Here is a 57,671-nt window from a genome sequence, read left to right on the forward strand (position 1 = left end):
GATAGGCTGCAGGTATACGTGTGGAAACACATTCAGCTGAGCAGTACTAATTACCCAACAGCTTGCAGCAAATCATATCTTTAAACATCTTCTTCTCTTCTGCTTCCAATATGACATGAAAAAAGGATGAAAAGGATAAAGGACGAAAGCATAAAGGGTACAGACCTTTCCTGCATGCTCCTTGCCGCCTCTCCTGCTTCTTAAAGACCTTGTTGGTGGCTATTGGCCTGGACGGTGCGGCGATCCGCTTCACTGATCTTCCAAAAACCACAGTAAACCAGCAAAAGAGCTTGTTGGTGGCTATTGGGACGGCCGGGGTCGCGACCGACTTCACCTCTTCCCCTAGCAACATAATAAACCAGCAAAAGAGCTTGTTGGTGGCTATTGGCCCGGTGTTCACCTCTTCCCATTCCGAACAGAGAAGTTAAGCCCGGAACCGCCGATGATACTTGGATCAAACCCGGTAAAGTAGGTAGCCGCCACAATACCATTACAAAAAGACCATCCCAATCAGATGGTCTTTTTCTTTGCATCACACCACGAAGCCCATCTGTACAGATGGGCTTCGTGCGTTAACAGACCGATAAAAGAAAAGCACAGCTTTTGGGAAGCAGTCCGAAAAGTTGGGGGCGACAAAAAAAGTAGTTGTTTTGTAATGTATCAATATTGAATGCATTGCAATAGTCTTATCAAGCCTTAGTCTGTTTCTTACTACCGGAGGGCATCCTCGAATATTTTTAGCTTTCCGAAATTGTTGAAGGCTTAACTGGCCTTAACATCTACCTGAAAGAAAAAATTGATCCTCCTTTCGAATACAAAGATCAAAAATTAGAGTCCAAAGGCTTTTTGCCAGAAATCTATATTCAGGACTTCCCCATACGTAATCAAAAGTTATGCTCTGTATCAAGCGTCGGCGCTGGGAAGTCAAGGACACTTGTGAGATTATTAGTAGGGACTGGAATGTAGTGTAACAGTGAACTCGAATGACCAAAGAATACAATGATTTTTAAAAGGGTTGTATTGACAATCACCCGGTAAGTTGCTCCCAGTTAGGCAAATACTTTCATTTGGACGGCAAACAATTGCAGCAACCGTATAAGGACCATATCGGTGATTACAAAGACTGGAACCAGCGTACGTATGCTGCTGAGTGGCTTATGTACCCAGAAAATACCGGTCCGTATTTAAGCATTGATGAAACTTTACTCTGTAATGGCGAACTGTACTCTATTGTAATCAATAAGGCCGCTAAGTGTCGGAAAAGCTCATTAGTGGCTGTGGTGAAAGGTACGCAAGCCAGCTCGGTCATTGAAGTTTTGAGAAAGATCCCAATACACATACACGGTAAGGTACGGGAAGTGACGCTGGACCTGTCCGTCAGTATGGCGGCCGCCTTTTAGATTTGTAGTAGATTAAAATTCCAAGATTTAGTATTTTCAATAAAAGTAAATAGAGCGGGTTTTCCTATGCGGCCGCAGAGCTTTACTCTATGCACGGATTCAGGTCCCGCTCTATCTTATTACTTACCAGATCTCAACTAGGTCGCCGGTGCGATGGAAATGAGGGCAAAATCCATTAGTAAGCGGGGCGCCCCGTGGCGTGTTGAGGTAATAGGTAAGTTTTAAACAACTCTTAAACTTGATACTTTATGGAAATCATACATTTTATTGGAATTGATATTTCTAAATCCATATTGGACTGGGCAGTTTACACACCTCCAAAAGGAATTATCTTTCAAACTCAATCGGCAAACTCGGAAGAAGGCATCAAAGCTACAATCAAAACCATCAAAGCTTTGTCCAATTTTGAAATTTTAAAATCGGTTTGGTGTATGGAGCACAACGCGCGGTGTCCGCAGGGATCTATAATGCTCATTTACTAAGTTCTCTTCACAAATTACATTATCCCATTTGGTTAAAAAACAGTCTTCAAATCAAAAGATCCGGAGGATTGCAAAGGGGCAAAGATGACGCAATTGATGCCGTCAGGATTGCTCATTACGCATTCCGTTTTAAAGACAAAATCAGGATTTGGCCGCCACCTCAAATTATTCAACAATTAGCTGCTTTGAGTGCTCTACGTGATAGATTATTCTAAGTGAAGCATCAATTGCAGCATCCGCTTAATGAGCAGGACCGGGCTGCCGACGCAGTCGTTCATTGGATTATCTCTTCAAAAGTAGCTTTGTAAAGCTTGTGAGGCGTCCTTAAAAGCGATTAATACTGATCTTGAAAAGGTGGATAATCAAATAAAAGAACTCAGAGAAAATGATCCTCATCTCAAAGCACTTTTTGAATTTATTATCGCCCGGCGGCTCGGTTCTGTACCTGGCATAGGTGTGGTTACAGCATCTGAGATAATCTTGGCAACAAATGAATTTACTACCATTAGTGAACCAAAAAAATTAGCCTGTCATGCGGGAGTAGCACCTTTTGAACAACAGTCAGGTACCAGTGTCAGAGGAAAGACCAGCGTTAATCATCACTCAAGAAAACGACATAAAAGTCTATTTCATTTGGCAGCTATGTCTTCGGTTAAAGTAAAAGGCGAGATTCGAGATTATGATATGAGGAAAGTTGCCGAGGGGAAAAACAAATGCTTGTGCTAAATGCAGTCCGAAATAAATTAATTCACCGCGTTTGCGCAGTAGTACATAAAAAACAAAAATATGACAAAAATTATGTACTAAAACTTGTTTAAACCATGGAAATCCGCGCGGGATTGATCGTAAGCCGGTTTTTTCCAAAGGCTTCAAAGGTCATCGACCGCTTCCATGTATAAAAACTGGCCTTTGAAGCCGTCCAGGAAATTAGAATTTAACATCGTTAGCAGGCTTTGGATCAAGAGATTCAAGCTATTGAAATCGCTAGGCAATCGGGTTTGGTTTACCAGCCTGAGATTATTGACAATGCAGATGCATTAAAACAGCTGCTGGTGAGGAGCAGGTACTTGCTATTGAAGCATCATGACAAATGGACGGCTTCACAAGTGCAACGTTTCAGGCTACTTTTCGAGCGTTACTCGCTTATCAAGCAGGCTCATCAGTTTCCAGGAACGCTGGCTCAAGTTCGCCGGAATCTCCAACCAGAGTTCATCTTCGAAAAATTTTGAATTAACTTTTATTGACTGAATGGGCGGATTAAAGCTATAATGGCAACCTTGGCAATATATACGCTATTACAGCTCGTATGAAGGTTAAAACTGCTATTAAGGATCTTGTAAAATTTCCTAATGGTTATACAAAAAAGTACCTGAAATAACCTTAGAAATAGCCAGTAGCATGTCTATGATTGCCAAACTATGTTTTCTTGTAGGCAGTACGCATAACCGATTTATCTATGTACTAAAATTGACTGTGAAAGTCTTTCAAGAAATTGCATTGAAAATACACTGGTAAGTCTTGGATTACGAAAATGACGCTATTAAGCATGTAAAAGCTTCTCAAATAGAATATCAATCAGAAAGATAGACCAATGGTAATATCGTAAAATAATTAGGTAAGGAAAAGATATGTGTCGTATAAAATGCCTAACTCTTGGACTAACTGTTGAAAGAAGGGAAAATGTCAAGTTCTTTCTATATCGTCCTAGGTAGTTATATGCTTAAACCAAGTTGCCTTACAAGTTTTTGATTTTATTCGGGAACAGCCTATTTATTCAGCAACAGCAGTACTAATGAACTAATTGCTTACAAGAAAGGAATAGGAAGTGTTTATTATTCTATAATACGGCCTTATTTAGGCAACTTAGGAGTTGTTGCTAAAAGGCAGATATGCATTAAGTACAAAGCTCGATAAAGGCTGGTAAGAAAAAGTACTTTATTTAACTAAATAATCTGCTTACAGCGAAAATAGATTCAACGTACTTTTAGCATTCAGAAACTCTACAACGGACTTCATAATTCCTGTTACATCTATACCACATTCCTTATATAATTCGTGAGGTTCTCCGTGTTCGATGATGGTATCTGCTATGCCAAGTCTCTTTACCTTGGTATTGTATTCTTTATCGGCCATAAATTCAATTACAGCGCTTCCAAATCCTCCTTGCAGGCATCCGTCTTCAAGTGTAATAATTCGGTCGAATGAAGCAAATATTTCATGTAAAAGGGATTCGTCCAACGGTTTTGCAAAACGCATGTCATATAAAGCTGCTGATATGCCTTGTTTTTCTAGTTGAACGCAGGCTTGTTCAGCATAATTTCCTAATGGACCAAAGGACAAAATGGCTATATCTTCACCATCTTTCACTTTTCTGCCTTTTCCAATTTGCACTTCCTCAAATGGATAATTCCATTGCGGCATAACACCTGTGCCTCTTGGATACCTTATGGTAAGTGCATATTTTCCGGATTGAAATGAATCCAGCTGAGCCGTGTACATCATATTTCTGAGCTCCTGTTCATTCATCGGAGAAGCAACGATCATGTTCGGGATGCAACGCATGTATGCAATGTCATAAACTCCGTGATGTGTTGGTCCGTCAGCACCCACAAGGCCGGCTCTGTCCAGACAAAATATAACCGGAAGCTCCTGAATACACACGTCATGAATCACCTGATCATATGCCCTTTGCATAAACGTGGAATATATGTTGCAAAATACAACTTCACCGCGCGTTGCCATTCCTGCTGAAAAAGTAACTGCATGCTGTTCGGCAATTCCAACGTCAAATGCTCGGTCCGGAATTTCATTCATCATGATGTTCAATGAAGAACCAGAAGGCATTGCCGGGGTTACACCGACGATTTTTGGATTTTGCTTTGCCAGTTCAACGATCGTATTTCCAAATACATCCTGATACTTCGGAGCTTGCGGACTATCGTAAACCTTTTTCTTGATTTCCCCGGTAATCTTGTCAAAAATGCCAGGCGCATGCCATTTGGTCTGGTCCTTTTCTGCCGGACCATAACCTTTTCCTTTAATTGTGAGACAATGCAAAAGTTTTGGTCCGGGAATGCTTTTAAGATCCTTTAAAACATCCGTAAGATGGCTTATATCATTTCCGTCAATCGGACCGAAGTAACGCAAGCCAAGTGACTCAAAAAGGTTGCTTTGACGAAGAATGGCCGTTTTCATAACGGCTTCAACTTTTGAAACAATTTCCTGGGCACTTTTCCCGAAATTGCTCATTTTTCCCAGCATATTCCAGACTTCATCCCTCAGCTTGTTATAAGTCTGGGAAGTGGTAATATCCGTCAGGTATTCCTTCAATGCACCGACATTCGGATCAATGGCCATGCAATTATCATTCAGTATGATAAGCAGATTGGAATCCGTAGCTCCTGCATGATTCATACCTTCAAACGCCATTCCGGCCGTCATGGCACCATCACCGATTACAGCAATATGCTGGCGCTCATAATTATTTTCCAATGCAGATGCAACAGCCATTCCCAAAGCAGCCGAGATGCTCGTAGAGGAATGTCCTACGCCAAATGCATCATATATGCTTTCTTTACGTTTCGGAAATCCGGAAATTCCTCCGTAAGTCCGGTTTGAATGAAAATCATTACGTCTACCGGTAAGAATCTTGTGTCCGTAAGCCTGATGGCCGACATCCCACACAAGCTGATCATCAGGCGTGTTAAATACGTAGTGCAGGGCAACAGACAATTCTACTACACCAAGGCTTGCTCCAAAATGTCCTCCGTAAACAGAAACGTTATCAATGATAAACTGGCGTAATTCATTACAGACCTGCGGAAGTTGTGAACTGTCCAGTTTTCGTAAATCTGCGGGAGAATCAATTTTAGATAATAGTTTTCCAGGTGTAATAAGCATAGTGAGGTTATTAAAATCAGATTATTGAAACCTGCTGAAAATACAATTTTACGTATAGGATTGAACCTGATCTTACTTTTGCTGGCTCGCCTTGAACAGCTTTTGCTTTTCTTCTCTTGTAAGACTTTCATAACCGGATCTTGAAATTTTGTCCAGAATCGAGTCTATTTCAATTTGATCAGGTGCTTCTATGGTTCCCGAAGATGAAGCGGAATATACATTTGTATTGCGGTAAACCTGCCGCTCGCGGTAAGTGACCTGCATGGAAGGACGCTTTCGAAAAAGACGTGACCAGCTGTTTACAATGGCATAAATAGGCTTTCCAAGATCAGTTCCGTTTTGCAGCAGTTTGATAAATACATAACCTATAACTGCTCCGGCAAGATGAGAAAGGTTTCCGCCGGCATTTTCACCCAGACTTTGTGCCAGGGAAAGGATAATGTAAAAAAGTGCAATGAATTTGATCCGGATCGGACCCAGGAAAATAAGATTGAATGTATAGTTCGGAAGCAAAGTCGATGCACCGACTGCAACTGAAAATGCTGCCGCAGAAGCACCCAGCATTCTGGAATCCTGAATTTGCGACTGAAAATAAGGCAGAACATTGTATAAAACCATGTAAATAACGCCGCCCGCTATCCCGCCAAGCATATAAAGCGCTATAACCCGCTTTGCACCCAGATATTCATCCACAAGTTTTCCAAACCAGTAAAGGAAAAGCATGTTGAACAAAATATGGAAAATATCTTCGTGTGTAAAAAAGTAGGTTAATAATGTCCAGGGCTTGTGTATAAACTCGTTTGTGGAAGCAGGAAGCTTCAAGGTATCAAGAACGGCGTAATATACATTCGAGGATTGTGAGAGCGTAAGAATGATCTTCAGGAGCAGCAGTACCAGAAATACTGCCGTATTGATCAGGATTATTTTGACGAGTGCATTTTCCGATTTAGCAAACTCCCTTTTAACGTCATCTATAATATTGCTCATCTTTCAATAGAAATTTGTTTTTTGCGTACCCCAGTAACGCAGTAATATGTATGCAAATAGCATTCCCCCGATATGTGCAAAATGCGCAACATTGTCTGACTGAGCGTTTTGTATCCCCTCGTATAATTCATATAACCCGTAAAAAGCAACAAAATATTTCGCTTTTATAGGAAATGGAACGAAAAGCAGAAAAAGCTCGGTGTTTGGAAATAATAATCCAAACGCCATAAGTATGCCAAAAATTGCTCCCGAAGCCCCTACCAACGGCGTATTTATCAAACCTTGATAATACGAATTTACAAAATTAACACTTTGTTGAATATAGCTGGAATTTGTCGGATTATCTTCAAATTTATTTACAAAATCAAGGCTGGCTTCATATATTCCTTTGGCATGTTTGCTCATGAAGTCAACCAATCCGTCCGGCGTCGGGTTCTGTGTATATATTTCAACAGCTTGTCTTACCTGGCTGTTTTCAAAATAATCAATTCCCGAAAACAGCATTCCTGCACCGATTCCTGTAAAGAAATAAAAGAAGAGAAATTTTTTAGGGCCCCAGACTCTTTCCAGCAGCGGACCAAACATGAACAAACCAAACATATTGCCGAGCAAGTGCCCGAAATTTGCATGAAGAAACATGTAGGTTACAAACTGAAAAGGCAGAAAGTCAGGTGAAAAAAGCGACCGTAGGGCAAATCCGTTCGTAAGATTCAGGGCATATTTATCAACTATAAAAAACAGGATATTCAGTATAAGTAAATTCCTTACGGTAGGTGTAATGGCCAGCATATTTTATTAGAATCAATGATTTATTTAATAACTACGCGCCTTATCATTTTGTTCTTCAACCCTTGAATATGCTTGTAAGTTTATCCATGGTGAGCAAAACAATAATCGCTTCGCCCGTAGGAGTCCGGTTCGGGTCCGTTGAGGCAAAAAGCTGATTGATAAGCGTGTGAATTTCAACCAGAGAAAGTTTTACCGCATAACGGATGGAAAACCGCTTTGCAAGGGACCGGGACAAACTTTCAGGTTTGTTCAGTTTGAGATCCGAATAACTCTGCTTCAGTTGTTCGATCAGTTCTTCAAAAAGATCCTGCTCGCTCTCCTCCGGCAAATCTGCCGGGATTCCTCTGATGATCAGTTCATTTGAACCAAATTCGTCAAACTCGAATCCCAGACTTCTGATTTCCTTTTTTGTTTCATGCACAAGCTGCATGTCGGAATGTGTCAGGCGTATGGTTTTCGGAAAAAGAAGCTGCTGACATGCACCGTTCCGGTTTGTAAGCATTTTTCGGTATCGTTCATAAAGAATGCGTTCATAAGCGGCTTTCTGGTCAATGAGCATAATGCCGTCTTTGACCTGCGAAAGGATAAACCGGTTATGCAGCTGAAAAAGCATGGCATCGCTTTCCGGTGCAGAAATGGCTTCAAGCGCCATGCGGTTCACTTTGCTTGCGACTGTTTTTGATTCTTCCTGATAAGACGGCCGGGAAACAGTCGGCGTGTTCAGCTCGAATGCCGCCAGTTCGCGGTTGCGTTCGTCCGGGTTCTGCAATCCTTCGAAAAGTTTGTTCCAGTTTGTAAGATTGGATCTTGACTGGCTGTTTTCATCTCGTTTGGATTGCGCAACCCAGTCCGGCATGACCGTTCTCGGAATCAGATTATTGTTCTGATCCGAAGGCGAAGTATTCAAAAAATTGGTATTGCCTTCAAAATCGATGGACTGCGAAAGATTGTAAATGCCGACTGCTTTCTTAACAGCGGCCATCACAATGGCATACACGGATCGCTCGTCATCAAACTTGATTTCCGTTTTGGTCGGATGAATATTGATGTCAATATGCGAAGGATCAATTTCTATAAACAGTACATAAAATGGATGGCTTCCTTCCGGAATGGTCCCGTCAAATGCACTGATTACAGCATGATGCATATTACTGTGCTTGATATAACGGTCATTCACAAAAAAGAACTGTTCACCTCGGGTTTTTCTTGAAAATTCCGGTTTTCCGATATATCCCCGAACGCTGATATAAGAAGTGTCTTCCTGACAGAAAGCCAGTTGTTCCCGATAGCTTTTTCCGTAAATATCCACAATGCGCCTCACGAGCTTTCCGGGCATCAGGTTAAATACCTCCGTATCGTTATGATGCAGTGAAAAGCCTACTTGCGGATGCGCCAGTGCTACTCTCTGGAATTCATCGAGCACATGACGCATTTCAACGGAGTTGGATTTCAGAAAATTTCTCCGTGCCGGAACATTGAAAAACAAATTCCTGACCAGAATACTTGTTCCTTTCAGGCATGCCACTGCTTCCTGCGTTTTTATCTCCGAACCGTCAATCCGGATCAGGCTTCCCAGTTCGTCGGATTCCTGTCTGGTCCGGAGTTCCACTTGTGCAACAGCGGCAATGGATGCAAGTGCTTCACCGCGAAAACCCATGGTACGTATCCTGAACAAATCCTCGGACTGGCGAATTTTGGAAGTGGCATGTCTTTCAAAACACATTCTTGCGTCTATCTCGGACATGCCCGTGCCGTCATCTATAATCTGGATTAGCGTGCGGCCGGCTTCCCGTAAAATAACCTGTATATAATTGGCTTTTGCATCAATGGCGTTTTCCAGCAATTCCTTTACTACGGATGCCGGTCGCTGAACAACTTCTCCGGCGGCAATTTGATTGGCAATGGAATCGGGTAATAATTGTATGATGTCAGAAGACGGCATGTCGGAATTGCAGTTTGCTTTACTATAACAAATAAACAAAAATTTTTTAACAGCCAACGAATCTCAGGAGTATTAAGCAGGCCGGGATAATATTTGTTTAGCCAAATAGTAGAAATAGTTATATTGGATATGAGAATGTTATATGTTTTACAAACGTTTTTATAATAAAGCTTTGTTGGGATTAAAATATTTATATAATTTAGGATACTCAACTCTGATATTAACAACACGTTCCCGTTATGAAAACGCCTGTTTTTAAAAGGTTCAATTATAATATGGCATTGCAATGGCTGATATTTCTGCCTATTATTTTGCCGCTGTGTATTGTTTTTGGTGCCTTGCAGGGTATCATGAACATGGTCGAAAAAATGGCGCAACGCATGTGGATCGATATGGAACTATAAATTTTATATACTTCTTTAAAAAGAAAGAGCTTGGTACCATACCAAGCTCTTTCTTTTTTGAATTGGTTCCCGTCAGAACTTCCATCTTACAAAAGCTTCCATCGCTTCGTATTCCGCAAGTCCGAGTTCGTCATACAAATGTGCCGTTGCTCTGTTCCGTTCCTCTGCACGCTGCCAGAATTCTCTTGAATCCTCGCCCTGAAATACAACGCCGTCTTTCTGCGACTGATGTTTGAATATTCCCTGACGTTTTTTCAGAACCTGGTCAGGACTCATCGGAACTGCCATTTCTATTTCATAAATATCCCATTCTGCCCAGGCACCGCGGTACAGCCATACCCAGCAGTCTTTCATATATTCTTTTTCTTTCGACCGGTTCAATGCAGCTTCAATCGCATCCCAGCAAACTTTATGCGTTCCGTGCGGATCTGCAAAATCGCCGGCGGCATAAATCTGATGCGGTTTGATCTGGTCAATTATATCTTCTATGATCTGGATGTCTTCTTCTCCGATCGGTTTTTTCTGAACTGTTCCCGTTTCATAGAAAGGCATGTTCAGGAAATGCGCCTGACTTGTAGGAATGCCCACAAAACGGCACGTTGCCTTCGCTTCTCCGCGTCGCAAAAGACCTTTTACCTTACGTATTTCAGGCGTATCAATTTCGCTGTCTTTGGTATGTCTCAAAAAGTTCTTTGCATCCAGAAACAACTGGTTTGTTTCCTGACTTTCTATTCCAAAGCCATTGTTGAAGTCAACAACGAAGTCAATAAAGCGAAGCGCTTCATCATCGGCAACGGCAATATTTCCCGAAGTCTGATAAGCCACATGGACTTCATGGCCCTGATCAACAAGCCGCTGGAACGTACCGCCCATGGAAATAATATCGTCATCCGGATGCGGGCTGAAAATAAGCACGCGTTTCTTTGCAGGTGAAGCTCTTTCCGGACGGTAAGTATCATCGGCATCCGGTTTTCCGCCCGGCCAGCCGGTTATCGTATGCTGTAACTGGTTGAATACATTGATATTGATCTCGTATCCGGAACCATATTGCGCCAGCAGGTCACTCATGCTGTTGTCATTGTAATCCTTGTCTGTCAGTTTCAGAATCGGCTTGTTCAATGTACGGGACAAATGAGTAATTGCTTTCTTGATCATTTTATTATCCCAGACTACCGAATCAACGGCCCACGGCGTTTTGATGCGTGTCAGTTCCGATGCTGCGCTTTCGTCCACAACAAAGGAAACATCAGGATGCGCCTGGAGATAGGATGCAGGGTTCAGTTCTGAAACGGGTCCTTCCACCGCTCTCTGGATCACAGAAGCTTTTCTTTCGCCCCATGCAAGCAGAACTATGCGGCGCGCATTCAGAATAGGCGCTACCCCGAGCGTTATGGCTTTGCGGGGAACATTATGCAGCCCGCCGAATTCCATGGAAGCAGCCACACGCGTGGAATGATCCAGTGTAATCAGTCTTGTACGGGAATTGATTAGTGCCCCGGGTTCGTTAAATCCGATGTGCCCGTTTCCGCCGATACCAAGCAACTGAAAATCCAGTCCGCCAACTGCATTGATTCTGTTTTCATAAGAAGTACAGTAATCTCTCAGCGAAGTAGCCGGAACGGTTCCGTCGGGAATAAAATAATTTTCCTTTAATATATCCACATGATCAAACAGCTGTTCTTTCATGAACCGGTGATAACTGTAGATAGAATCCGGTTCCATCTGATAGTACTCATCCAGATTGAATGAAATTACATTCCTGAAGCTCAGCCCTTCTTCCCGGTGCATCCGTACAAGAATGGCATAAACCGTTTTGGGGGAAGATCCGGTTGCCAGGCCAAGCACGCATGGCTTTCCTTCATTTTGTTTCTGACGAATCAGATCTGCAATTTCCCTGGCAACCGCATTGGAAGCTTCTTTTGAATCTGCAAAGATCTGCGTCGGTATTTTTTCATAGGTAATGGGCTGCCCGATTGTTCCGGCAGTGCCTTTTGAATGATTGGCAGTCTGCATCAGGATGGTCTGGGGATTCACCGTTTGTTGGCTCATAAATGGCGGTTATTATTAAGAGTTTATGAATAATACTGATTAGAGAATGATCATATCCCGGGATAGCACATTATACATAGTACAATTGGAACTTGGCAAAATGTCAGAAAAAAGACTCAGACACGCAAATGATGGCAAAAATACAATTCATAATGAATTATTATTAAAATAATTTAAAAATAACTTATGCACTAAAATACTTGATATAACCGGATTGAGGCTATAAACTGTGATCATAAAAAGTGTGAACAGGACATTTTGGATAAAGTAACTGTTATTATTTTATTCGACAATAAATGCTTGTATTTTTGCACCTTATTCTAGCTAATATCACATCATTTTCCAGTAAATCCCATGTCTACACTCACAAGCGTTGAACGTGACACTACCATTTTTGATCTCATAAACAGAGAAAAGCATCGCCAGGAATCTGGTATTGAACTGATCGCATCTGAAAACTTTACTTCCAGACAAGTAATGGAAGCTTCAGGAAGTGTATTGACAAACAAATATGCAGAAGGACTTCCCGGAAAAAGATATTATGGCGGATGTGAAGTAGTTGATGAAATTGAACAGATTGCCATTGACCGTCTGAAAGAACTCTTTGGCGCAACGTGGGCTAACGTGCAGCCGCATTCCGGCGCACAGGCCAATACAGCCGTTTTTCTGGCATGCCTTAATCCGGGTGACAAAATCATGGGCTTCAACCTTGCGCATGGCGGACACCTTACGCACGGTTCTCCTGTGAACATTTCCGGAAAATATTTCCAGCCTGTATTTTATGGTGTTGAGCCGGAAACCGGTTTGATCAATTGGGACAAAGTAGAGGAAATAGCCCTGAAAGAAAAGCCTAAAATGCTCATCTGCGGCGCTTCGGCATATAGCCGCGACTGGGATTACGAACGTCTGCGTTCCATAGCCGACCAGGTTGGTGCCATTTTGCTTGCCGATATTTCCCATCCGGCCGGTCTGATTGCCAAAGGTCTTCTGAACGATCCGTTTGATCATTGCCATATTGTAACGACTACAACGCACAAAACACTGCGCGGCCCTCGCGGCGGCGTTATCATGATGCGGAATGATTTTGAAAATCCATTCGGCATCAAAACACCGAAAGGCCAGACGCGTTTGATGTCTTCATTGCTGGATTCCGGCGTTTTCCCGGGAACACAAGGCGGGCCGCTGGAACATATTATTGCTGCAAAAGCCGTTGCATTCGGCGAAGCGCTCAGCGAAGGTTACTACAATTATGCTACGCAGGTTACCAGAAATGCGCAGGCAATGGCAAAGGCGTTTGTTGAAAAAGGTTACAGGATTATCTCCGGCGGCACGGACAACCATTTGATGCTGATCGATCTGAGAACCAAAAACGGCATTGAATCAGGACTTACGGGAAAACTGGCTGAAAATACGCTGATCAAAGCAGATATTACGATCAACAAAAACATGGTTCCGTTTGATGATAAATCGCCGATGATCACTTCGGGTATCCGTGTTGGAACTGCGGCCATGACAACCCGCGGATTGCTGGAAACCGATATGGAGCGTATTGTGGATCTGATTGATACGGTACTTGTAAATCATGATCAGGATGCCAAAATAGCTGCTGTAAAAGAAGAAGTTAATAACTGGATGAAACAATTCCCGTTGTACATCTGAAACACATAACAAAGAAACCGAAGACTGCGTGCCGGCTTTTATGCTGTCACGCAGTTTTTGTTTGTGGCTGTACACGATAAATTTCTGTATGAATTCAGATATATTTTATTGTACCGGGTATTTGGTAGTAAAAATTTTCGTTCAGTAACAGAATTGCACTATAAAGCATATAAAGAATTGTGCTATAACTTGTTTTGACTTCATAAAGTTTTCATAACTTTGCACTCCAAAATCGAATTAATTTATATGAGCAAGAAAAACACGGACGAGTCCGGGCTTGAAATCATTGAAACTCCGGAAGCACTGGCAGGCAAAATCAATAAGGCGGAGGTTTTTTTTATAAAAAACCGTAAAGTTGTCGTAGGTATCGTTGGTGCCGTGTTACTGGCACTTGTTGCATTTGCCGCATACCGCTTTTATATCGAAAGCCAGGAAGGAACTGCCCAGCAGGCACTTGCAAGTGTAGTTTACGATTTCGAAGCAGATTCCTTGCAGAAAGCACTGAACGGAAGCGGAGGAAATGAAGGACTTTTGTCCATTGCCGACAGCTACAAAGGTACGGACGCCAGTAATCTTGCAAACTTTTATGCAGGCGTTGCTTTACTGAAACAAGGTAAATACGACGATGCAATCAATCATCTCAAATCTTTCAGTTCATCTGACTTGCTTGTACACGCACGTGCACAGTCGCTGATCGGAGATGCTTATATGGAAAAAAATCAGCCGGCAGAAGCCATTTCTTACTACGAGAAAGCTGCTGACTACGAAAAGAACGAATATTTTACACCGGTATACTTAATGAAACTGGCCATTGCACAGGAAAAAGCCAGCAAACCAAGTGATGCCATGTCCACCTATAAACGTGTAGTTGACGAGTTCCCGCTTTCATCGGAAGTGGTGAACGCGAAGAAATACATGGGATTATTAGAGGGACAGGTCGGCAAATAATGGTTAACCATTTCTGTTTCAAAAAAGGATAAAGCCGACACGGGTTTTATCCTTTTTTTATTTGTTCATATACATAAATTCATTCCATTTACTTTCACGGACTTTCTCCGAAAAACAGATAACTATGTCCAGCGCAGATAAAAATTTAAGTGTTTTCAATACAAACGGTTTACCGGATATCAGTAAAAAAAGATTTGCCATACTTGTTGCAGAATGGAACAGTGAAGTAACAGAAAGGCTTTTTGAAGGCGCATATAAAACGCTTGTTGATTATGGCGCAACGCCGGAAAACATTGAAAGAGGAAATGTACCCGGAAGCTTTGAACTTACACTGGGATCGCAATGGTTTGCCCAGCGTCCTGATATTGATGCCGTTATTGCTTTGGGCGTTGTTATTCAAGGCGAGACAAAGCACAATGACTATATTAATCATGCTGTAGCACAAGGAATCACAAACGTCAGTTTAAAGCTGGACAAGCCTGTTATTTTCGGTGTTCTTACGCCCAATACGATGCAGCAGGCGCTGGACAGGGCAGGAGGTGTCCACGGAAACAAAGGCGATGAAGCAGCAATGACAGCTATCAAAATGATCGGACTGCATGAAAACATACTGAAAGCCTAGTTTGACCGGAAAATAAACAATTGTCTTTATCTGAAATTCATTTATTCTATACCTTACAAATATGCAAGTCTGGAAATTTGGCGGTACTTCGGTTGGAAAGCCTGAACGCATGCATTCGATCCGCGAACTTCTTAACAATGATCCAAGCCGTAAAATAGTTGTGCTGTCGGCTTTATCAGGATCAACAAATGCGCTGATTGCCATTGGAGAAGCTGCAAAAGCTTATGATGATGCCAAGGCAATTTCTTTAATTGAAGATCTCAAAACGCATTACAACCTCTTTATCAAGGAACTGTATGCTACTTCTGAAAGCCTGGCAGCTGGACAGGAAATTGTTGATACCGAATTTGGATTTATAAAGTCCCTCGTTGGCATCAAGCCGTTTACGATCAAGCAGGAAAAGGAACTTGTTGCGGAAGGAGAAATACTGAGTACCAAAATGTTTCAGGCTTATCTGGAAGAAAAAGGCGAGAATTCTGTTTTGCTGCCCGCTCTGGATTTTATGAGAATTGACGCCGACGGCGAGCCGGAACTTGCAACGATTGAAGAAAGACTGGTGACGATATTAAACCAGTATACCGATAAACAGACGATTGTAACGCAGGGATTCATATGTAGAAATCCGCGTGAGGAAGTTGACAATCTGAAACGCGGTGGTTCCGATTATACGGCGTCTCTGATTGGCGGAGCAATTCGTGCCGATGAAATTCAGATATGGACGGACATTGACGGAATGCATAACAATGACCCGCGTATTGTAAAACGTACTTTTCCAATCCGGGAACTGACGTTTGAGGAAGCAGCAGAACTGGCTTATTTCGGTGCCAAAATTCTTCATCCGAGTACGATTACGCCGGCCAAATTACGCGGAGTTCCGGTCCGGTTGAAGAACACCATGCAGCCCGAAGCGCCCGGAACGTTGATAGCAAACCAGACTTCTGACCGCGATATCAAGGCTATTGCAGCAAAAGACAATATAACCGCCATTTATATCCATTCCACCCGTATGCTGAACGCCTACGGTTTTCTTCGTAGAGTGTTTGAAATTTTTGAAAAATACAAAACACCGGTCGATATGATTACAACGTCGGAAGTTTCGGTGTCTGTGACAATCGATAATTCCGAACATCTGGATAAAATTACTGCTGACTTGCGCGAATTTGCTGATCTTGAAGAACATGACCGTGATCAGAATATCATTTGCATTGTAGGAAATTTCAGTGCCGACAAAGAAGGAATTGCCTTAAAAGTACTGGACGCGATGAAAAATATTCCTATACGAATGATTTCGTATGGTGCATCGGAACACAATCTTTCGCTGCTTATCCATTCCAAATACAAGGCAGAAGCATTGAACGTGCTGAACGAGCGTCTTTTTTATTATGAAGATGCAATGAAAGATATTTTTACAGCTCCATAAGATATGTTACAAACTGGTTTTATACGCGATAACAGAGAACTGACTATCGCAGGATTAACAAAAAAGCATTTTAAAAACGCTGAACAGGCAGTAGACCAGATTATTGATCTGGATCAGAAGCGCAAAGAATTACAGCAGGAACTGGACGAAACACTGGCCAGATCCAATGCAAAAGCAAAGGAAATAGGCGCTTTGATGAAGTCAGGCCAGCATGAAGAAGCTAATGCTGCAAAGGCGGATACAGCAGCACTTAAAGAACGTTCCAAAGCGCTGGATGAACAGCATAAAGCAGTTGAATCGTCGTTGCTTGACGAACTTGTAAAATTGCCCAATCTGCCGCATGAAAGTGTCCCGGAAGGAAGAACGGCCGAGGATAATATCACTGTGCTGGAAGCAGGAAACAAGCCGCTTTTACCCGCAGGCGCATTGCCCCATTGGGAACTGATCCGGAAACTGGGACAAAGTCAGGCTCCGATCATTGATTTCGAACTGGGCAACAAGATTTCCGGTGCGGGTTTTCCGGTTTACAAGGGAAAAGCTGCAAGGCTGCAAAGAGCAATGATCGCCTTTTTTCTTGATGAAGCCGGAAAAGCGGGTTATACGGAAGTACAGCCGCCAATCGTCGTCAATTCAGATTCCGGATTTGCTACCGGGCAGCTTCCGGATAAAGAAGGCCAGATGTACCACGACGCAGCGGACGATCTTTATCTGATTCCGACTGCCGAAGTGCCTGTTACCAATTTGTACAGAGATGTGATTGTTGCGGAAAACAGCCTTCCGGTAAAAAATGTAGCGTATACGCCGTGTTTTCGCCGTGAGGCTGGAAGCTGGGGCGCGCATGTGCGAGGACTGAACCGTTTGCACCAGTTTGATAAAGTCGAAATTGTGCAGATTAACCGTCCGGAAGATTCATACAATGCACTGGACGAAATGGTAAGTCATGTAAAAGGGTTGCTTGAAAAACTGGAACTGCCTTACCGGATTTTGCGCCTTTGCGGCGGAGACATGGGTTTTACCTCGGCATTGACATACGATTTTGAAGTGTGGTCTGCGGGGCAGGAACGCTGGCTGGAATGCAGTTCTGTTTCAAATTTTGAGACTTATCAGGCCAACCGGCTTAAACTGAGATATAAAACGGCTGACAAGAAAACGCAGCTTCTGCATACTTTGAACGGATCGGCACTCGCATTGCCGAGGATTGTGGCTGCTTTGCTTGAAAACAATCAGCAGGCTGACGGAACCGTAAAGATTCCTTCTGCGCTGGTTCCTTATTGCGGTTTTGATACCATCGAGTAAATTGATTTACAGGAATAAAACCAAAAAGCCTTCACGAAAGTGAAGGCTTTTTGGTTGGAAAATGGAAATTACTTTCTGTTTAATCCTGAATTTTTGAAGCGGGCAAAAAAGTTTTTCTTTTTGGAAAAGCCAGCCAGATAAAATAGCCGGTCAATACGACAATGCTTACCTGCATGATGTAATCCAGAAGTCTTTGCTGCGTTGCGGTAATATCCGCCGGCGTCATGTAACAAGGCATTTCCAGTCTCCACCAGAAAGACGGATGAACAACGCAGAGTATATTAAAAATGATCAGCAGAATGACTTGTATTCTGCTTTTCCAGTTGATGATATAAACGACAAGCGGAATGAAAAACAGGAAAATGTAATTGCTGTATGCACTCTGCTGAACGATCATCATGGTGGCATACAATATTACCCAGATCCGGGAAAGCATCATTCTGAAATCAGCATTTCGCAGCCTTAACGCGGCAATGCATGCAAGTCCTACCGAAATCGCAAGTCCGATCCAGTTCCAGAACTTTTCCCCGACGCCAAGCTGATTGGAAAACAGCGGATTGATTACGGAAGGAATATTCGGGGCACGAAGTGTTTGCGCTTCATCCAGCGGCTGTGTAAATCCCCATCCGACGAGCGGATAAAGTATGGCAATGGATAAAACACCGATTACAGCCATTGGAACGACAAGCCGGAGCTTGTGTTTTTCCAGCATAAAAAGCGGAATCAGGATCAGTACAAAAATGGCTTTGGTCATGAGCAGCCCAAGCGCAAGAATAGCGGCATACCATTCTACTTTCAGCGTTCTTTCGCGTACGTAGTAAGCCAGAATCACAAAAAGCCACATCCAAACATCTTCCTGCGCGCCGATAATGCAAAGAACAAGAGAACCCGGCAGCAAAAGGTACAGAATGGATTTGAAGAGAAATTTTCCGCGTGACTGGAACGGCCTGAAAAAATGATAGGAAGCAAGCAAAGCGATGCCGTCCATAGCAGCCATTGTAAGCACGATCATTTTGGGATTATACCATAATTTCAGCCATATGCCCAGAAAATATGCATAAAGCGGAGAATACGGAGACCAGAAATCACGGTACACAACTTGCCCCATTGATGCTTTGCTGGCTTCATCCCAGAAGCCGTTAACATCCGAAGTCGGTTCCAGACCGGCGACCAGATAAACCAGAATGAACGGGATCAGACGAAGGACAATCCAGCCGATCAGCAAAGTACTCTTGGCAGATTTGTTTTCCAGCCACAATGTCAGTGTATTCTGTTTCCAGAGCAGTATGACGATCAGCAGCGTGGAGATCAGGCTGATGCCCAGTTTGGCGATGACTATATTCATGCCATTATAAGGTTTTCAGGACGTACAGTCTTGCGGTATGTTTCACGAAGCACCCATAAAAAACAAAGCACATTCAGTATTTGCAAAATGTATTCAAAAAGGTATGCAGCATTTGAGAATATTGCGAATGAAGTATATGCAGGCTGTTTGATATAGACCCAGATGAAAGGTTGGACAACCGTAAGCCAGTTCAGCAGCAAAAGAACTGCGATGTGAGCCGTTTTTCTGAGATCTATGATTTCAAAAAGAACAGCTATCAAATACGCGATTACGTAAGCGCCCATTGCACTTGCCTGAAATATCATCATGCAGACAAAGCATGCAATAAAAATCCCGGGCAGTACTTCATCAATACGTCTGTAACGTGCTTTGTAAGCCATGTAAGCCGGAATAAATACGGTAAAAAGCAATCCGAACCAATTGATGAGCGTGGATTTCTTTTCATTGATTGGAACGATCATCTCAACAAAAGGCCTGCTGACGGAAAACAAATTAGGCGTCATCAGTTGTTCGGTATGCTGGATCGGCATCAGGAAAAGATCGCCGATCTGCCAGTATAAAAATCCGATTGCCGGCAATCCGACAGCCGCCATAACAAGCAGCATTTTGACGGGTTTTCTGACAACAAGTAACAATGCGGGCAAAAGAAAAATAAAAGTTACCTTGATCGTCAGAAGAGCCAGTGCATAAAGCAGCCCGATACCGACTTCATAATTTTCTGGTTTCCTGATTGTAAAACGCCACATCAGCAACGCAGCGCCCCAGAACCATACTTCTTCCTGCCCGTCAACAAGAATGTACATGAATCCTGCCGGCAGAAGATAATATATGATGGCCAGCTGTAAAGCCCTTTCCGTTTTGAATTTGTAGGTTTTGTAAGTAAGCCACAGGATCCCCGATTCCATCAGCACCATAAACAGGACAATAGCACGCGCATTATGCCAGATCCAGACCGGCAAGCTGATGATGTATGCGTATAACGGCGCATGGTAAGACCAGAAATCCCTGTAAACAAACCCGCCTTTTTTAGCTGCTTCCGCCTTGTAAAAGAAGAATGGAATATCGCCCCGCGGATCTTCGTTCAGGACAAGAAAGATGCCGATCCAGGGAATCAGCCTGAGCAGGACAAAGCCGAGCAGAAAGATCATTTTCTCATTTTCAATCTGCCATTTTGCAAACAGCGCAGTTCTGCTGACCGTCCAGATTATTGCGAACGTCAAACCGAGATTGATGAGGAGTTTGATATAAAATACAGTAAGAACGGGCATTTAAAATAATATAAATAAAGAAGTTGCTGTGAAAACCGTGTGCGTCAGCAGAGAAATTCAAGCGCAAACTTAAGACAAGTTTTGTTGAAAATGAGCAGCAATTATCAAAGATTTAACCCGTTAGAAAATTGTATGCTTTTGCATCTTCCTTTTAATCCGTAAATTCAATCATTAGCTGATGTTGTAATCTGAACTGCCATGACCTATCATTCACAACTTACCGGAATGGATTTTAATCTTGGAGAAGAACATCTTGCCGTGCGGGAAGCCGCAGCAGATTTTGCCAGAAACGAACTTTTGCCGGGAATTATTGAAAGAGACAATGCCCAGCATTTTGACGCTGCACTGATCAGTAAAATGGGTGAACTGGGATTTCTCGGAATGATGGTTTCTCCTGAATACGGCGGCGGCGGAATGGATACTTTGGCTTATGTCATTGCGATGGAGGAAATAGCCCGGATCGATGCGTCTGCCGCAGTGATGATGTCCGTAAACAATTCGCTGGTTTGCTGGGGACTTGAAAAATACGGGAGCGAATGGCAGAAACAAAAATATCTTGTACCGCTTGCCTCCGGAAAGATGATCGGTGCATTTTGCCTATCTGAACCGGAAGCCGGATCGGATGCCACCTCGCAGCAGACAACGGCTGTTGAAGCCGGAGACTGTTATATTCTGAACGGTACAAAAAACTGGATTACAAACGGCAACACTTCTTCGATTTGTCTCGTAATGGCACAAACAGATCCGGATAAAAAGCATAAAGGAATCAATGCTTTTTTGGTCGAGAAAGGTCTTGAAGGATTTGTTGTCGGAAAGAAGGAAGATAAAATGGGGATCAGAGCTTCGGACACGCATACTTTGATGTTTTCGGATGTAAAAGTTCCAAAGGAAAACCGGATCGGAGAAGACGGCTCAGGTTTCAGATTTGCAATGAGCACGCTGAACGGCGGCCGGATCGGGATTGCTGCGCAGGCACTTGGCATTGCTGCCGGCGCTTTGGACCTTTCATTGAAATATGCAAGGGAAAGAAAAACATTTGGCAAACCGATCAGTGAACATCAGGCCATCCAGTTCAAATTATCCGAAATGGCTACAAAAACAGAAGCAGCGCGCCTGCTCGTATACAAAGCGGCAAAGCTTAAAGATGAAGGAAAAGATTACGTAATGGCTGCGGCAATGGCCAAACTTTATGCATCAGATGCAGCAATGTGGGTGACAACCGAAGCGGTACAAATTCATGGCGGCTACGGATATGTAAAAGAATATCATGTAGAACGGTTCATGCGGGATGCCAAAATCACGCAGATTTACGAAGGTACCTCAGAAATCCAAAAACTCGTAATTGCACGAGAGCTTTTAAAATGATCCCTTTCATATGATCAAGACTATTTTATTCTAAATCTTGGATTAAATTCATACCAAAATATCACTTTTTTTCAGTTTTTTGTCAATCTATACTTGTATTAGTTTTGTACAATTTATTAGATTTGTACAAAAATTGCATCAACGGTCAAAAGGCCCTTAAATATATCAAGTATGGAAGACTATAATAAGATTATTGAATCGTTAGGGGTTAAATTTGTGAAGGCTCGTCATATCCGGATTTTACAACCTATTACGATAAAAAACTTCTACGACGTTCAGAATTCATTAACAATTTTGTACGATGGTGAAGTTTCATTCGGGTCGGAAGAATCTCAGAAAGTGGAGGAAGGCGATATGCTGTTTATTCCCGGCGGCAAGCACGCTACTGTAACTTACGGTAACACGGCGACTGCCAAAACCGTATCGAATGAAGAGTTCATGACCAATCGTGACAACTATATCGAAGGCGGCAATGATCCAGCATTGATCGGAAAATTGCCCAATTCGTTCGGACTGATATCTTTTGAGGCCAAAGTTTTTGACACCGTTAACTTCTTTACTTCCCTTGATGTTCCTCCGTTTCTTATAAAGAGAGATGATCAGATTGCAATCACAATCAATCAGATATTAACCGAAGATATGCTGGATACGCCCGGGAAAGGACGTATCATTAAAATAAAGACGGAAGAAGTCGTCATTGAAATCATCCGTTATATTCTTAAAAATAAGCTGTTTGTTGAGCAGCTGGTAACCAACAGCACGTATTTCAAAGATCCTCGTCTGATCGACATTTTTGCCTATATCAAGGACAATCTGGGCGGCGACCTTTCCAATAAAGTGCTGGCCAACGTTGCGAATGTTTCCGAAGATTATGTAGGTCAGTATTTCAAAATGCTTACCGGAATCAATCCGCAGGATTACATCGAATATCAGCGCATGGAAAAAGCCGTTGATCTGCTGCGTACTTCTAAAAAGAGCATCCGTGCCATCGGATCAGATGTTGGCTATAAAGATACTGCTTACTTCTGCCGCCGTTTCAAAATGATGTTCGGGATTCCTGCCGGTAAAATGCGCCGTCGTGAGTCGTTGATGAACGTTTAGAGAAAGTTTTATATAAATGCAAAAAGGAGAACTGGTCAAGTTCTCCTTTTTGCATTTATAATGCTTTTCAGCGGACCGGTGTTAACTGAACCGCCGTTACTTTCCAGATGCCGCCGGACTTGACGCATACGGACATGTAAGACATTTCACCCTGATAACGGTTGTTTGCAAGCTTTGCACTTACGTTCCACCGCCCGGTTACAACGGCCACGTTGCCGTATGTGCGTGTCATCGTTCCGGACAGCATGCCGGATTCTATTACAATAATACCTTGTGAAAATGCTTCCTGAAACTGGTTGCCGTTAATGGTCTGTCCCTGAAAATCAGTAACCGTAAAATCGGCTGAAACCAGGTTTTTCAGGCTGCCCGCATCTTCTTCCAGCAATGCTTTAAAAAACAGATTGGAGCAATCCGTTCCGTCTATCGGCAAAGCACCCGTTTGCGCATTCGTCAGCAATGCAGATATTGAAAAGGCAAAAGCAAGCAATATAGATTTCATAGCTTTGTAAGTGAAAAATCAGAAAAAATACAGTACTGAATCCTGCAAATTACAACGATGATTCGGACACATTGCACTTATCCGATCAAACATCTTTTTCACTCACGATTATATGTTTAGTTTCGCCTTATATTTAGAAACTAACTTTCAGATTTGATATGGCCAGATTCAATGTCCTGATTTACGCTTTCATGCTGATCACTTTTATGCATGCATGTTCTTCACCGCCGGACAAACTGGGAAATCTGGATCTTGAAAAATGGCGCAATGACCGCGGCGCATGCAATAACGTACGTTCGGGCCTTAAAAAGGATTTCAAAGCGGTCCAGAACGAGCTGAAAGGCAAATTTGCTGATGATATCGGAAAGATTCTCGGCAGGCCGGATATTCATCAGTTAGGCGAGCGGAACCTGAAATTCTACGTGTACTTTCTGGAAAAAGGAGAGCAGTGCAATGACATCAAAACCAGATCGCATGCGGAAAAAGTAATCCTGAAATTCAATGCAGTCGGCCTTTTGTCGGAAATCACTTATCAGACACGCCCTTTGTAGTAATTAAACATAAAATTTCTTGATCCTGATCAGCTGTTCCACCGGTTCCGGAACCATGTAGCGGATGGATTTCCCGGTTTTCAGACAATTTCTGATGTAAGTTGCTGAAATATCCAGTAATGGGGCTTCCACAAATTTCACAGCCGGATGATTTCCGAAAATATGTTTTTTTGAATCCGGGCGCGGATACACGAGCAAGCCGGTATATTCCAGGATCTTGTCATGATTCTTCCAGTTTGGAAACTGCGCCAGGTTATCTTCACCGATAATCAGCCTGAATTCATGCTGCGGATATTTTTCCTGCATTCTGATCAGCGTATCGATCGTATAACTTGGCTTGGGCATGTGGAATTCAATATCCGTTACTTTCAGCGCTGAATTGTCACTGATCGCTCTTTGCACCAGATCGTAGCGGTCAAATTCATGCAGCAGGCTGTTATTTTTCTTGAACGGGTTCTGAGGGCTTACGACAAACCAGACTTGCTCCAGATCCGCAGAAGTGGCCATGGTGTTGGCTATAATCAGATGACCGATGTGAATGGGATTAAAAGATCCAAAAAATAAACCGATTTTCATGATTGATTTTTTGGATCATTGGGCGATAAATGCCTGGACAAGTTCTTCGGCTTTTTCAAGCGTTTCTTCCAGCATATCATTTTCAAGAACAATATCAAATTCGTGTTCAAAGCTTTGCTCGTAGCGGACTTTGGCAAGACGTGTTTCAAGGGATTCCTGTGTTTCCGTTCCGCGAAATGACAGGCGCCGTTTGATTTCTTCCTCGGAAGTTACTTTTACAAAAACAGCAAGCGCGTTTTCACCATAAGCTTCTTTCAGCTTCAGTCCGCCTTTCACATCCACATCAAAAACCACATGCTTGCCTTCATCCCAGAGCCTTTGTATCTCGGCTTTCAATGTTCCGTAGTAATTGCCGGCATACACTTCTTCCCATTCCGCAAACTGGTCTTCTGCGATTTTTTTCCTGAAATCGGAAAGTGTCAGAAAGTAGTAATCCTTTCCATCCACTTCATATGTGCGCTTTGTGCGTGTACAGGCAGAAACAGAGAATGCAAGTTGAGTGGTGTATTTATTTAAAAGATGCCGTACAATGGTTGTTTTTCCAGAGCCGGAAGGAGCAGAAAATATGATAAGCTTGCCTTTCACACGAACAGAATTAACTGTTTATTTTTGAAATAATGGTGTCCAGAATACTTTGCGGACAAGGTTTCTTTTGGATTTTTAAGTTGAGCGAATCCTTAATGCATTTTTCTAAACGATACGATTCAATACAAGGAATACACTTATCCATGTTTGTGCGGAAATGTTCTTTTTCAGCATCTGTGGCTTCATCATCCAGTATAGCCTGAATGACCTTCATGCATTCGGCATGATGCTCACATGTATGCTTCATGGTTTGTTTTTGCGCTTCTTCTGTAACAGAAGGCGTAGTAAGAGATGCGTTCATCTTTTAAATGAAAAAATAGAATATGGAATATGTACAGTTGTACCCTATAACCGAATAGGTTATAAAAAAAGTTTCACAACCTATGAATCATATCCCATGGAACTCGCATAACTCTTTAATTTTTCTTTCAGAAGATTACGCGCACGGTGTAACCTGGACCTCACCGTACCGATCGGAATGTCCAGAATCTTGGCCATTTCCTCGTAAGTAAAACCTTCAATGTCACACAGAATAATAACTGTCCTGAAATCAACCGGCAAGGAATTCAGTGCATTTGCAACTTCATCGCCGATCAGTTCCTGTACAGCATCGGCACGCAGATCTACGGTGTAAGTTGTGTCAGATGCTTCTTCCGAATTATAAGTGGTTTCAACTTCCTGATAATCTACTTTGGATGGCTCTTTGCTTTTTTTACGATAATCGTTGATAAAGCTGTTTTTCAAAATTCTGAAAAGCCACGCTTTCGCATTGGTTCCCTGCTCAAAAGATGAAATAAAACGAAAAGCTTTCAGGTATGTGTCCTGAACAAGATCATTTGCATCGTCTTCATCCATGGTAAGACGAAATGCGAAGTTGTACATGGAATCAATGTGTGGCATGAACTCGCGGTTAAATACTTCATATCGAAGATCATCCGTGTATTCATTAGTCGTGAGCGTTTCTGACATGGCAACTAACATAGGAATGCTGAATTTACAAAGATTAACAACAGCTCCAAATGGTACAAATTAAATTTGATAAATGGCTCTTTGAAGCTTTTTACAGCCAGTATTTCACGATAAAATCAAAGGAATCGGAACCACTACTTTAATAACATTCCAGACCGGGTAGCTTCCTATCGCAATTACATGTATAAACATCAAATTCCGAGCCAAAAACTTAATCGCGTCAAAATGTCATACTATCGTTTGGAAAAAAGTTCCAGTAAAATTATCAGTAGGGTTGTAAAGAGGGTACTTGCGCCGATTCTTATCAAAGTATAAAGGATCATTCCAAAATAATTCATCTCTATAAAAAACAGCACGGCATGATGCAGAAGTACAAGCGGGAAAATATATCCGAGAAAGGCACCGAAACCCTGCGCGCGGATACCGACTTCCGCACGTTCCGCACCTCGCGACTTCATTTGATAGTGAATAAGGAACGGACGCAGGTACGCAATAAGTACTGTTGCTGAGGCATGCATTCCGAAAGTATTGGAAAAAACATCGACAGTGAATCCGATTGCAAAGCCGATCAGCAAAAGATACATTCTGTCCGTATCGGCAGGAAGAAGCAGGACACCGGCTATGTAAATGAAACAGAATGCATAATTGAAAGCCACCATATTCCGCAAGAAAAAGATCTGCAAAAACAAATACAGCAGGATCATTAAGAAATATTGTATGGCCTCGCGTAAGCTCATCTGCGTTCTATTGTACGTGCTTTAAGATTTTCCTGCTCCCCAAGTTGTTGATTTTGTACCACATAAACGTATGAAAGGTTCCTGAAATCGGTAGACAGGCGCAGTATGATATTGTAAAAAGTCTGGTTCGGATGAACCGCTATGCTTTCCACTCTTCCAACCATGATCCCCGGCGGAAAAACAGAGTTCTGATCGGATGTTACCGCCGAGTCACCTTTGTAGACTTTGGTATACTTGGAAACATCGACCATGTCTATGAAATTCGGATCTTTGCCCGGCCATTTTGCATATCCGATTTCATTGCTGCGGACCAGCTTGGACGAAACCATGAACTGGGAATGCAGAATGGACGTGACCAGCGAAAAATTTTCCGAGCAGAACCTGACTTTGCCTACAACGCCGGTTGCAGAAATGACGCCCATGCCGGGTTGGATGCCATTTGCAGTTCCTTTGTCAATGGTAAGTACATTGTTGGTCTTGTTCGTTTCATTGTCCACAACTTTTGCAACCGTGTAAGTAAAACGTGCTGCAAATGCCGAATCCGGAACATAGCCGGCCGGTGCATCAGCGGAATTGGTCTGGTTCAGTTTTGTTACAAGCGCGTGCAGCCTTGCATTTTCATTGGCAAGATCCGCATTCACTTCGTCCAGCCGGGTGTATTCCTTGGCAGAATTGGAAAATGCCAGTGTTTTGGCTACATAATAATTGGAAGTATTGAAATAAGTGGCGCCCCAGTACGAATTGCTGCGCACGATAAGCCATACACTGAGTACTTCCAGCAAAACAAAAACCAGGAAAAAACGATTCCGGACTACGAAATCAACGAGTTGGAGCATGGGCTAAAATGTTCACACGCAGTTCATCAATCAAAAATATACTTATTTTTCAACGGATAAACTGTGAACGATCCAATACTACGAAATCAGTACGGGTTTATATAATTCAAGATTTTTAAGGACTTCACCGGTTCCTTTTACAACCGCTTTCAAAGGGTCATCCGCAATGTGAACAGGCAGTTTGGTTTTCTGGGCAATACGCTTGTCGAGGCCATGAATCAAGGCTCCGCCGCCGGTAAGGTAAATGCCGTTTTTGAAAATATCGGCTGAAAGCTCGGGAGGAGATATTTCGAGCGCTTTCATAACGCCTTCCTCAATTTTTGAAATCGATTTGTCGAGCGAATAAGCGATTTCACTGTATGTAACCCTGATTTCCTTCGGAATTCCTGTCATAAGGTCACGTCCGCGTATCTGATAATCGTCCAGCGGGATTTCCAGTTCGGGAGAAGCCGAACCGATTGCCATCTTGATCAACTCTGCCGAGCGTTCACCGATCAGAAGGTTGTGCTCGCGGCGCATGTAATCCACAATGTCTCTGGTAAAAACGTCGCCCGCAATGCGTACGGACTGTTCGCAGACAATACCCGACAGTGCAATAACCGCAATTTCCGTAGTACCGCCGCCGATATCTACAATCATAACGCCGTTAGGCTGCGTAATATCTATGCCGATACCGATCGCGGCTGCAATCGGTTCGTGAACCATATAAACCTCTTTGGCACCTGCATGCTCGCAGGAATCTTTAACAGCCCGCTTTTCAACTTCGGTAATGCCGGAAGGAATACAAACAACCATGCGGTGCGAAGGTGTAAAAAAACGGTTTCCGGTATCGATCATTTTGATCATTCCGCGGATCATCATTTCCGCAGCAGTAAAATCGGCAATTACACCATCTTTTAACGGACGGATTGTTTTGATATTTTCATTTGTTTTTTCATGCATCTGCATAGCCGTATGTCCGATCGCCAGCACTTTTCCGGTGGTTTTATCCATTGCAATAATGGAAGGCTCGTCAACAACTACTGTATCTTTATGAATGATCAAAGTATTCGCAGTACCCAAATCTATTGCTATATCGCTAGTCAAAAAATCAAACAATCCCATATATTTTATTAAAATTTTCGCTCACTTTGATTTCAGAATGGCAAAATTACAGATAATTACCCACAAACAAAGGCATTTAAAAAATTTCGGTATTGCGTGGTTTTCAGGCCATAAATGGCCCTTAAACCTGCATGTAGAATAGAATTTACAAATCCTGTGTACCTTTGTTTTCACTATGGGAATCAGAGCACTTTTAAGTGAGCCGCTGGCTCGGTATATTGTACGTCAACAGCAGGAATGGATCGCAAGAAGTCTTGAAGTTCAGGAAAAATGGAGAAAGCAGCTGGTATCAAAAGCCGCCGATACACAGTTCGGAAAAGACCATTTTTTCAGGGATATCCACTCTTATTCAGATTTTAAGGAAGCTGTTCCGGTCAGTGATTACGAAGACCTGAAAGGATACATTGAGAAAATCAAAACGGGAGAAAGCAATGTGCTGTGGCCTGACAAGCCTTTGTATTTTGCCAAAACGTCAGGTACTACTTCAGGCACAAAATACATCCCGATTTCAAAGGATTCCATTTCCAATCACATCAATTCTGCCCGTAATGCCATTCTGACGTATATTGCAGAAACCGGAAAGGCAGAATTCCTGGATAAAAAGCTGATTTTCCTTTCCGGCAGCCCTGTCCTGACAGAAACCGGCGGCGTACTGACAGGCCGTTTGTCAGGTATTTCCAATCATCATGTTCCGGGCTATCTGCGCTCCAACCAGATGCCAAGCTACGAAACCAACTGCATTGAAGACTGGGAACTGAAGCTGGACAAAATCATTGACGAAACATTGCAGCAGCCCATGTCGCTGATTTCGGGCATTCCGCCTTGGGTTCAGATGTACTTTGACAGGATCACCGAACGGACCGGAAAAAAGATCAAAGATGTTTTTCCGGATTTTTCACTGTTCATTTACGGCGGCGTCAACTTTGAACCGTACAAAGCCAAACTTTTCGAATCCATCGGAAAGCGGATCGATTCCATTGAACTGTACCCGGCTTCGGAAGGTTTTCTTGCCTATCAGAATTCGCAGGAAGATGAAAGTCTGCTTTTGCTGCTGGATACCGGAATTTTCTATGAATTTATTCCTGCTGAAAACTTTTTTGACGAAAATCCCAAAAGGTTATCAATCGGAGAAGTAGAAATTGGCCGTAATTACGCCGTTATTATCAACAATAATGCCGGATTGTGGGGTTATTCGCTTGGCGATACGGTCCGATTTGTTTCAACAAATCCGTACAAAATACTTGTAACCGGCCGGATCAAACATTTCATTTCCGCTTTCGGCGAGCATGTGATCGGCGAGGAAATTGAAAAAGCACTGCGCTACGCAATGGAACGCCATCCCGAAACGGAAGTTGTGGAATTTACAGTAGCTCCAATGGTAAATTCCGATAATGGCGGACTTCCTTATCATGAATGGCTTGTTGAATTTGCAGCAATGCCAAATAACAAAGAGCAATTTGCCCGGGACATTAATCAGCGGCTGACAGAACTTAATATCTATTATCAGGATCTGATCAAAGGCAATATTCTGCGTCCGCTCGAACTGGTGCCGCTGCGCAAGAATGCTTTTATAAATTATATGCGGGCAAACGGAAAGCTGGGAGGACAGAACAAAGTGCCAAGATTGTCCAACGATCGTAAAATAGCGGATGAACTGCTGAAAATGAACCGGTCCTGAAACGGATCTTTAAAGTGAAAATGTAAGATGAAGAAGAGAATAGCTATTTTAGGTTCAACCGGCTCCATTGGTACCCAAACACTGGAAGTAATTGAAGCAAATCCCCAGATTTTTTCTGTATCCGTTCTGACTGCGCAGGATAATGCCGATTTGCTGATTGAGCAGGCCATAAAATTCCGTCCGCTGGAAGTTGTGATCGGCAACGAAAAGCATTATGAAAAGGTTAAAAGCGCCTTATCCTCTTTTTCCGTTAAAGTTCATGCTGGTGCTTCTGCGCTGGTTTCCGTCGTGGAATCCGATTCTATTGACATTGTTCTGACGGCAATGGTCGGCTATGCCGGTCTTTTGCCTACGATTCATGCCATTAAAGCCGGAAAAGACATTGCGCTGGCAAATAAGGAAACGCTGGTTGTTGCGGGCGAACTGATCACAAATCTGGCAAAACAGTATAAAGTGAATATTTATCCGGTGGATTCGGAGCACTCGGCTATTTTCCAGTGCCTTGTCGGAGAAGACGAAAATCCGGTTGAAAAAATAATCCTGACTGCATCCGGCGGACCGTTCCGGGGAAAAGATAAATCATTTCTGGCCAATGTGACCAAACAGCAGGCGCTTAAACATCCGAACTGGACAATGGGCGCTAAAATAACGATTGATTCCGCAACCTTGATGAACAAAGGGCTGGAAGTAATCGAGGCAAAATGGTTGTTTGATCTGGAAGCCGGACAAATAGACGTGATCGTTCATCCGCAAAGCATTATCCATTCGCTTGTACAGTTTGAAGACGGCAGCATGAAGGCGCAAATGGGTTTGCCGGATATGAAACTTCCGATCCAGTATGCCCTGAATTATCCGACGCGCGTAAAATCTGCTTTTCCGCGTTTCAACTTTACGGATTATCCTTCGCTTTCCTTTGAAAAACCCGATCTGGAAACGTTCAGGAACCTTGCCATTGCCTACGAAGTACTGGAAAAAGGCGGAAATGCGGCCTGCATTGTCAATGCGGCCAATGAAATTGCAGTAGAGGCTTTTCTTCTGGATAAAATCGGGTTTCTTGAAATTTCGGATGTCATTATCGAGAGCGTTGCCAAAATAGCGTTTGTATCTGATCCTTCTTATTTTGACTACGTTCAAACAAACGAAGAAACCAGACGTTTTGCTTCTGATATGATTCAGGTGAAAGTGTAAATGAAAACAATTGCTCTTAAATACTTGTCGGTTGCGCTTGCGAGTACGCTTAAATTTTTCGGAGGACCCATTACCGGCGTTATTCTCAAACTGGGCTGGATTGAAACGGCCTTGTGCTCTGCCGCCGGAATGATGTTCAGCGTACTGGTGCTTACCTATCTCGGAAGCGGCATTCAGGAACTGATCAAAAAAAACCGGAAATCGCAACCGAAAAGATTCACAAAGACAACACGTCTTGCCGTTAATATCTGGCAGAAATTCGGGATTATAGGAATTGCTTTCCTGACGCCGCCGTTATTTACACCGCTTTTCGGACCCATTCTGGCCGTTGCTTTCCGCGTGCCAAGAGCATCTATTTTCTTATGGATGACTTCCAGCGCGCTTCTCTGGGGACTTGCGATTTCCTACATAGCCCACAAAATGACGTTTGTCCAGGAATGGATCAAATAAAATAACTTGTTTCAGCGGCTGACTTCTTTCTTCGGAGCAGCGTTTTTCTTCATAAAATCTCCTTGCGAAAAGTATTTTTCAATAAGGCAATACATTAATATAAAGAAATACCGGCTTCCCATTTCTTTGATTTTCAGCTTGGAAACGCCATACTTCCTGTTTGTCCAGCTGTTTGGAACCACGGCGTAGTTGTAACCGCGAACCATCGCTTTCAGCGGAAGTTCAATCGTAAGGTTGAAATGAGGCGATAAAAAAGGCTTTATTCCTTCAATCGTTTCTCTTTTATACAATTTGAAGGCGTTTGTAGTATCGTTGTATTTGATACCCATAACAATACGGACTATAAAATTGGCAACCCGGTTGATTACTTTCTTCAAAGCCGGATAATCAACGACTTTGCCGCCTTTTTCCCAGCGTGATCCGAAAACACAGTCATAATCTCCTTCCAGCATTTTGAAATAATACTTTGCAAGATCTTCCGGATCATCGGACATATCCGCCATAAATACCGCAACACAGTCGCCTTTAAAGCGTTCAAGGCCATATCTTACGGCATAACCAAACCCGTTCGGACCCGGATTCGTATAATAAACCAGAGTAGGGATCTGAACAGAAAGCTCATCCAGCACCCTGAGCGTTCCGTCTTTGGAATTGTCGTTTGTTACACAGATTTCGTGGGGAATATTGTACTTATTTAATGTATTATGCAGGGAAGTCAGCGTGTGTGTTATGGATTCTTCTTCGTTATATGCTGGTATTACGATGCTTAGCTTCATAGATGTAAAATGGTGAAAACAGTACAAATTAAAGATTATTAATTTTAACTGCCAATTTTTTCCGGTTGGGAGAGTTGCTCGTCATATTGTGCCAGCGTTTTGGAAATGGTGTTGCTGTGACGATTTTCCAGCCATTGGCCGACGTTTTCAAACATCTCTCTTCTGTTTTTTAAATAATCCCTATTGTCCCGCGAATGCACGTTGCTCAAACCGGCACTGTGCTTTCTGTATACGCCCATTACTTCCGGCAAATATCTGATTTTTCCATGTGCAGCAAGCTGAATAGCGACGGCCCAGTCACCGGCAGCGGCTTTTGCATGCCAGTCGGCAAAGTCATTGGTTAAAAAATAGTTGCGGTAAAGCCAGCTTGCCGTAGCCATAAACCATTTATCTTCCAGAATATCTTCAATAGTGGAAATCAGCTTCTGTTCCGGATTATTGAACAAATGCGACACCGAACCGTCTTCGTAAATCACCGTTACATTGTGATGGCAAATGGCAAAATCGCGATTCGCATCCATAAAATCGACTTGCTTTTGCAGCTTTAAAGGATCGGTCCAGTAATCGTCGCCTTCGCACATGGCCACGTACTCACCCTTGCAGGCTTTCAGTAGCTGCAGAACGTTATTGCGGCCTGCAAATTCTCTTGGTTCTTTCGGGCCCTGATTTTCGGAATGCAGAAAAGCCCGGATCCGGCCCGGGTTTTTCTGCATGTATTTTCGGACAATGGCCGGAGTAGCGTCCGTTGAGGCATCGTCTCCAATTACAATTTCAAAAGGAAAGCTGGTTTGCTGCATCAACACGCCGTCCAGCATTTGTGCTATGTACTTTTCATGATTGTAAGCCGGTACGCAAACGGACACTTTCATCAGGACAAGGTTTCGGTACTGAAAACCTCGTTCAATTGCGCTACGCTCGGAAAACCGGGCGTTACAAGTTCCGTTTCCGGCTTGTAAATGTAAGCCATCGGATAGCCTCTTTCGATGAATGTCGGCTCGTCCAGGTTATTGTAACGCAGCTGCACCGACCAGCGGATGTTGCGGGTGATATTGTTTCCGGACTGATGTATCAAAAACGCAGAAAAAATGAGAATATCACCAACTTTGAACTCCGTCTGAACAAAATCCTCTTCTTTTAACTGAGCCGTAATACCACCCTGATAACCCGACGTGGAAGATTCCTGCAGACCGCTTTTGTGGCTTCCCGGAATCACCTGCAATGCACCGATATCCGCTCCGGCATCCACCATCGGAAACCAGATTACGGCACTATCCAGCGATCCCTGTCCGGTACGCCAGTCCTGATGCGCGTCCAGTTTCCAGTGCTTGCTGCCGTCTTTTGACAAAAACCGGCTGTTGAACTGCATGGCAGCGCGTGCGCCGATGATCGGATTGGAAAGGCCGACTTCTTTCAGCAGGTTTTCAATTTTGGGATCAAGGCCGAGGCGGTGTAGTGAAAAGGTATGCTGAACCGTTTTTCCGGTATTGACAAATGCATTGAAATCCTTCTCAAAAAATTCGAACATGGCGTTCTCAAATGCATCGCGGTCGTCAATATCCACCGTTTTTCCGGTAACCCGCCTGATCTGAGCTGCAAATATTTTTCTTGCGTCAAGATATATGTTGTTGATCACTTCCTTGTCCAGAAAGTTTCTCAGAAGGATAAATCCGTCTCTATTGAATTGTTCCTGAAGTGTGCTCATAATATGATCGCGTCAAGTGATGTTTAAATTGAAAGAATTACAAAAGACTAATCTTCCCAAACGGCATAGGCAAATCCTGCTGCTCCGAAACCGTTGCCGTTATATAACAGATATTTTTTACCGTTATGTTCATAGTAATTGGCATAATCGATCATCTGGTAATCAAAATCTTCCGGGTTCTCGGATTTGGCAATGCCCACAAGATGATCTTTGCGTTCCCAATTTGTGCCGTCTTTTGATTCTGCGTAGCCAAGCCTGTAACTCTGGTTCCGGTCTGTGCGGTAATCGCGGGTATGGCGGTACGAATAGTACATTTTATAAATTCCTTCTTCCCTGAACACGCTCGGCCTGCCCACTGCATGCAGAAAATCATCAAAGTCAAGTGTCGGAATGTCACTGATTTCCCAATGGATTCCGTCTCTGGACGTTGCAGACTGTCCGCGGTAATAAGGTTCCGGATAGCCGTGAATGTATTCACATTTATGTCCTGAAATATACCACATGCGCCAGGTGCCGTCATCGTCAATCAATACGGAAGGCTGCGCTGCCCATATCGGGTTCTGGATGCTTCTGTCCATGATCGGGCCTGCAAACATCTTTTTGAAAGACAATCCGCCGTCATGGCTGACCGCCAGTCCCATGGAAAGCCGGTAAGAATTCCATGTCCGGTTCCAGCCGGTATAATACAGCCAGATATCGCCGTTCGGCCTGTTTACAAACCACGAAGGCATGGCGCCGGTTTCATCGTATTCTCCCGGCCCGCCCAGTTCCAGAACAGGTTTGTCATGAATGTAAAGGATCTTTTTGGGGTCGTCATAATCCACATCCAGAAACGTAGGCCGCGACTGGCCTTTTTCGTCACGGGAAGAAAAATAAATGCGAAGAAAATCTTTGTGTTTATATGCAAACGGAACCTGTGCATGCGAAAGGCTATGCGGCATACTCCCGTCAGGCTTGTATATTACTCCTTTTTTAACCCACATAAATATGAATGTTACTGATTAATCAACCGCCTTTTCAGCGCGCAGCCGCCAGGTATCCACGAAATCTTTTCCGGGGATCGGCAAATCGACATCCACTTCGGGCGCTTTGGCCGTAACCCTGTATTCCATTACATAAAAAGCATTTCCGAAAACGTAATGCAGTTTGAAATTCTCCACATTGGCGGGAACGTCTTCAATCGGAACCTCGGCGCGGAAAAGCGGATTTGCTTTCAGTAAAGTAGCATAAGTCGGTGTATTGCGTAACCACGGCGCGACGCTTTCATCGCCTACAACCACTTTTCCGCCGGGGCGGACAACGCGTGTAAGTTCGTCAAAAGCCCTTTTCCGCTCCGAAAAAGTGTTGATTCCGCCAAAATGGAAAACAGCGTCGAAAGTATCGTCGGGAAACGGAAGGTAAGAGCCGTTGCCCAGAAAATAATGAACATTTACGTCTTCGGCAGAAAGTTTTTCCCGCGCTCTTTTCAGCATGTTCGGTGAAAGGTCGGAAAGTACTGCTGTGCCGCCCGGCCTGATTTTATCAAGAATGAGGGCAGAATCCTTGCCCGTTCCGGCACCGACTTCCAGCGCCTTCATACCGGGTTTCAGCTCCATCAGATCAATAAAGGATTTTCTTGTCGCAGCTTCATCCGAATGGTTCAACGTTTCGAAAACCCAGGAAACACCTCTGTCGTAGCGAAGAAAAGCCTGATCGTAAAGATATTGTTCACGCGCATCTTCGGGCAGTAATTCCTTGGGATAAAGCATATTGACAATGCCCGTTTCGCCTACTTCATATATGGTGCCGTCTTCGCTCGTGAGTGTTTTTCCGTCTTCTGCAATTTTCAGTGCGGTTCCTGTAAGCGGACAAACCAACGATTCTAAAAACTCTTTCTGATTCATTTGTGCTGTGCTGATTGGTACTTATATGGTCAAAATTACTTTTTTTCTTTGTAACAACATCCAATGTGTACGTCCTTGTTACCAAAAGGAAAAAGCACCTGTCGTGAAATGCAAGCTGCAAAACGCCATTTTATTTCTTATTACCTTTGGTAACGATTTGTTTGAATCGCCATTCTGTCAGAAAAGATTTTATTCAGTATGCCACAGCTTCAGGAAAAAATAAAAGCCATTGCAAAAGATCAGGCGCAGGATATCATTGCGCACCGCCGTCACCTGCACAGCAATCCGGAATTATCTTTTGAGGAATTCAAAACGGCTGTATATGTTGCCAAAGAACTTACTGCAATGGGTTTGCAGCCGCATGAAGGCGTTGCCGGAACCGGAGTTGTCACGCTCATAGAAGGCCGGAACCCGGAAAAAAGAATTATAGCCCTGCGCGCGGACATGGATGCGCTGCCTATTCTGGAAGCCAACGATGTGCCTTATAAATCCACTGTTCCGGGTGTTATGCATGCCTGCGGGCACGACGTGCATACTTCGTCATTGCTTGGAACGGCAAGAATATTAAACTTGCTTAAAGATGAATTTGAAGGAACGGTAAAGCTTGTTTTTCAGCCGGCCGAGGAAAAAGCCCCGGGCGGCGCTTCGCTGATGATCAAGGAAGGCGTTCTGGAAAACCCGAAGCCTGCCAGTATGATCGGACAGCATGTTGCACCCAACATTCCGGTTGGTAAAATCGGCTTCCGCGAAGGCATGTACATGGCGAGTACGGACGAACTGTATCTTACCGTTAAAGGAAAAGGCGGACATGCGGCAGCGCCGCATCAGCTTGTCGATCCTGTTCTGATGGCTTCGCATATCATTGTGGCATTGCAGCAGATCATCAGCCGCAACCGCAATCCGGCCAATCCGGCGGTTCTTTCATTCGGACGCTTTATTGCCGACGGCGTTACCAACGTCATTCCCAATGAAGTAACCATTCAGGGAACGTGGCGCTGCATGGATGAAGAATGGCGTGAAGACGGCCTGCGGAAAATGAAAAAACTGGCCGAGGGAATTGCGGAATCCATGGGCGGCAGCTGTGTATTTGATATTGTAAGAGGTTATCCTTTTCTGAAAAACCATCCGGCACTTACCCAACGCATCCGAACGGCAGCGACGGAATACATGGGTGCCGAAAATGTGATTGACCTTGATCTCTGGATGGCCGGGGAAGATTTTGCTTTTTACTCTCAGGTTGTGGATTCCTGCTTTTACAGACTTGGAACGCGTAATGAAGCCAGAGGAATTATTTCCGGCGTACATACGCCCACTTTTGACATTGACGAAAGCGCACTGGAAATTTCAACCGGATTAATGAGCTGGCTGGCTGTTTCCGAACTTGGTTTTTAAGGAATGTAACGTTTGAACAAACTTTCGATTTTCAGACTGATAACGCCGAAAATTGCCTCTTTAAAGATTCCGCGCGACATTTTGGAAGCTCCTTTTGTACGGTCTGTGAAAATAATGGGAACTTCCACAATGTTGAAGCCGTACTTCCATGAATTGAATTTCATCTCAATCTGGAAAGCATAACCTATAAACCGGATGTTGTCCAGATTGATTGTTCTTAAAACCTTGCTCGTATAGCAGATAAAACCCGCCGTCGGGTCCATGATGCGCATGCCGGTGATCATTCTTACATAATACCCAGCAAAATAAGACATCAGAACGCGGTTAATCGGCCAGTTCACGACATTCACGCCCGTAATATAACGCGATCCGATTGCAACGTCATGACCGCCAAGGGCGCAGGCATCATGCAGGCGCATCAGATCTTCCGGCGGATGCGAGAAGTCGGCATCCATTTCAAATATATATTCATATCCCCGTTCCAGTGCCCATTTGAATCCGTGAATGTATGCGGTTCCCAGGCCCAGCTTGCCTTTTCTTTCCACCAGATGCAAGGATCCTTCAAATTCCTTAAGTAATCCTTTCACAACGGCAGCGGTGCCGTCCGGAGAGCCGTCGTCGATAATCAGTACATCAAACGGGTAATTCAAGCTTAATACTTTACGTATAATCGCTTCAATATTTTCAATTTCGTTGTAGGTAGGGATTACTACAATGCTTTTGTTCACAACAGGTTGGATTTTGATGTTAATGTGTGGTATAGGGAATTAATAACTGTTTAAAGCTTGATATTATTACTTTTCTCGCGGATCGTAATTTTCTTGTTTACTTTTTCATAAATGCGTGTCATCTGCTGCGGATGCGTCATATAATATGAATAGCTGTTCCGGTAAGCAACGGTGTCCACGTTGTGTTTTTTCCAGATATCGCTTTTCAGCTTGTTGAAAATCATGATAGACGAATCCAGCGATCTTAGCTGTAAACGGTTTACCCTGGACTCGGCCAGGTGAATATCTGTAAGGATAGCAGCCATCTGTTCTTCCGAAAGTGTATTTTTCGGCGGCTTTTCATCATCGACACAGCCGGAAAGCAGCATGCCGGTGATCAGAAAAAGGATTAATCTGTTTGTGAAATTCATGGTCGGAGACTTCATAACTCTCAAAATGCCTATCTTTGTTTAGATGCACCGGATGACAAAGGTGATAATTTTTTTGCAAAACTTATGTTTGAACAGTTCCTGGGAAAACTCAGAAAGTACGAAATACGTATGCGGAAAGCGGTGACCAGCGAACGTCACGGTAACTTTCATTCTGTCTTTAAAGGATCAGGGCTTGAATTTGATGATCTGCGGCTGTATCAGTATGGCGATGACGTCCGGGCTATTGACTGGAATACTTCTGCAAAAGGACACGGAACGTTCATAAAAATATTTAAGGAAGACAAGGAACAAACTGCCTTTTTCATGCTGGACGTAAGCGCATCGCAGCAGGTCGGTGAACTGAAAAGACTTAAAATCGACATTGCCAAGGAAATCTGCGGCGTTCTGACGCTGTCGGCCATTCAGGAAGCTTCCAGAGTAGGCCTGTTGTGTTTTTCCGACCGCAATGAACGTTATATCCGGCCTTCCGACGGCATGAAACATGGTTACAGCGTCATTTCTGAATTGTATAAACTCGTTCCGGAATCAACAAGGACCAATATTGCAGAAGCCATTCTGGTTGCACTGAACGTTCTGAAACGCCGCAGCCTTATTTTCCTCATCTCGGATTTTATCGACAATGATTATCAGCATAACCTGAAAGCGCTTGCGCGTAAACATGACCTGATTGTCATTCATTTGTACGATACGCGTGAAGTAAATTTGCCGGGACTGGGCATCATTCCGCTTTATGACGCAGAAAGGCAAAGTACGGTCTGGGTAAATACTTCTTCCCGGCAATACCGTCAGGAAATGGCGAGCCGGTTTGGCAAGAGAAGCGCGGAACTTCAGAAACTCTGCCACCAGAACCGCGCCGATTATATTTCCATCAACACGCAGGAAGATTATGTCCCTGCGCTTATCCATTTATTCAAGGTGAGGCGTTATACCAAAAATGCTGCACAATAGTTATTCAATGGTTATAAAGAAATTTCCAGCATTCCGGGTTTATTTGAAAACGGTAATCCGGAAATGGTTTTTGACGGGGCAGAATCAGACAATTTGCCGGATCCTTATTTTGCTTCTTTTCTTGCAGCTTGCCAGCTACGGCCAGAAGCCGTCAGGAATTTTCCTGACCGACAGCGTGGAAGTAGGAAAGCCCGTTTATTTTTCGCTGAGCATACGTCACAAGCCCGATACCGAAGTTTTTTTTCCGGATACTTCCTATAATTTTTCTCCTTTTGAAATTATATCAAAGACGAGTTTTGTTTCCAGTACCAATGAAAAAGGTACGCTGGACAGCGCGGTTTATCATCTGGTTTCATTTGATGTTTCCAATGTACAGTCGCTGCGGATGCCGGTGTATATTTTCAATAAAAAAGATTGTACGGCTGTATTTACCGAGCCGGATTCCCTTTTTCTGATCAGAAGCAATGTATTTGAGAAAACGGAGAAGCCGGTTCTTGTGGCCGAAACAGGCTTGTTGCCGCTCAGCAGCCAGTTCAACTTTTCGGTGCTTATCGGAAGCGTAGCCCTGATCATCGGATTTATCGGAAGCATTTACTGGGTTTTCGGGCAGGATATCTACAAGCAGTGGCAGCTCATAAAATTGCAGCGCCGGCATCTGGAATATCTGCGTTCATTCAACAGGCTGATGCGCAATGCACGTGAGAAAAATAACATCAAAGATGCTGAAAAGGCCATCATCGTCTGGAAAAATTATCTTGAAAGACTGGAAAAAAAGCCTTTTGCAACGTATACAACGCGTGAAATCGTTGACAATATGCCCGACGATGCACTTGCGGAAGCACTGAAAAATATGGACGGCATTATTTACGGTCAGGTTATTTCCAAAAATATGCATACGTATCTCGAGGTTCTCAAAGCCGGAGCAACGCGGATTTATCAGAATAAAAGAAGGTTTATCCTTGACAGCCCGGTAATATAGTTTTTTATGGAAGAATGGTATTCATTGAGATGGTTCCGGTATGATGTTCTGAATTCCTTTGAATGGGTTTATCCTTACTTTTTGTACCTGCTGCCGTTTGTTCCTCTGCTTTTCTGGCTGCGCGATGCATTATACCGGAAACACAAGCAGAAACTGGTTATCACTTATAATCCGGTAAAAGGTTTCAGGGACTGGCTTACACTTTTGCGTTTGATCCAGCCGGTTTGTGTTGCATTGGCTATCAGTCTGATTCTCGTTTGCCTGGCCCGCCCGCAGATCATTTCAGAGCGTACAGACCAGTATTCGGAAGGAATCGATATTATGCTGCTGCTGGATATTTCGGACTCTATGATGGAAAAGGACCTGAGCCCGAACCGGCTGGAAGCTGCAAAAACCGTTGCAAGGCAGTTTATAAAAGGTCGTCTTCAGGATCGGATCGGACTCATCATTTTTGCAGGCGAAGCCGTTTCGCTTTGTCCGCTTACAACGGACTATGAATTATTGTACGGTTTTCTGGACGAGATCAGACCGGACATGATCCCGACCGCCGGAACGGCCATCGGAAGCGCGCTGGCGGTGGCTGTAAACCGGATGAGAGATACGCAAGGCGAAAGCAAAGTAGCCATTCTGATCAGCGACGGGGACAATACTTCCGGCAACCTCGGCCCGGCAACCTCGGCGCAGCTGGCCAATGCATTTGGTGTGAAAGTTTATACCATCTCGGTCGGGCGGCCTAAAAAAGCAACGCGGCAGGACAGTACGAATATTTCAAGCGCATTCGTTGATGAAAGTGAACTGAAAAATATTGCCGGCCTGGGAAACGGAAAATATTTCAGGGCAACGGATAATACGGCACTTGAAACGGTGTTTAAACAAATTGACCAGCTCGAAAAAGTGAAAGCCAGAAACGTTGTATCCCGCGATATCAGCGATTTTTACAGGGTTTATCTTTACTGGGCGGTATTGTTCCTTTTAGTGGCGCTGGGAACAAAAAGTACATTTATGACGAATATTCTGGAAGACTGATGCTGAAAGCTTACTATAACAGGGATGTCATCGAAGCCGGACTGGATGAAGTGGGCCGCGGCTGCCTGGCCGGGCCGGTTGTGGCAGCAGCAGTAATTTTACCAAAAGATTACTCACATTCCTATCTGAATGATTCCAAGCAACTTACAAAATTGCAGCGCATCGAGCTTGAAAAAGAGATAATCCGTGAAGCACTTTCCTATGCCGTTGCAGAAGTCGATAATTTTGAAATAGACAAGACCAACATCCTGAAAGCCAGCTTTCTGGCCATGCACCGCGCTGTTGACAAACTGCATATGAAACCGGAACATTTGCTTGTTGATGGGAATCGTTTTACGCCCTATCCGCTGATTCCGCATACCTGCATTATCAAAGGCGATGCGCATTACCTTTCCATTGCGGCAGCTTCGGTATTGGCCAAGAATTACCGCGACGAGCTTATGTGCAGTCTTGCCAATCAGTTTCCGCATTATGGCTGGGAAACCAACGTCGGTTATCCGACCATTCACCACCGAAAAGCACTGAGCCTGCACGGGCCTTGTTCTTATCACCGAATGACTTTCAGGCTGTTCAAGACAGTAGAAAATCAGTCAGTGGAAGAAGAAGCAGAGGATTTGGGCTTTTTGTAGATCGGAACGGTACTGCATGGCTCGCCGAACATCAGGCTCTGGACAACCGGTTTCAGCAAAGTGCTGATTTCAACATATGCGGAAACAGGAACAGAAACTTTGCTGCATCCTTTTACAACCACGCGTTTTCCTGCAAATTCCTCGGGGTTCAGTTTATGGATTGCATCTGCAAATAATTTGCTTTCCAGCGCATCCAGATCGCCGAAAACAACGGCATTGGCGTAAGGTTCCAGCTGAACGGCAAGCAGCATATACGCCCAGGTTGGCACAATAGCATCTTCTGAACAGATGATGGCCACATTTTTTCCCTGATACTGAGCCCAGTCATGTGATTTCAGAAATTCGCGGAAATCTTTTTCCCGCAGGATCATTCCCTGCCACAGATTATCTTTTATATCATAAAGAATGCGTTCGCCCGGATGATACAGTTCTTCCAGATCCAGTGAAACAATGCCACTGACGGCAACGCGGTTTACAATTTCCTGAGTTTCCATTTTAGCTACAAATTAGTAAATCAGTAACACGAAAAAAGAAGAGTTTGTTTGTTTCCCGAATACAGAAATTCAGAGTTAGACTGTAAGGCTTGCCTTTTTGGGCGGAGGCGACATGAAATCTTTCAGATAATACGGTTCAAACGCAGCCACATCTTCAAACTGATTAGTTTCAAAAGCCTGAACAGCCAATTTCCCGACGGTAATTGCAGAAGGCCGGATTTCCATTTCCGGAAGAACAGCATTCGGATGTTCCAGCAACAGCGGCTTGCATTTGGCAGCGCCATCGCCAAAAAACACTATTTTATGATCTGTTAACAAATCCTGAAAAGATTCATTGTTCATAATAACAGCCTGCGTTGGCCATACAAATGCATTCTGATCGTCAAATACGGCTGCATAAACTTCCATCCGGCGCGCATCGATCATCGGGCAAAGCAAATGTCCTGGATGAAAAGATTCGACTTGCAAAGACATGGCTTGCAACGTGTTAATGGCAATCAAAGGCTTGTCCAGTGCATAACAAAGGCCTTTTGCCGTGGAAACGCCAACGCGCAAGCCTGTATAGGAACCCGGACCTTTAGCGATGGCGACTGCATCCAGATCCGCCAAATCGTAACCGCTGTGTTCAACGGCACTTTTAACAAGCGTTGTGAGCATGGCTGAAGACGACTTGTCCGTGTTGAGATCATAACTCGCCAACAATCCTGAATTTCCAAGAACAGCCACGGAACAGCCGCGGATAGAAGTATCGATACTGAGTAAGAGCATAAAAAAAGAAGCCCGCCTTTGCAGACGGGCCAAGACTATTTCTTTTTGAGAATTTGATTATAACGGGCCGGATCTTTGAACAATGCAAGCGCAGCTTTGACTTCCGGATCTTCATTGAAAGAAGCTTCCCGCATGCCTTTTTCCAGATAATAATGCTTGATGACCTCTTCTTCAAGCACTTTTTTGATCTCCGGCTTGAAAATCTGAAGATCGTTGTCTTTGCTGTGCGAAAGCTTGGACTTCAATGCTTTGAGCTGATCTTCAATAACTTCAAAAGACTTTTCTTTCTTTGCAGAAGCTTCAAGGTCATTCATATCGCGTTCTACCTGCGTAGTGTAATCGTATTCCTTGTCGCCCAGCCATTTTACAAAAGCCGTATAATCCGCATCGGACAAATGAAATTCCTTTGCCGGCTTGATCGTCGGATGTTCAAAATGATATTTTACTGCATAATCAAAGAAAAGGCGGTTGCGGCCCAAAGATGTGGCCAGCGGCGAATAGGTTTCTTTTTCGGTAAGGATATCCGGCAAAATACCGCCGCCGTCAAAAACAGACCGGCCGTTTGTTGTTTTGAACTCCGTCATCAACGAGTCGGCAATTTTCCCAACGCTGCCATCATCGTTCCGGTGGCTGTAATCAATAGCCTGAATACATCTTCCGCTTGGAATGTAATATTTGGCCGTTGTGATTTTCATTTTGGTATTGAAAGAAAGATCGCGCGTGGTCTGCACAAGCCCTTTTCCATACGTTCTTTGTCCGATCAGCACGCCGCGGTCATAATCCTGAATAACGCCTGAAACGATTTCCGCTGCAGAAGCGCTCCGGTTATTGGTGAGTACGACAACCGGAATTTCTGTGTCGAGAGCCGGATTGTAAGCCGTGTACGTTTTGTTCCATTCGCTCACTTTTCCTTTTGTAGAAACAATTTCCTGGCCTTTCGGAATGAATATATTTGAAATTTCAATAGCCATGTTCAGTAACCCGCCCGGATTATCGCGCAGGTCGAGTATAACATGTTTCATTCCTTTACCTTTCAGCTCTTGGAATGCATTACGGACTTCACGTGAAGCCGTTGCGGTAAAATCTTTCAGGTCAATATAACCGACATCTTCACTGATCATGCCGTAATAAGGAACGTTTGTAACTTTGACAATATCCCGATTCAGCGAAATTTCCAGCGGTTTTGGAATTCCATAACGCTTTACGGTCAGTGTAACGCCGGTCTGGGTCTGACCTTTCAGCAATTTTCCTGTATCAAAATCTTCTCTTGTCGAAAGATCAATGCCGTTGATTTTGGTAATTTCATCACCGAGCTGCAATCCGGCTTTCTGTGCGGGCGTATCTTCATAAACCATCATGACCGTATGCTTTTTATCGGAAGAACTGACGATTGCACCGATGCCGTTGTATTTTCCGGTTGTCATCGTCATGTAATCCTCAATATCATCTTCGGCGTAATAAACAGTATAAGGATCAAGCGAACGGAGCATATCGTCAATACTGGTTTTAATCAGCTGGTTTGGATTGATCTCGTCCACGTAATAGGCATTCAGTTCTTTGAACAGCGTAGCATAAATATCGAGATTACGCGCTATTTCAAATAAACGGTCATCCTGCCGGAAAGAAACAAAAGCCAGGCCTGCAACTACAGGAATTGCCAGCCAGAAAGAGCGAAGATACTTTTTCATCTATGTTCAGGAATTGGATTGATTTTTCTGAATGGCGGGAGGCAACTTTTCAAGTCGTTTGAGCATTTGCTTCATAGCCGTTTCAATAACGTCGTAAGAAGTTATTTCTTTTGCAAGATACAAAAAAGCAATGTAGGAAGGTCTTGATTCCGTGGGGAATGTAAGCAGTGATTCTTTGTTGAGCCGGTAAGATTCCTTGCAGCGGCGGCGGATCAGGTTACGGTCAACGGCTTTTTTAAACTGTTTTTTGGAAACAGAAAATAAAACCTGAGGAAGAGGAGGGGCCTGCGGATCATAAATATACAGTACCCTAAAAGGAAAAAGGTAGAACGTATGGACCTCCGAACTACCTCTCTTAAAAAGCCGCCCGATTACACGGTGGCTGCATAAGCGTTCATTTTTACCAAATGTTTGTTTCAAGTTCCTGTAGAAGAAAAAAGTGTCTGCCAAGTTTTAGAATACCGAACCTGGCAGACATATGAAAGACTGACGTCCTCTACTCAACTTTCAAGCCTTTGATTATTGCTTATGACGTTTTTCGTCTGATACCGTTAGTTTCCAACGGCCTTTCTTGCGACGGCCGGCAACTACTTTACGCCCGTTTGCAGTGGACATTCTTTCACGGAATCCGTGCTTGTTTCTCCTCTTGCGATTCGATGGTTGAAAGGTACGTTTCATCTCATTATCAAATTATTGCGCTATAAATCTCTGTCTACCCGTAATTTGGGCTTGCAAAGGTAGGGAAAAAATTTAAAATATGACAAAATTTAAATTCCATTTTAAAAATACATTTTAAACCAAAATGGAAAAGGAGTAATATTCATAAGCGGCCTTTTTCCTATCTTAGTAATAATTTGCAGCTGTTCTGAATCACAAAGCAGAAATAATTAACCTTATGGCAGGAAAAAAATCCGTATTACTTGCAGCCGAACCAACGCGCAACTTTACACTGACGCTTGAACCGGTGAGCGGCGGCATAACGTTGTTCTATGCTTTCATTAACGGCGTCAAAGTAATCCAGGCTGACGGAACGGACAAAAGAACCTGGGCCGGCCAGATTCCGGATGCGCAGGTCAGAATTAAAGTCAGGGTAATCGGTATTGACAATGCATCTTTTACAATCGGCCTTGATCTGCCGGGAACGGCAGACGATCAAAGTCTTACGCTGAAATTACAGGGAGGTTATTATGAAACAGAAATTCTTCTTTAGTCTTGTTTTCCTGTTCCCGCTTATAAGTTTTGCACAGGAAGCAAAATTCAGGTTACTACCGTATATTAACGGAACGACATCAATCAAAAATGGCTTAATTGAGGCCGGGCCGGAGCTGAACTGGCAGAAGCCGGAAAAAGGGAAAACCTTTATGCTGAGGCCATCCATCCGGCTTCCGCTGACGGATGAGGCACAAAATCTTCTTCAGATTGACCGGTTTACTTCGGAATGGAGGGCGATTATGGCCGTTCAGTTTACAAAAGACAACACGCAGGAATCGGGCAGTATTTCCAGGCATTCTTTCGGAGGGCAAATAGAATACGGGTACACCGGCTTTAAATACTATCCGTTGGGAAATACGGAAAGTCAGCAGAAATCAGGCAAAACATCTTACGATCTGGAACTGAAATATGTCGGCTTTTTCTCAGCGGGTTCTTCGGGCGCCGCGCAGCTTTCACCGCAGTTCCGGCTACGTTACGCGCATGACTGGACGGCTGCCGGCGAAACGGGCGTTGTAAATCCGGCAAACAGCAATGGCGTTGTTACCGTTTCGGATATGATCATTGATCCGCCCGGCGTTGCTTCGCTGTTTTCTCCGGCGTTTTCCCTGCAGATTTATCCGGGAAAAGGCAGCTTCAGTTATTCACCGGCCGTATATTATGATTTTACGGGAAAGAATGATTCCGATAATCCTTTTGGTAACCTCAACCGGCTGAGGCTTGAAAGCTGGGTTTTCTTTTATCCCTTGCTTTCGGATAATTCCAACGTAAAGATTGGTGTTACGCCATTTCTGAGCGTACGGACCAAAGGAGCAGATCAATTTAACAGCGTGGAATACGGCGGAATGGTTACAATCAAGTTTGGTACAACTTTTCTTCAGTTTTTATAATTTTACTTATATGCAAACAAACGGGCCGGTCAGACAGGGTGTAAACTTTTTGGTTGTACAATTGTTTAGTTTCTGTTGATACTGTGTACATTGCATGTAATAAAATATTTTTTGATTTAAGATTCAGTTATGTATTCATCCGTACTCATTGCCGGACAGTTTGTGAATTTGGGTATAAAGGAAAATAATCCTGTAACGCAGATGAAGTTACAGAAAATGGTGTTTTTTGCCCATGGTCTTCATCTGGCCATTAATAACGGGAATCCGCTGATCAGAGAAAAATTCCTGGCATGGAAGTTCGGCCCGGTTGTTCCGACCATTTATCAGTTATACAAACAATGGGGCAATGCTCCGATTATCGAAAAAACTTCCATTCTGGTCAATTCGAAGCCGCTTGAATATTTTTCCGAACTTTCTGAATCAGCAATTGAAGCCATTGACAATACCTGGGAAATTACAAAAGACGTTGATGCCATAACCCTTTCAAACTGGTCGCATTCGCCCGATTCACCCTGGGCGATTACTTACAGGAATATTGGCGAGAACGGCGTAATTGATGACAACTTGATTAAAAACTACTTTGAGCAGCAAATCCGATCAACCGCAGGCTAATACTTCAAATCCAATTGACAGAAATACCCTCAGAAACTGGGTAACTTCCGCATCGCCTGAATCCACTGAGCAGGATATCAGTGAAAAAACCTTCCTTACTTTACTCCAGCAAGTAAGTCTTGAAGGACTTTCTCAAAACATCCGGGAAAGAAAAAAGTACGCAGAATACATCTTCTGGATGGTTTCAATCTGGCTGATTACCGTTGTCATTATCGTCTGGCTGAACGGCCTTGGAGAAATTTACTGCTATAATTTTCTGGATCCGCTGCTGCGTACAGGCGTCAAATACATTCATTTCAAATTCAGCTTGTCCGATACCGTCATTATTACCTTGATAACGACGGCGACGGTTAACATAACAACATTTTTTCTGGTTGTGACCAAATACCTTTTCCCGAATACGCCGGAAAAGGATTCCGCTTCTGTAACTTGACAGTTTAAGGAACGTACGTAAATTCGATAATCGCACCCTGATCCGAAATGTCCTTGGGTTTTTCCTGCGTAGGCCCGGATGTAACTTCAGAGTTGTCCGTAACCAGATAAATCCTTTTGCCGTCTTTTGAAACAGCTACGTCACGGTAACGGACTGGCGCTTTGAAGTATTCCTTTTCATTCGTAACCTTGTCGCCGGCTGCATTCAGTTTCAGGCGGATCAGTTTGCCTTGTTTGAGGGAAGTAATCAGCAGCGAATTTTTCCATTCTGGAATGAGATTCGAAGTATAAGCAGCAATTCCGGAAGGTGCAATGGATTGCCATTCTGCCTTTTTTTCACCGCCTGAACGGCTTGCTTTCAGTACTTCTTTCAATTTGCTGTTTTCCGTTGCATTAAAGCTTTTTACAGGATCTTCATAGTTTTTCAGCTTTTTGGCATTCAGCTGTTCATTTTCGATCAGCGGATAAGCCGTGTTCCAGATTCCCGGCAGGCTGTCCTTTTCGGTAACGCCGGCTGCAAGTCCGTTGTAATTTCCATCCGCATAGCCGATAACCAAAGGATGGCCGTAATTCCTGCCTTTTTTAATAATATTGATTTCATCGTCCGAAAAAGGTCCGTGCTCGGAGGAATAAAGGATTTCTTTTCCACTGATCGTCATGGTAGCAAGCCCCTGCGGGTTTCGGTGCCCGAGACTCCACACGGCATTGCGCAAACCTGAATTAAAAGGATTGTCTTTCGGAATCCACTGGTCTGCCGTTTGTCCGTTTTGATCCGGCTCTGTATTAAACCGCAGGATTTTGCCTTCATAATACCGCAAATCCTGCGCATGGTTTGCTCTTCCCGCATTGGTAAACTGTCCAGCGCCCAAGTCACCGATGGAATAAAATAAATATTCTTTTCCATCCACGGCAGAAATGACAAGTCTGCCGCCGTTATGATCATTGCTGCCGGAAATGGAATCGCAGATCGTTAAAGCATCATGCAGCTTGTTGCTGTCTTTTTCGTAAGTATAACGAACGATTTTGGTTTTAAAGTGAAATCCTCCGTCTTTGGGATCATGCCCGTCACCTGCACTTTCCTTGCCCTCAAAATCATATACATAAGCCAGATAAACATAAGGTTTTCCACTCAGCAATGCAGGGTGCAGCGCCATGCCCATCAGTCCGCCCTGCGGCCAGGGTTTTTTGCCGTCTTTGGAATCGTTCAGCGTGTCGTATCTGGGAAAGGTTTTTGCGGAATTAAGGTCGAGCAGCACATCCGTTTTTCCATCGGCCGGATTTACTTTCAGCACGCGATACCCTTTGGCTTCATTGATCCACAATTGATCGTCAGGGCCGTAAATAATATTCCACGGATCGCTCAGGCCTTTGACAATAACTTTTCTCTCAAATTGCTTGTCCGTATCTTGTCCGGAAGCAGTGAACAGAGTGTATAAAAACAATACAAAGCAAATGGTAACAAAACGCAGACTGCAAATCGGGAACAGCATATTTCTGAATGATAAATCTTCTTGAAAGCAAATGAATTTTCGAAGGAAATTATTTAATCAAAATCATGCCTGAACAGGACAGCGGCTTTTGCAGAAAAAATTACCGTAAAAGAAAAAAGGCCACTAATCTGAATTAGTGACCTTTTGTAGTAGCGGGAGCTGGACTCGAACCAGCGACCTTTGGGTTATGAGCCCAACGAGCTACCAACTGCTCCATCCCGCGGCGTTGAATTGGAGTGCAAATATAGGAAAACTATTTTAATACAATAACTTTTTGCAAAAGATTTTAACAAAAAATTTCTGCCGGATATTTTCGGAAGTGCCCGCAAATTGCAATTTGATGAACGGAAAGCCGTAGATTTGCATAATTATCAGGAAGATACAATTTTTGAAAAAGCTGGATTAAAAAGGTTTGCCGCTCAGGATCAAGCGGAAAATAATTTTCAGCCACTCATTTCCTGAACAGAAAAAAGCAACTTTATGGAAGAAAAACAGGAAACAAATATTCCCCTTCGGAGTCATCGTGCAGGATTTGTCAGCATCATAGGCAAGCCGAACGTTGGAAAATCCACCTTGATGAATGTTCTGGTGGGCGAAAGGATGTCGATCATTACGGCCAAGGCACAGACTACAAGACACAGGATCATGGGAATCCTGAACGGAAAACACGAAGGGATTCCTTTTCAGCTTGTGTACTCGGATACGCCCGGTGTCATAAAGCCTTCGTACAAGCTCCACGATTCGATGATGACCTTCGTAAAAGGTTCGCTGGAAGACGCCGACGTAGTTTTGTTTGTCGCTGAAATAGGAGAGAAGGCCGCTGATCATGAAGTGTTGCCGTTATTGCAGCGTGCGGATGCGCCGGTCATTCTGGTTTTAAACAAAATAGACCTTTCCAATGATGAACAGGTAAAAGCAAAGATAGAAGAGTGGGACAAGCAAATCCAGCCTGCTGCAATTGTGCCTATTTCTGCTTTGCACAATGCCAATATTGCTACTTTGTTTGATGCCGTTATTACGCGTTTGCCGTTTCATCCGCCCTATTTTGATGAAGATGAACTAACCGACAAGCCTGAGCGTTTCTTTGCTTCTGAAATGATCCGGGAAAAGATCTTTCTCAATTACCGCCAGGAAATTCCATACAGTTCCGAAGTTGTAATCACAGAATTCAAGGAAAGGGATGACATTATTGTGATCCGCGCCGAAATTCTTGTGGAAAGAAAAAGCCAGAAAGGGATCATTATCGGAGAAAAAGGGGAAATGCTGAAAAAAATCGGAATTCAGGCCAGACAGGATCTGGAAGAATTTTTTGGTAAAAAAGTGTTTCTTGAACAACATGTAAAAGTAGAACCGGACTGGAGAAGCAAGGAAAACAAGCTTCGTCAGTTTGGATATGAGGAATAATTAAATAATCAGAATGAAAAGCGGTAAAAAATCATCAAACCGTTTGGATCATATTATCAGGTAATAAAATGGCAAATATAATATCAATCGTTGGTCGTCCGAATGTGGGCAAATCCACATTATTCAATCGCCTTACGGAAAGCCGTAAAGCCATTATGGACAATCAGAGCGGCGTAACCCGCGACCGGCATTACGGTTATGGGGAATGGACAGACCAATATTTTACAGTAATTGACACCGGCGGCTACGTGGTAGGCTCGGAAGATATATTTGAAGGCGCAATCAGGGAACAGGTCGAGCTGGCGATTGAAGAATCAACGGTCGTTTTGTTTATGGTGGACACCATGACAGGGCTTACGGACCTGGACAAAGACTTTGCAAATGTGCTCAGGCGCTACAACAAGCCGGTTTATCTGGTTGCCAACAAGGCGGAAACGACCGAACGTTATCAATCGGCGGCGGAATTTTACGAACTGGGAATCGGCGATCAGATTTATGCTGTTTCGGCGCAAACCGGCTTTGGAACAGGCGAATTGCTGGATGAGGTCATCAAGCATTTTGAAACGGCCGGCGTTGAAAATCCTGAAGAAGGAATTCCGCGCATTGCGATCATGGGCCGTCCGAACGTTGGAAAATCGTCGTTCCTGAATGTTCTTACCGGAACGGACAGAAGCATCGTTACGGATATTGCGGGTACAACACGTGACGCCATCCATACGCATTACAATGCTTTCGGAATGGAATTTATCCTGACGGACACAGCGGGAATCCGCAGAAAATCGAGGGTAAAAGAAGACATTGAGTTTTACTCAACGCTGCGTTCTGTAAAAGCAATGGAAGAATCGGATGTTTGTATCATTCTGCTGGATGCAACTTTGGGGCTTGAAGGTCAAGACCTTAACATTATTGGTCAGGCGGATAAAGCTAAAAAGGGAATTGTAATCATGGTGAATAAATGGGATCTTATCGAAAAGGATTCCAAAACGGCCGACGCTTACAAGAAAGCATTGCTGGAAAGGCTGGCTCCGATGAACTACATGCCGATTATCTTTGCATCCGTTGTGGAAAAACAGCGTATTCATCAGGTGATGGAAAAGGCAATGGAGGTTTACAAAAACAAAACCAAAAAAATATCTACTTCGAAGCTGAATGAAGTCATGCAGGCGGAAATCGAGAAATATCCGCCGCCGGCAAACCGGGGAAAATATATCAATATCAAATATATGATACAGCTTCCTACGCCTTCGCCGACATTCGTGTTTTTCAGCAGCAACCCGAAGCATGTGAAAGAACCGTACTTGCGTTATCTGGAAAACCGAATGCGGGAAAACTTCGATTTCTCGGGTGTTCCGATTACCATTTTCTTCAGAGAGAAATAAACTAAAATAGTTAGTAAAACAAAAAAGCTGTCGGCCATTGCTGACGGCTTTTTTGTTTTATCCCTAAACCTTTACATTTCAGGAAGTAAAATAGACGTTTCATCTTTTTTGTCTGGCATGCTGCAACGTTTCCATTTAGTTTTACATCTGTTAAAAAAGAGGTACCTCGCCTTGTTTCTAAAAAATTTTCGAAAAAATTGTTAAAAACAAGGTACTATGTATTGCAAGATACCTATTTAAACATATATATTTGTACTGTCAATGAGTTACATCAAATTCTAACCGGAATTTTCTGAAACAATGAAACATACAGCCATGAAAACGATAAAAATATTTATACTTCTTGTTCTTTTCAGCTTTCAGGCTGGAGCCTCCGGTTACTCGCATAATATGTTTGTAGCGCACAAAAAACTGCAGTCCGGAAAAGAATGCAGCAGCCCGAATGAAAGAATCATTGCCAAAAAGGCAAAAGCGTCAAAATTTCATGCAAAGTTGCCGGCAGCAACCATAAAGCAGCAAACCATTGCATCTTCTTTCAGCAGCGTTTCAGATCAGATCACGCTCAATGACAGAATTCTGGAAGCCGGTCCTGCGTCATTTTTTATTGAAGAGGAAAAAGAAAATTATGACCAAACATTTGTATCCAGGCTTGTTGCTATGATACGCAGTACAATCTGCACTTTTGTCGGCTCATCAAAGCTTGCGAATTCGTAAACGCAATACTTCCATCATCAAAAGAAAAGCTGTAACGGAATGAACCGTTACAGCTTTTCTTTTATTATCCTACTATGTTTGTCAGCGTGCCGATCGGCTCAATGCTGATATGCACAATGTCGCCTTTGTGTAATGTAAAGTCATTCGGAGGAATAATTCCGGTTCCGGTCATCAGATAACAGCCGTGCGGAAAAGACATTTCGCGGTAGAGATATTGCAGCAATCCTTCCGGCTTTCTTTTCATTTGTGACAAAGTAACCTCGCCGTTAAAAACCTCTTCGCCTTCGCGGACAATCGACAAATCAATAACGGTATCGCCGGACAACGCATATTCCGGTACGTACAGGCAAGGCCCGAGGGCTGCACTGCCGGTATATGACTTGGCTTGCGGAAGGTACAACGGATTTTCGCCTTCAATGCTTCTGGAACTCATGTCGTTACCGATTGTATAACCCACAAGCGTACCGGATTCCGAAGCAAACAATGTAAGTTCCGGCTCCGGGACGTTCCACGAAGAATCCCGGCGTATGCGTACTGTTCCATGGTTGCCTACAACTCGCCAGGCTGCTGATTTGAAAAAAAGCTCAGGACGTTCGGCTTCATATACCTTGTCGTAAAAACTGGCGCCGCCGGCCATTTCCGATTCTTCCATCCGGGCAGTACGGCTTCTGAAATAAGTAACACCGGATGCCCATACTTCCTGCGAACCGATTGGCGCAAGAATTTCCGGCATGGGAATATCGTTTGTAAAAGTGAGCGGAATCAGACTTTCAATCTGTATTTCCAGCCAATCAAACAGGTTGTCTCTGTTAACCACCAAATCCCAGTCTTGTTCATGCAAACGGTAAAAAATGTCTTCTTTTTCAAGCAGAATGCCGTTTTCTGTTTTATATAACTTCATACATTGCGGATGGTTAGTTCAGATGGAATAAGTCCTGTACTTATTTTCTTTACTCTAAAAATGCGGTTGGCTGTAAGCTTTTAGCCATTGGCCGTTAGCCATTGGCTTTTAGCTATAAAACAATCAGGAAATCATATTTTGATAAATTCTCTTTACTAAATATCTATTTTCCTGACAGCTAGCAGCTAAAAGCTAACAGCTTTTCAAATCTTGTCTTTCAAAAACGCAGCCGTGTAATTATTTTCCAGTTTCAGCATTTCTTCCGGTGTTCCGGCAAAAGTAAGGTAACCGCCGCCATCGCCGCCTTCGGGTCCGAGATCCAGAATCCAGTCCGCATTTTTGATGATTTCCATGTTATGCTCGATAATAATGACGGTATCGCCCTGTTCCACAAGCGCATTAATTGCTTTCAGCAGCTTTTTGATATCGTGAAAATGAAGTCCGGTTGTCGGCTCATCGAAAATAAAGAGCATTTTGCCTTTATTGGAAGAACCTTTTCCCAGAAATGAAGCCAGTTTTACACGCTGCGCTTCTCCGCCCGACAACGTATTGGACGATTGTCCGAGCCTTACATAACCCAGCCCTACTTCCTGAAGCGGCATCAGTTTTTCCGCCAGTTTGGGTTCTTTTGCCTGAAAAAATTCAATGGCATCGTCCACAGTCATATCCAGAATTTCGGCAACGTCTTTTTCCTGGTACCGGATTTCCTGAATTTCCTGCTTGAACCTTTTTCCGTTGCAGCCTTCGCAAGTAAGATAAATGTCAGCCATAAACTGCATTTCAATTTTCACCTGTCCTTCGCCCTGGCATATTTCGCACCGGCCGCCATCCACATTGAAAGAAAAATGGGACGGTTTGTAACCTCTGGCTTTTGCAAGCGGAAGATCCGCCATCATCTGACGGATATAGTCATATGCTTTGATGTAAGTAACGGGATTGGAACGGGACGATTTGCCGATCGGATTCTGGTCAATCATTTCAACGGCTTCAATGCGGTCAAGATCGCCGGAAAGATCATCAAACCGACCGACTTCCTCGCTGAATTCACCTTTCAGGCGCATCAAGGCCGGGTAAAGGATTTTCCGGATCAGTGTCGATTTTCCCGAGCCGCTTACGCCGGTTACAACCGTCAGCGCATTAAGCGGGATTTTTACATTCAGTTCTTTAAGGTTATTTTCCCTTGCGCCTTTGATTTCAAGGAAATGCAATGATTTTCTTCTTATTGCCGGAACAGAAATCGTATCGTTTCCAAGCAGGAAATCGAGTGTATGCGATTTTACATCCGAATCATCGTTGTTGATGTAATCCGAATTTTTCAGCTCTGAAATATCTTCCCAGTTTCCCTGAAAAACAACATGGCCGCCGCCGGTTCCTGCTTCGGGGCCGATGTCGATAATCTGGTCTGCGGCATGCATGACTTCTTCTTCGTGCTCCACAACTATGACGGTATTTCCCAGATCGCGTAAAGACTGAAGTACGCCGACCAGCCTTTGCGTATCCCGCGGATGAAGTCCGATACTGGGTTCATCCAGAATGTACATGGAGCCAACAAGCGCACTTCCAAGCGAAGTCGCCAGTTTGATCCGCTGAAACTCGCCGCCGGACAATGAATTCGTCAGTCGGTTTAAAGTTAAATAACCCAGTCCGACACGGATCATATAATCCAGCCGGTTTTCAATTTCGGTCAGGACGCGTCTGGCAACATCGCGGTCATGCTCACCAAGTTCCAGGTTTTTGAAGAATGTGGAAACATCCCGGATCGGCATCAGTACCAGATCCGTAATGGAAGCATTTCCGACTTTTACATAAGATGCATCCTTGCGAAGGCGTGATCCGCGGCAATCGGGGCAAGTTGTACGTCCGCGGAAACGCGAAAGCATCACGCGGTACTGGATTTTATACGTTTGGGATTCAAGCTCTGCTATAAAAGCATTGATACCCTGAAAATATTGATTTCCCGTCCAGAGCAATTCTTTCTGGGCAGGCGTAAGGTCTTTGTAAGGCCGATGAATCGGAAAATCAAACTTTACGCCGTTGCGGACAAGCGGCACAAGCCATTCGTTCATTTTTTCGGTACGCCACGGCGCGATGGCTCCTTCGTAAACGGAAAGGTTTTTATCAGGAAAAATAAGGTCCGGATCAATTCCCAGTACTTTTCCAAATCCTTCGCACCTTTTACAGGCACCGTAAGGGTTATTGAAGCTGAAAAGATTTACAGTCGGCTCTTCAAACGTGATTCCGTCCAGTTCGAACTTATCGGAAAAAGTCTTTGTAACACCATTGACAATCTGGACAATGCACAAACCTTCACCTTCAAAGAAAGCGGTTTGCACCGAATCGGAAAGGCGGTACTGCGTATCCTCGTCGTCGTGCTTTATACCGGCACGGTCAATTAGAATAAAGATGCGGTTTCCGGATTGCGAATATTGATCGGGATTTTCAAGAGTGTCTTCAATGGCGACAACTTCATCGTTGAGGATAATACGCGTATACCCTTTTGAAAGCAAAATGGTCAGTTCCTCACGCTGCGACCGTCCGTAGCGGATCAGAAGCGGCGCCAGTATCATGACGCGCGTACCTTCTTCCTGTTGCAGCAAATAATTTACAACGTCAGTAACCGAATCTTTTTTCACCAGTTCACCGGAAACAGGCGAGTAAGTCTGGCCGATACGTGCAAAAAGCAATTTCAGATAATCGTAAATTTCAGTAGAAGTCCCGACTGTCGAGCGCGGATTGCGGGTATTTACCTTCTGCTCAATGGCAATGGCCGGAGAAATGCCTTTTATATACTCCACTTCGGGTTTCTCCATTCTTCCCAGAAACTGGCGTGCATAGCTGCTCAGACTTTCCACATACATGCGCTGGCCTTCTGCAAACAGCGTGTCGAAAGCAAGCGAAGATTTGCCGGAACCGGAAAGGCCCGTAATCACCACCAGCTTGTTGCGCGGAATGGCTACATCAATATTTTTAAGATTATTAACGCGGGCACCTTTAATCAGAATGTACTGTCTCGGATCCAGATCATTGAACTGAGAAGCCTCAATCC

At 43.7% G+C, this 57,671-nt stretch carries 59 protein-coding genes, 1 tRNA gene and 1 rRNA gene (1 of these 61 running past the window's edge); 30 read left to right on the plus strand and 31 right to left on the minus strand.

Going from position 1 to position 57,671, the window contains the following annotated elements; genetic code table 11:
* Positions 1-373 precede the first annotated feature (373 nt).
* The 6 genes from rrf to FEM33_RS05190 all read left to right on the plus strand — a co-directional run bounded on the left by rrf (position 374) and on the right by FEM33_RS05190 (position 3,111).
* Positions 374-485 (plus strand): 5S ribosomal RNA (rrf, locus tag FEM33_RS05170).
* A gap of 582 nt (positions 486-1,067) precedes the next feature.
* On the plus strand, positions 1,068-1,400 hold the full coding sequence (locus FEM33_RS05180; RefSeq protein WP_139011040.1) for a transposase: 333 nt from the start codon (positions 1,068-1,070) through the stop codon (positions 1,398-1,400).
* 248 nt (positions 1,401-1,648) lie between these two features.
* Complete coding sequence (locus FEM33_RS26640) at positions 1,649-1,882, plus strand: IS110 family transposase (RefSeq protein WP_229214101.1); 234 nt, start codon at positions 1,649-1,651, stop codon at positions 1,880-1,882.
* Entirely contained in the window at positions 1,849-2,097 is a 249-nt protein-coding gene (locus tag FEM33_RS26645) for an IS110 family transposase (RefSeq protein WP_229214102.1), read from the plus strand. Before FEM33_RS26640 ends, FEM33_RS26645 begins: the two co-directional genes overlap by 34 nt.
* A gap of 139 nt (positions 2,098-2,236) precedes the next feature.
* Complete coding sequence (locus FEM33_RS26650; RefSeq protein WP_229214103.1) at positions 2,237-2,608, plus strand: transposase; 372 nt, start codon at positions 2,237-2,239, stop codon at positions 2,606-2,608.
* Positions 2,609-2,835: 227 nt separating this feature from the next.
* Entirely contained in the window at positions 2,836-3,111 is a 276-nt protein-coding gene (locus FEM33_RS05190; RefSeq protein WP_139011041.1) for a transposase, read from the plus strand.
* 727 nt (positions 3,112-3,838) lie between these two features.
* Here the strand turns inward: FEM33_RS05190 and dxs are convergent.
* From dxs to mutL, 4 genes are all read right to left on the minus strand, one after another.
* Positions 3,839-5,782: a 1-deoxy-D-xylulose-5-phosphate synthase gene (dxs, locus tag FEM33_RS05195; protein WP_139011042.1), complete on the minus strand. Its 1,944-nt coding sequence runs from the start codon at positions 5,780-5,782 to the stop codon at positions 3,839-3,841.
* A 72-nt stretch (positions 5,783-5,854) separates the two neighbouring features.
* The gene (locus FEM33_RS05200) at positions 5,855-6,769 is read right to left on the minus strand and encodes a rhomboid family intramembrane serine protease (RefSeq protein WP_139011043.1); all 915 of its coding nucleotides are present in this window, start codon (positions 6,767-6,769) and stop codon (positions 5,855-5,857) included.
* Between the two features lie 3 nt (positions 6,770-6,772).
* Positions 6,773-7,558: a rhomboid family intramembrane serine protease gene (locus FEM33_RS05205; RefSeq protein ID WP_139011044.1), complete on the minus strand. Its 786-nt coding sequence runs from the start codon at positions 7,556-7,558 to the stop codon at positions 6,773-6,775.
* Positions 7,559-7,613: 55 nt separating this feature from the next.
* A complete protein-coding gene (gene mutL, locus FEM33_RS05210) occupies positions 7,614-9,500 on the minus strand; it encodes a DNA mismatch repair endonuclease MutL (protein ID WP_139011045.1) in 1,887 nt (628 codons plus the stop codon).
* Positions 9,501-9,739: 239 nt separating this feature from the next.
* Between mutL and FEM33_RS26530 the strand changes: the two genes are divergently transcribed.
* The gene (locus tag FEM33_RS26530) at positions 9,740-9,904 is read left to right on the plus strand and encodes a hypothetical protein (RefSeq protein ID WP_201747702.1); all 165 of its coding nucleotides are present in this window, start codon (positions 9,740-9,742) and stop codon (positions 9,902-9,904) included.
* 72 nt (positions 9,905-9,976) lie between these two features.
* On the opposite strand, the gene nagB is transcribed toward FEM33_RS26530, so the two are convergent.
* Entirely contained in the window at positions 9,977-11,917 is a 1,941-nt protein-coding gene (gene nagB / locus FEM33_RS05215) for a glucosamine-6-phosphate deaminase (RefSeq protein ID WP_139011781.1), read from the minus strand.
* 390 nt (positions 11,918-12,307) lie between these two features.
* Between nagB and glyA the strand changes: the two genes are divergently transcribed.
* The 5 genes from glyA to serS all read left to right on the plus strand — a co-directional run bounded on the left by glyA (position 12,308) and on the right by serS (position 17,898).
* The gene (gene glyA / locus FEM33_RS05220; protein WP_139011046.1) at positions 12,308-13,612 is read left to right on the plus strand and encodes a serine hydroxymethyltransferase; all 1,305 of its coding nucleotides are present in this window, start codon (positions 12,308-12,310) and stop codon (positions 13,610-13,612) included.
* A 246-nt stretch (positions 13,613-13,858) separates the two neighbouring features.
* Complete coding sequence (locus FEM33_RS05225; protein WP_139011047.1) at positions 13,859-14,560, plus strand: tetratricopeptide repeat protein; 702 nt, start codon at positions 13,859-13,861, stop codon at positions 14,558-14,560.
* Between the two features lie 124 nt (positions 14,561-14,684).
* Positions 14,685-15,182, plus strand: a complete 498-nt coding sequence (ribH, locus tag FEM33_RS05230) for a 6,7-dimethyl-8-ribityllumazine synthase (RefSeq protein ID WP_139011048.1) — start codon at positions 14,685-14,687, stop codon at positions 15,180-15,182.
* Positions 15,183-15,243: 61 nt separating this feature from the next.
* Positions 15,244-16,602: an aspartate kinase gene (locus FEM33_RS05235; protein ID WP_139011049.1), complete on the plus strand. Its 1,359-nt coding sequence runs from the start codon at positions 15,244-15,246 to the stop codon at positions 16,600-16,602.
* Between the two features lie 3 nt (positions 16,603-16,605).
* Entirely contained in the window at positions 16,606-17,898 is a 1,293-nt protein-coding gene (gene serS, locus FEM33_RS05240) for a serine--tRNA ligase (protein WP_139011050.1), read from the plus strand.
* A gap of 79 nt (positions 17,899-17,977) precedes the next feature.
* On the opposite strand, the gene FEM33_RS05245 is transcribed toward serS, so the two are convergent.
* Together FEM33_RS05245 and FEM33_RS05250 are read right to left on the minus strand one after the other, a co-directional pair.
* Complete coding sequence (locus FEM33_RS05245; protein ID WP_139011051.1) at positions 17,978-19,243, minus strand: hypothetical protein; 1,266 nt, start codon at positions 19,241-19,243, stop codon at positions 17,978-17,980.
* Positions 19,240-20,511, minus strand: a complete 1,272-nt coding sequence (locus FEM33_RS05250) for a hypothetical protein (protein ID WP_139011052.1) — start codon at positions 20,509-20,511, stop codon at positions 19,240-19,242. The genes FEM33_RS05245 and FEM33_RS05250 overlap by 4 nt, the downstream gene beginning before the upstream one ends.
* Positions 20,512-20,736: 225 nt before the next feature.
* On the opposite strand from FEM33_RS05250, the gene FEM33_RS05255 reads away from it, so the two are divergent.
* Positions 20,737-21,876: an acyl-CoA dehydrogenase gene (locus FEM33_RS05255; protein ID WP_139011782.1), complete on the plus strand. Its 1,140-nt coding sequence runs from the start codon at positions 20,737-20,739 to the stop codon at positions 21,874-21,876.
* A gap of 171 nt (positions 21,877-22,047) precedes the next feature.
* Positions 22,048-22,977 carry a helix-turn-helix domain-containing protein gene (locus FEM33_RS05260; protein WP_138283877.1) on the plus strand — a complete coding sequence of 310 codons (930 nt, stop codon included), beginning with the start codon at positions 22,048-22,050 and terminating at the stop codon, positions 22,975-22,977.
* 67 nt (positions 22,978-23,044) lie between these two features.
* On the opposite strand, the gene FEM33_RS05265 is transcribed toward FEM33_RS05260, so the two are convergent.
* The gene (locus FEM33_RS05265) at positions 23,045-23,476 is read right to left on the minus strand and encodes a nuclear transport factor 2 family protein (RefSeq protein WP_139011053.1); all 432 of its coding nucleotides are present in this window, start codon (positions 23,474-23,476) and stop codon (positions 23,045-23,047) included.
* A gap of 158 nt (positions 23,477-23,634) precedes the next feature.
* On the opposite strand from FEM33_RS05265, the gene FEM33_RS05270 reads away from it, so the two are divergent.
* Positions 23,635-24,027, plus strand: coding sequence for a hypothetical protein (locus FEM33_RS05270; protein WP_229214104.1), 393 nt, complete (start codon positions 23,635-23,637; stop codon positions 24,025-24,027).
* 3 nt (positions 24,028-24,030) lie between these two features.
* Here the strand turns inward: FEM33_RS05270 and nadD are convergent, their stop codons facing one another.
* The 7 genes from nadD to FEM33_RS05305 form a co-directional block, all read right to left on the minus strand.
* Positions 24,031-24,603, minus strand: a complete 573-nt coding sequence (gene nadD / locus FEM33_RS05275; RefSeq protein ID WP_139011054.1) for a nicotinate (nicotinamide) nucleotide adenylyltransferase — start codon at positions 24,601-24,603, stop codon at positions 24,031-24,033.
* 15 nt (positions 24,604-24,618) lie between these two features.
* Positions 24,619-25,188: a guanylate kinase gene (gmk, locus tag FEM33_RS05280; RefSeq protein WP_139011055.1), complete on the minus strand. Its 570-nt coding sequence runs from the start codon at positions 25,186-25,188 to the stop codon at positions 24,619-24,621.
* A 10-nt stretch (positions 25,189-25,198) separates the two neighbouring features.
* Positions 25,199-25,489, minus strand: a complete 291-nt coding sequence (locus FEM33_RS05285; protein ID WP_171036644.1) for a phosphohydrolase — start codon at positions 25,487-25,489, stop codon at positions 25,199-25,201.
* An 80-nt stretch (positions 25,490-25,569) separates the two neighbouring features.
* On the minus strand, positions 25,570-26,169 hold the full coding sequence (locus tag FEM33_RS05290) for a sigma-70 family RNA polymerase sigma factor (RefSeq protein WP_138283873.1): 600 nt from the start codon (positions 26,167-26,169) through the stop codon (positions 25,570-25,572).
* Positions 26,170-26,390: 221 nt separating this feature from the next.
* The gene (locus FEM33_RS05295) at positions 26,391-26,894 is read right to left on the minus strand and encodes a hypothetical protein (protein ID WP_139011056.1); all 504 of its coding nucleotides are present in this window, start codon (positions 26,892-26,894) and stop codon (positions 26,391-26,393) included.
* Positions 26,891-27,730 carry a rod shape-determining protein MreC gene (mreC, locus tag FEM33_RS05300; protein WP_139011057.1) on the minus strand — a complete coding sequence of 280 codons (840 nt, stop codon included), beginning with the start codon at positions 27,728-27,730 and terminating at the stop codon, positions 26,891-26,893. The genes FEM33_RS05295 and mreC overlap by 4 nt, the downstream gene beginning before the upstream one ends.
* 78 nt (positions 27,731-27,808) lie before the next feature.
* Positions 27,809-28,834 carry a rod shape-determining protein gene (locus FEM33_RS05305; RefSeq protein ID WP_138283870.1) on the minus strand — a complete coding sequence of 342 codons (1,026 nt, stop codon included), beginning with the start codon at positions 28,832-28,834 and terminating at the stop codon, positions 27,809-27,811.
* Between the two features lie 175 nt (positions 28,835-29,009).
* Here FEM33_RS05305 and FEM33_RS05310 point away from each other — a divergent pair, with 175 nt between their 5' ends.
* The 3 genes from FEM33_RS05310 to FEM33_RS05320 are packed head-to-tail and all read left to right on the plus strand — an operon-like array spanning position 29,010 to position 32,150.
* The gene (locus FEM33_RS05310; protein WP_139011058.1) at positions 29,010-30,512 is read left to right on the plus strand and encodes a GH3 auxin-responsive promoter family protein; all 1,503 of its coding nucleotides are present in this window, start codon (positions 29,010-29,012) and stop codon (positions 30,510-30,512) included.
* A 27-nt stretch (positions 30,513-30,539) separates the two neighbouring features.
* A complete protein-coding gene (locus FEM33_RS05315) occupies positions 30,540-31,700 on the plus strand; it encodes a 1-deoxy-D-xylulose-5-phosphate reductoisomerase (RefSeq protein ID WP_139011059.1) in 1,161 nt (386 codons plus the stop codon).
* Positions 31,701-32,150 (plus strand): hypothetical protein, encoded by a 450-nt coding sequence (locus FEM33_RS05320; protein ID WP_138283867.1) that lies wholly within the window; start codon positions 31,701-31,703, stop codon positions 32,148-32,150.
* Positions 32,151-32,161: 11 nt separating this feature from the next.
* Here the strand turns inward: FEM33_RS05320 and FEM33_RS05325 are convergent, their stop codons facing one another.
* From FEM33_RS05325 to FEM33_RS05345, 5 genes are read right to left on the minus strand one after another with little or no spacing between them, the layout of a single operon-like run.
* Complete coding sequence (locus tag FEM33_RS05325) at positions 32,162-32,926, minus strand: glycosyltransferase family 2 protein (protein WP_139011060.1); 765 nt, start codon at positions 32,924-32,926, stop codon at positions 32,162-32,164.
* Between the two features lie 44 nt (positions 32,927-32,970).
* The gene (locus tag FEM33_RS05330) at positions 32,971-33,795 is read right to left on the minus strand and encodes a glycosyltransferase family 2 protein (RefSeq protein ID WP_139011061.1); all 825 of its coding nucleotides are present in this window, start codon (positions 33,793-33,795) and stop codon (positions 32,971-32,973) included.
* Positions 33,795-34,628, minus strand: a complete 834-nt coding sequence (locus tag FEM33_RS05335) for a phytanoyl-CoA dioxygenase family protein (RefSeq protein ID WP_139011062.1) — start codon at positions 34,626-34,628, stop codon at positions 33,795-33,797. The genes FEM33_RS05330 and FEM33_RS05335 overlap by 1 nt, the downstream gene beginning before the upstream one ends.
* 47 nt (positions 34,629-34,675) lie before the next feature.
* A complete protein-coding gene (locus tag FEM33_RS05340) occupies positions 34,676-35,611 on the minus strand; it encodes a glycoside hydrolase family protein (RefSeq protein ID WP_139011063.1) in 936 nt (311 codons plus the stop codon).
* An 18-nt stretch (positions 35,612-35,629) separates the two neighbouring features.
* The gene (locus FEM33_RS05345) at positions 35,630-36,511 is read right to left on the minus strand and encodes a class I SAM-dependent methyltransferase (protein ID WP_139011064.1); all 882 of its coding nucleotides are present in this window, start codon (positions 36,509-36,511) and stop codon (positions 35,630-35,632) included.
* A 198-nt stretch (positions 36,512-36,709) separates the two neighbouring features.
* On the opposite strand from FEM33_RS05345, the gene FEM33_RS05350 reads away from it, so the two are divergent.
* Entirely contained in the window at positions 36,710-37,903 is a 1,194-nt protein-coding gene (locus FEM33_RS05350; RefSeq protein ID WP_139011065.1) for a M20 metallopeptidase family protein, read from the plus strand.
* Here the strand turns inward: FEM33_RS05350 and FEM33_RS05355 are convergent.
* On the minus strand, positions 37,900-38,631 hold the full coding sequence (locus tag FEM33_RS05355) for a polyprenol monophosphomannose synthase (RefSeq protein ID WP_139011066.1): 732 nt from the start codon (positions 38,629-38,631) through the stop codon (positions 37,900-37,902). The two genes, FEM33_RS05350 and FEM33_RS05355, sit on opposite strands and share 4 nt — an antisense overlap.
* Positions 38,632-38,681: 50 nt before the next feature.
* On the minus strand, positions 38,682-39,041 hold the full coding sequence (locus FEM33_RS05360; RefSeq protein ID WP_139011784.1) for a DUF4296 domain-containing protein: 360 nt from the start codon (positions 39,039-39,041) through the stop codon (positions 38,682-38,684).
* 84 nt (positions 39,042-39,125) lie between these two features.
* On the opposite strand from FEM33_RS05360, the gene FEM33_RS05365 reads away from it, so the two are divergent.
* From FEM33_RS05365 to rnhB, 4 genes are all read left to right on the plus strand, one after another.
* Positions 39,126-40,010, plus strand: a complete 885-nt coding sequence (locus tag FEM33_RS05365; RefSeq protein ID WP_138283860.1) for a DUF58 domain-containing protein — start codon at positions 39,126-39,128, stop codon at positions 40,008-40,010.
* Positions 40,011-40,119: 109 nt separating this feature from the next.
* Entirely contained in the window at positions 40,120-40,989 is an 870-nt protein-coding gene (locus tag FEM33_RS05370) for a hypothetical protein (protein ID WP_229214105.1), read from the plus strand.
* 6 nt (positions 40,990-40,995) lie between these two features.
* Complete coding sequence (locus tag FEM33_RS05375) at positions 40,996-42,015, plus strand: VWA domain-containing protein (RefSeq protein ID WP_139011067.1); 1,020 nt, start codon at positions 40,996-40,998, stop codon at positions 42,013-42,015.
* Positions 42,015-42,644 (plus strand): ribonuclease HII, encoded by a 630-nt coding sequence (gene rnhB / locus FEM33_RS05380; protein ID WP_139011068.1) that lies wholly within the window; start codon positions 42,015-42,017, stop codon positions 42,642-42,644. The genes FEM33_RS05375 and rnhB overlap by 1 nt, the downstream gene beginning before the upstream one ends.
* Here rnhB and FEM33_RS05385 read toward each other — a convergent pair.
* The 5 genes from FEM33_RS05385 to rpmH all read right to left on the minus strand — a co-directional run bounded on the left by FEM33_RS05385 (position 42,602) and on the right by rpmH (position 46,272).
* A complete protein-coding gene (locus tag FEM33_RS05385; protein WP_139011069.1) occupies positions 42,602-43,138 on the minus strand; it encodes a DUF2480 family protein in 537 nt (178 codons plus the stop codon). The two genes, rnhB and FEM33_RS05385, sit on opposite strands and share 43 nt — an antisense overlap.
* A gap of 75 nt (positions 43,139-43,213) precedes the next feature.
* Positions 43,214-43,906 carry a tRNA (adenosine(37)-N6)-threonylcarbamoyltransferase complex dimerization subunit type 1 TsaB gene (gene tsaB, locus FEM33_RS05390; protein WP_139011070.1) on the minus strand — a complete coding sequence of 231 codons (693 nt, stop codon included), beginning with the start codon at positions 43,904-43,906 and terminating at the stop codon, positions 43,214-43,216.
* 35 nt (positions 43,907-43,941) lie between these two features.
* Positions 43,942-45,594, minus strand: a complete 1,653-nt coding sequence (locus FEM33_RS05395; RefSeq protein ID WP_139011071.1) for a S41 family peptidase — start codon at positions 45,592-45,594, stop codon at positions 43,942-43,944.
* A gap of 6 nt (positions 45,595-45,600) precedes the next feature.
* Complete coding sequence (gene rnpA / locus FEM33_RS05400; RefSeq protein WP_139011072.1) at positions 45,601-46,014, minus strand: ribonuclease P protein component; 414 nt, start codon at positions 46,012-46,014, stop codon at positions 45,601-45,603.
* 99 nt (positions 46,015-46,113) lie between these two features.
* Positions 46,114-46,272, minus strand: a complete 159-nt coding sequence (gene rpmH, locus FEM33_RS05405; RefSeq protein ID WP_015813300.1) for a 50S ribosomal protein L34 — start codon at positions 46,270-46,272, stop codon at positions 46,114-46,116.
* A 217-nt stretch (positions 46,273-46,489) separates the two neighbouring features.
* Here rpmH and FEM33_RS05410 point away from each other — a divergent pair, with 217 nt between their 5' ends.
* The 4 genes from FEM33_RS05410 to FEM33_RS05425 all read left to right on the plus strand — a co-directional run bounded on the left by FEM33_RS05410 (position 46,490) and on the right by FEM33_RS05425 (position 48,738).
* On the plus strand, positions 46,490-46,804 hold the full coding sequence (locus FEM33_RS05410; protein WP_139011073.1) for a hypothetical protein: 315 nt from the start codon (positions 46,490-46,492) through the stop codon (positions 46,802-46,804).
* Entirely contained in the window at positions 46,782-47,693 is a 912-nt protein-coding gene (locus tag FEM33_RS05415) for a hypothetical protein (RefSeq protein WP_139011074.1), read from the plus strand. Before FEM33_RS05410 ends, FEM33_RS05415 begins: the two co-directional genes overlap by 23 nt.
* A 129-nt stretch (positions 47,694-47,822) precedes the next feature.
* Positions 47,823-48,305 carry a Panacea domain-containing protein gene (locus tag FEM33_RS05420; protein ID WP_139011075.1) on the plus strand — a complete coding sequence of 161 codons (483 nt, stop codon included), beginning with the start codon at positions 47,823-47,825 and terminating at the stop codon, positions 48,303-48,305.
* Positions 48,274-48,738 carry a hypothetical protein gene (locus FEM33_RS05425; RefSeq protein WP_139011076.1) on the plus strand — a complete coding sequence of 155 codons (465 nt, stop codon included), beginning with the start codon at positions 48,274-48,276 and terminating at the stop codon, positions 48,736-48,738. The genes FEM33_RS05420 and FEM33_RS05425 overlap by 32 nt, the downstream gene beginning before the upstream one ends.
* Positions 48,739-48,742: 4 nt before the next feature.
* Here FEM33_RS05425 and FEM33_RS05430 read toward each other — a convergent pair whose 3' ends face one another.
* Together FEM33_RS05430 and FEM33_RS05435 are read right to left on the minus strand one after the other, a co-directional pair.
* Positions 48,743-50,179 carry a PQQ-dependent sugar dehydrogenase gene (locus tag FEM33_RS05430; RefSeq protein ID WP_161597073.1) on the minus strand — a complete coding sequence of 479 codons (1,437 nt, stop codon included), beginning with the start codon at positions 50,177-50,179 and terminating at the stop codon, positions 48,743-48,745.
* Between the two features lie 198 nt (positions 50,180-50,377).
* A tRNA-Met gene (locus tag FEM33_RS05435) sits at positions 50,378-50,450 on the minus strand.
* 257 nt (positions 50,451-50,707) lie between these two features.
* Between FEM33_RS05435 and era the strand changes: the two genes are divergently transcribed.
* The 3 genes from era (at position 50,708) to FEM33_RS05450 (ending at position 53,724) form a co-directional block, all read left to right on the plus strand.
* On the plus strand, positions 50,708-51,631 hold the full coding sequence (gene era, locus FEM33_RS05440) for a GTPase Era (protein ID WP_139011078.1): 924 nt from the start codon (positions 50,708-50,710) through the stop codon (positions 51,629-51,631).
* Positions 51,632-51,699: 68 nt separating this feature from the next.
* Positions 51,700-53,010, plus strand: a complete 1,311-nt coding sequence (gene der, locus FEM33_RS05445; protein WP_139011079.1) for a ribosome biogenesis GTPase Der — start codon at positions 51,700-51,702, stop codon at positions 53,008-53,010.
* Positions 53,011-53,325: 315 nt separating this feature from the next.
* Positions 53,326-53,724, plus strand: coding sequence for a hypothetical protein (locus FEM33_RS05450; RefSeq protein ID WP_139011080.1), 399 nt, complete (start codon positions 53,326-53,328; stop codon positions 53,722-53,724).
* Between the two features lie 64 nt (positions 53,725-53,788).
* Here FEM33_RS05450 and FEM33_RS05455 read toward each other — a convergent pair whose 3' ends face one another.
* Both FEM33_RS05455 and uvrA read right to left on the minus strand, forming a co-directional pair.
* Positions 53,789-54,625: a fumarylacetoacetate hydrolase family protein gene (locus FEM33_RS05455; RefSeq protein ID WP_139011081.1), complete on the minus strand. Its 837-nt coding sequence runs from the start codon at positions 54,623-54,625 to the stop codon at positions 53,789-53,791.
* 203 nt (positions 54,626-54,828) lie between these two features.
* A protein-coding gene (gene uvrA / locus FEM33_RS05460; RefSeq protein ID WP_139011082.1) for an excinuclease ABC subunit UvrA crosses the window boundary here: on the minus strand, positions 54,829-57,671 show its 3' portion. 22 nt of this gene lie beyond the right edge of the window; only the last 2,843 of its 2,865 coding nucleotides appear in the window; its start codon lies off the right edge, out of view; its stop codon occupies positions 54,829-54,831.

This window comes from Dyadobacter flavalbus, from assembly GCF_006149045.1.
Lineage (GTDB): Bacteria > Bacteroidota > Bacteroidia > Cytophagales > Spirosomataceae > Dyadobacter > Dyadobacter flavalbus.

Bases quoted from the DNA above. Each gene is read 5' to 3' on its own strand.
- FEM33_RS26640 (WP_229214101.1), top strand. From the start codon at position 1,649: ATGGAAATCATACATTTTATTGGAATTGATATTTCTAAATCCATATTG.
- dxs (WP_139011042.1), bottom strand. From the start codon at position 5,782: ATGCTTATTACACCTGGAAAACTATTATCTAAAATTGATTCTCCCGCA.
- FEM33_RS05200 (WP_139011043.1), bottom strand. From the start codon at position 6,769: ATGAGCAATATTATAGATGACGTTAAAAGGGAGTTTGCTAAATCGGAA.
- FEM33_RS05205 (WP_139011044.1), bottom strand. From the start codon at position 7,558: ATGCTGGCCATTACACCTACCGTAAGGAATTTACTTATACTGAATATC.
- mutL (WP_139011045.1), bottom strand. From the start codon at position 9,500: ATGCCGTCTTCTGACATCATACAATTATTACCCGATTCCATTGCCAAT.
- FEM33_RS26530 (WP_201747702.1), top strand. From the start codon at position 9,740: ATGAAAACGCCTGTTTTTAAAAGGTTCAATTATAATATGGCATTGCAA.
- nagB (WP_139011781.1), bottom strand. From the start codon at position 11,917: ATGCAGACTGCCAATCATTCAAAAGGCACTGCCGGAACAATCGGGCAG.
- glyA (WP_139011046.1), top strand. From the start codon at position 12,308: ATGTCTACACTCACAAGCGTTGAACGTGACACTACCATTTTTGATCTC.
- FEM33_RS05225 (WP_139011047.1), top strand. From the start codon at position 13,859: ATGAGCAAGAAAAACACGGACGAGTCCGGGCTTGAAATCATTGAAACT.
- ribH (WP_139011048.1), top strand. From the start codon at position 14,685: ATGTCCAGCGCAGATAAAAATTTAAGTGTTTTCAATACAAACGGTTTA.
- FEM33_RS05235 (WP_139011049.1), top strand. From the start codon at position 15,244: ATGCAAGTCTGGAAATTTGGCGGTACTTCGGTTGGAAAGCCTGAACGC.
- serS (WP_139011050.1), top strand. From the start codon at position 16,606: ATGTTACAAACTGGTTTTATACGCGATAACAGAGAACTGACTATCGCA.
- FEM33_RS05245 (WP_139011051.1), bottom strand. From the start codon at position 19,243: ATGAATATAGTCATCGCCAAACTGGGCATCAGCCTGATCTCCACGCTG.
- FEM33_RS05250 (WP_139011052.1), bottom strand. From the start codon at position 20,511: ATGCCCGTTCTTACTGTATTTTATATCAAACTCCTCATCAATCTCGGT.
- FEM33_RS05255 (WP_139011782.1), top strand. From the start codon at position 20,737: ATGGATTTTAATCTTGGAGAAGAACATCTTGCCGTGCGGGAAGCCGCA.
- FEM33_RS05260 (WP_138283877.1), top strand. From the start codon at position 22,048: ATGGAAGACTATAATAAGATTATTGAATCGTTAGGGGTTAAATTTGTG.
- FEM33_RS05265 (WP_139011053.1), bottom strand. From the start codon at position 23,476: ATGAAATCTATATTGCTTGCTTTTGCCTTTTCAATATCTGCATTGCTG.
- FEM33_RS05270 (WP_229214104.1), top strand. From the start codon at position 23,635: ATGGCCAGATTCAATGTCCTGATTTACGCTTTCATGCTGATCACTTTT.
- nadD (WP_139011054.1), bottom strand. From the start codon at position 24,603: ATGAAAATCGGTTTATTTTTTGGATCTTTTAATCCCATTCACATCGGT.
- FEM33_RS05285 (WP_171036644.1), bottom strand. From the start codon at position 25,489: ATGAACGCATCTCTTACTACGCCTTCTGTTACAGAAGAAGCGCAAAAA.
- FEM33_RS05290 (WP_138283873.1), bottom strand. From the start codon at position 26,169: ATGTTAGTTGCCATGTCAGAAACGCTCACGACTAATGAATACACGGAT.
- FEM33_RS05295 (WP_139011056.1), bottom strand. From the start codon at position 26,894: ATGAGCTTACGCGAGGCCATACAATATTTCTTAATGATCCTGCTGTAT.
- mreC (WP_139011057.1), bottom strand. From the start codon at position 27,730: ATGCTCCAACTCGTTGATTTCGTAGTCCGGAATCGTTTTTTCCTGGTT.
- FEM33_RS05305 (WP_138283870.1), bottom strand. From the start codon at position 28,834: ATGGGATTGTTTGATTTTTTGACTAGCGATATAGCAATAGATTTGGGT.
- FEM33_RS05310 (WP_139011058.1), top strand. From the start codon at position 29,010: ATGGGAATCAGAGCACTTTTAAGTGAGCCGCTGGCTCGGTATATTGTA.
- FEM33_RS05315 (WP_139011059.1), top strand. From the start codon at position 30,540: ATGAAGAAGAGAATAGCTATTTTAGGTTCAACCGGCTCCATTGGTACC.
- FEM33_RS05320 (WP_138283867.1), top strand. From the start codon at position 31,701: ATGAAAACAATTGCTCTTAAATACTTGTCGGTTGCGCTTGCGAGTACG.
- FEM33_RS05325 (WP_139011060.1), bottom strand. From the start codon at position 32,926: ATGAAGCTAAGCATCGTAATACCAGCATATAACGAAGAAGAATCCATA.
- FEM33_RS05330 (WP_139011061.1), bottom strand. From the start codon at position 33,795: ATGAAAGTGTCCGTTTGCGTACCGGCTTACAATCATGAAAAGTACATA.
- FEM33_RS05335 (WP_139011062.1), bottom strand. From the start codon at position 34,628: ATGAGCACACTTCAGGAACAATTCAATAGAGACGGATTTATCCTTCTG.
- FEM33_RS05340 (WP_139011063.1), bottom strand. From the start codon at position 35,611: ATGTGGGTTAAAAAAGGAGTAATATACAAGCCTGACGGGAGTATGCCG.
- FEM33_RS05345 (WP_139011064.1), bottom strand. From the start codon at position 36,511: ATGAATCAGAAAGAGTTTTTAGAATCGTTGGTTTGTCCGCTTACAGGA.
- FEM33_RS05350 (WP_139011065.1), top strand. From the start codon at position 36,710: ATGCCACAGCTTCAGGAAAAAATAAAAGCCATTGCAAAAGATCAGGCG.
- FEM33_RS05360 (WP_139011784.1), bottom strand. From the start codon at position 39,041: ATGAATTTCACAAACAGATTAATCCTTTTTCTGATCACCGGCATGCTG.
- FEM33_RS05365 (WP_138283860.1), top strand. From the start codon at position 39,126: ATGTTTGAACAGTTCCTGGGAAAACTCAGAAAGTACGAAATACGTATG.
- FEM33_RS05375 (WP_139011067.1), top strand. From the start codon at position 40,996: ATGGAAGAATGGTATTCATTGAGATGGTTCCGGTATGATGTTCTGAAT.
- rnhB (WP_139011068.1), top strand. From the start codon at position 42,015: ATGCTGAAAGCTTACTATAACAGGGATGTCATCGAAGCCGGACTGGAT.
- FEM33_RS05385 (WP_139011069.1), bottom strand. From the start codon at position 43,138: ATGGAAACTCAGGAAATTGTAAACCGCGTTGCCGTCAGTGGCATTGTT.
- tsaB (WP_139011070.1), bottom strand. From the start codon at position 43,906: ATGCTCTTACTCAGTATCGATACTTCTATCCGCGGCTGTTCCGTGGCT.
- FEM33_RS05395 (WP_139011071.1), bottom strand. From the start codon at position 45,594: ATGAAAAAGTATCTTCGCTCTTTCTGGCTGGCAATTCCTGTAGTTGCA.
- rpmH (WP_015813300.1), bottom strand. From the start codon at position 46,272: ATGAAACGTACCTTTCAACCATCGAATCGCAAGAGGAGAAACAAGCAC.
- FEM33_RS05410 (WP_139011073.1), top strand. From the start codon at position 46,490: ATGGCAGGAAAAAAATCCGTATTACTTGCAGCCGAACCAACGCGCAAC.
- FEM33_RS05415 (WP_139011074.1), top strand. From the start codon at position 46,782: ATGAAACAGAAATTCTTCTTTAGTCTTGTTTTCCTGTTCCCGCTTATA.
- FEM33_RS05420 (WP_139011075.1), top strand. From the start codon at position 47,823: ATGTATTCATCCGTACTCATTGCCGGACAGTTTGTGAATTTGGGTATA.
- era (WP_139011078.1), top strand. From the start codon at position 50,708: ATGGAAGAAAAACAGGAAACAAATATTCCCCTTCGGAGTCATCGTGCA.
- der (WP_139011079.1), top strand. From the start codon at position 51,700: ATGGCAAATATAATATCAATCGTTGGTCGTCCGAATGTGGGCAAATCC.
- FEM33_RS05450 (WP_139011080.1), top strand. From the start codon at position 53,326: ATGAAAACGATAAAAATATTTATACTTCTTGTTCTTTTCAGCTTTCAG.
- FEM33_RS05455 (WP_139011081.1), bottom strand. From the start codon at position 54,625: ATGAAGTTATATAAAACAGAAAACGGCATTCTGCTTGAAAAAGAAGAC.